The organism is Tepidimonas aquatica, from assembly GCF_007556585.1.
GTDB classification, from domain to species: Bacteria; Pseudomonadota; Gammaproteobacteria; order Burkholderiales; family Burkholderiaceae_C; genus Tepidimonas; species Tepidimonas aquatica.
Map to the genome: position 1 here is coordinate 1 of NZ_VJNA01000006.1, position 56,964 is coordinate 56,964.

Consider the following 56,964-nt stretch of genomic DNA (forward strand, 5'->3'; position numbering starts at 1 on the left):
GACCTTGGGGGGGGCGTGGTGGCGCTGGGGCGGCCAGCCGCTGCCGGCGGCGCTGTGGTGGCTGGCCACCGCCGGCTGGGTCGGGCTGTTGACGCTGGTGCTGCGCCAAGGCGTCGCAGCCTGGGGCGTGTGGCCACGTGGCGCGCGGCTGTTGGTGGGCGTGCTGGCGCTGGCGGCGGCTTGGTGGGCGCTGGTGACGTTGCACCGCCTGGGGGTGGCGGTGTTGCTGGGGGCGCTGCTGCTGGTGTGGGTGGCCGACATTGCCGCATATTTTGGTGGCCGGGCGTGGGGGCGGCGCAAGCTGGCCCCCAACATTAGCCCCGGCAAAACCTGGGCAGGAGCGGCCAGTGGAGCGGCTGCGGTGCTGGCGTTGGCCGGGTTGTGGACGTGGGCGGCGCAGTGGCCGGTGGTGGGCCCGTGGCTGGCCGAAGGCTTTTACCCACGCCTGGGGCAGGGCGGCACGGCGGCCGCGCTGGTCTGGCTGGTGCTGCTGACGGCGCTGAGCATCGCGGGCGATTTGTTCGAGTCGCTGGTCAAGCGCAGTGCCGGCGTCAAAGACTCCAGCGGCTTGCTGCCCGGCCACGGCGGGGTGTTGGACCGTATCGACGCGCTGCTGCCGGTGCTGCCCGCGGCGATGGCTGCGCTGGCGTGGCAGGGGGCTTGAATGCAGGACAAGACGGGATCAGGGCGACGCCAACGCGTGGCGGTGTTGGGTGCCACCGGCTCGATCGGCGAGCAAACGCTCGATGTGGTGGCGCGCCACCCGCAGCGCTTCGAAGTGGTGGCCCTCAGCGCGGCGCGCCAGGTGCAGCGGTTGGCGCAGCAGTGCGCCCAGCACCGGCCTCGCTGGGCGGTGATTGGTGACGACCACGTCGACGCCTTGCGCACCGCGCTGGCGGCGCTGGGCGTGGCAGGCGTGCAGGTGCTGCCGGCCAGCACCGGCTTGGTCGACGTCGCTACCGCGCCGGAGGTGGACACGGTGATGGCCGCCATCGTCGGCGCGGCGGGGCTGGGGCCGTGCTTGGCCGCGGCGCGCGCGGGCAAGCGGCTGTTGCTGGCCAACAAAGAAGCGCTGGTGGTGGGGGGGGAGTTTTTCATCAGCGCGGTGCGCGCGGGCGGCGCGCAGCTGCTGCCGATCGACAGCGAGCATTCGGCCATTTTTCAGGCCCTGCCCGAAGACCCCTCGACCTGGGACGAGCGGGTCGACAAAATCGTGCTGACGGCCTCCGGCGGCCCGTTCAGGCAGCGTGACCCAGCCACGCTGGGCGAGGTGACGCCCGAGCAGGCCTGCGCCCATCCCAATTGGGTCATGGGGCGCAAGATCTCGGTCGACTCGGCCACGATGATGAACAAGGCGCTGGAAGTCATCGAGGCGCGCTACCTGTTTGGCTTTGCGCCCGAGCGCATCGAGGTGGTCATCCACCCGCAAAGCGTGGTGCACTCGATGGTGCAGTACCGCGACCGTTCGGTGGTGGCGCAGCTGGGCACGCCCGACATGCGCGTGCCGATCGCCTACGGTCTGGGCTGGCCGCAGCGCATCGAATCCGGGGCCGAGGCGCTGGACTGGACGCGCCTGGGCGCGCTGACCTTCGAAGCGCCCGGTCCGCAGCGTTTCCCTGGGCTGTGGTTGGCGTGGGAGGCGCTGCAGGCACCGCCCGGCACGACCGCGGTGCTCAACGCCGCCAACGAGGTGGCGGTGGACGCCTTTTTGCAGGGGCGGCTGCGTTTCGACCACATCCACCGCGTCAACCGCGCCACGCTGGAGGCCTACACGCCAACGCCACCGGCCAGCCTGGACGACTTGCTGGCGCTGGACCGCGAGGCACGCGCGGTGGCCTGGCAGCAGGTGCGGCGCGCGGCCCAGTGACCTGCGCGCCGACACCGTTGGCGCCGGCATGCGACACTTGGCACCATGCAAACGGTGTTGTGGTTTTTGGTCGCGATCGGGTTGCTGATCGCGGTGCACGAGTGGGGGCACTACCGTATGGCGGTGGCCTGCGGCGTGCCGGTGCTGCGGTTTTCCATTGGGTTTGGGCGTCCGCTGCTGCGCTGGCGCAACCGCGCCGGTACCGAGTTTGTCGTCGCGGCGCTGCCGCTGGGCGGGTACGTGCGCATGCTGGACGGCCGCGAGGGGCCAGTGCCCCCGGAGCAGCGGCACCTGGCGTTCGACGCCCAGCCGCTGCGCAAGCGCGCCGCCATCGTGGCCGCGGGGCCGCTGGCCAACCTCGGGCTGGCGGTGCTGCTGTATGCGTGGGTGGCGTGGTGGGGCGAGCCACAGGCCGAACCGGTGCTGGGCAGCCCTGCGCCCGGTTCGGTGGCCGAGCAGGCCGGGTTGCGCGCTGGCGAGCGCGTCGCGGCCGTGCGCTTCGATGACGAGGACGCCGCCGTGCCGGTGCGCTCGTTCGACGAACTGCGCTGGCAGCTGACCCAAGCGGCGCTGCAACGGCGCGACGTCACGCTGCTGCTGGGGCCGGCGCCGGAGCTGGCCACGCGCTCGGTGCCGTTGCCGCTGGCCCAGTTGCAGGCGCGCGACGTGGACGCCGAGCTGGTGCAGCGCATCGGGCTGGTGGTGCCGTGGTCGGCGCCGGTGGTGGGCGAGGTGCTGCCCGATGGGGCGGCGGCCGCCGCTGGCGTGCGCGAGGGCGACCGGGTGCTGGCCGTCGACGATCGGCCGGTGGAAGATGCGGCCCAGCTGCGCGCGTGGATCCGCGCGGCCGCCGACGCGCAAGGCCACACGCGCACGCAACGCTGGCGTATCGAACGCGCGGGGCGGACGCTGGAACTCGAGGTGACGCCGCGCCCCGAACGCCTGGGCGACGCCTGGGTGGGCCGGGTGGGCGCGATGATTGGCGCGCCGCCTGCGCTCATCGTGGTGGCCGACGAACCGCTGGACGCGCTGGCGCGCGGTGTGCGTCGCACGTGGGAGGTCAGCGCGCTGTCGCTGCAAATGCTGGGGCGCATGGTGATTGGCGAGGCGTCGCTGCGCAACCTGAGCGGCCCGTTGACGATTGCCGACTACGCCGGCAAGTCCGCCGCGCTGGGCTGGGTGGCGTTTGTGACGTTTTTGGCGCTGGTCAGCACCAGCCTGGGGGTGTTGAACCTGCTGCCGCTGCCGGTCTTGGACGGGGGGCATCTGATGTATTATCTGTGGGAAGCGGTGGTCGGACGGCCGCCGTCGCCAGCGTGGATGGCGCGGCTGCAACGCGCTGGCATGGTGGTGCTGGCGGCGCTGATGTCGCTGGCCATCGTCAACGATTTGACTCGGCTGCTGGGCTGAACGACGGCCAGCAGCCTTGGATTGCAAGCGCATGAAACGCACAACCCCGCGCCGCTGGCGCGCCCGCGCCGGCTTGTGGCTGGCGACCTTGGTCACAGCCTTGCCCGCTTGGGCGGTGGAACCCTTCACCCTGCGTGACATCCGTGTCGAAGGCCTGCAGCGTGTCGAGCCTGGCACCGTGTTTGCCTCGCTGCCGTTCCGTGTCGGTGACCGCTACAGCGACGAACAGGGGGCGGCGGCCATCCGCGCGCTGTTCGGCCTGGGGCTGTTTTCCGACGTGCGGCTGCAGGTCGATGGCGACGTGCTGGTGGTCATCGTCGAAGAGCGCCCGACGGTGGCCGACGTCAGCTTCACCGGGGTCAAGGAATTCGACAACGAGGTGCTGCGCAAGGCGCTGCGCGACATTGGCTTGACCGAGGGGCGTCCGTTCGACCGAGCGCTGGCCGACCGCGCCGAGCAAGAGCTCAAGCGCCAGTACCTCAACCGCAGCATGTACGCGGTGCAGGTCACCACCACCGTCACCCCCATCGAGCGCAACCGCGTCAACCTCAACTTCAACGTCGTCGAAGGCGACGTGACCAAAATCCGCGAAATCCGCATCGTCGGCGCGCAGGCCTTCGCCGAAAAGGACTTGCTCGACCTGTTCGACCTCGACACCGGCGGCTGGCTGAGCTGGTACACCAAGAGCGACCGCTACTCGCGCGCCAAGCTCAACGCCGACCTCGAGACGCTGCGCTCGTACTACCTGACGCGCGGCTTTTTGGAGTTCCGCATCGACTCCACCCAGGTGGCGCTGTCGCCCGACAAATCCTCGCTGGCGCTGACCATCCACATCACCGAAGGACAGCGCTACGTCGTGTCGGGCGTGCGGCTGGAGGGCGAGTACCTGGGGCGCGAGGAGGAGTTCCAGCGTCTGGTGCGCATCCGCGCCGGGCAACCCTACAACGCCGAGCAGGTGGAGCAAACGGTCAAGGCGTTCACCGAGTATTTCGGCCAGTTCGGCTACGCGTTTGCGCGCGTCGAGGCGCTGCCCGAGCTGGAGCGCCAGCGCAACCTCGTGGCGATCACGCTGCGTGCCGAGCCGTCGCGGCGCGCCTACGTGCGCCGCATCCAGATCGAAGGCAACAACCGCACCCGCGACGAAGTCATCCGGCGCGAGTTCCGCCAACTCGAAGCGGCTTGGTACGACAGCGACAAGATCCGGTTGTCGCGTGATCGCGTCGACCGGCTGGGGTTTTTCACCGAAGTCGGCATCGAAACGCAGGAGGTGCCCGGTGCGCCCGACCAGGTGGACCTGATCGTCAAGGTGACCGAAAAGCCCACCGGCAACCTGAGGCTGGGGGCGGGTTATTCGCAGGCGGAAAAGCTGTCGTTGCTGGCCGGCATCCAGCAGGAAAACGTCTTTGGCACCGGCAACTACCTCGGCCTCAACGTCAACACCAGCAAGTACAACCGGCAGTTCGTGCTGTCCACCACCAACCCGTACTTCACCGACGACGGGGTGTCGCGCAGCGTGGACTTGTATTACCGTACCACGCGGCCGTACAACGCGCAAGACGGCGACTACCGGCTGGTTACCCCAGGGGCAGCGATCCGGTTCGGCGTGCCGTTCACCGAGGTCGACAAGGTGTTTTTCGGCATCGGGGTCGAGCAAACCAAGATCGAGCCGGGCAACCGCATGCCGGTGGCGTACAACGACTTCATCGCGCGCTTTGGCGACTCGCCACTGTCGGTGCCGCTGACGGTGGGGTGGGCGCGCGACGAGCGCGACAGCGCGTTGGTGCCGACCCAGGGGGTGCTGCGTCGTGTCAACGGCGAGCTGGGCGTGGCGGGCGACACCCGCTACGTCAGGGGCAGCGTGCAGTACCAGCAGTACGTGCCGCTGAACAAAAAATTCACGCTGGCCTTCAATGCGGAGGCGGGTTGGGCCAAAGGGCTGGGGGGCAAGCCGGTGCCGCTGTTCAAGCACTTCTACGGCGGTGGCCTGGGCTCGGTGCGCGGGTTCGAACAGGGCACGCTGGGGGCCACCAGCGCCATCGTCGGCAGCAGCGACCTGGCCTACCTGGGTGGCACCAAGATGGTGCTGCTCAACGCCGAGCTGATCACGCCGTTTCCCGGCGCGGGCAACGACCGCACGCTGCGCATGTTCGGCTTTGTCGATATCGGCAACGTCTACGGGCCGGACCAGAAGTTCACGCTGTCGGACGTGCGCGCCTCGGCGGGGATTGGCATCAGCTGGATCTCTCCGGTGGGGCCCCTTAGAATCGCGTTTGCCAAGCCGGTGCGCAAGCAAGCCGGCGACAAAACGCAAACCGTGCAATTCCAAATCGGTACCGCATTCTGATGATTTCGATGACCCGTCATTGGGGCGCCCGCGTGGTGCTCGTTGCAGCGCTGGCAGCGGCCAGCGCCGTAAGCTGGGCGCAAGACCTCAAGATCGGTTTTGTCAGCACCGAGCGCATCCTGCGCGACTCCAACGCCGCCAAGGCAGCCCAGGCACGCCTGGAGCAGGAGTTCAGCAAGCGCGAACGTGACCTCGAGGCGCTGGGCAACCAGTTGCGCCAAGCCACGGAAAAGTTGGAAAAAGACGCCCCGACGCTGTCGGAGAGCCAGCGCAGCGCGCGCCAGCGGCAGCTGGCCGAGCTGGAGCGCGATTTCCAGCGCCGCCGGCGTGAGTTCCAGGAAGACCTGGCCCAGCGGCGCAACGAAGAGCTGCAGCAGGTCATCGAACGCGCCAACCGTGTCATCAAACAAATCGCCGAAAGCGAAAAATACGACCTCATCCTGCAAGAGGCCGTCTACATCGCGCCCAAGCACGACATCACCGACAAGGTGATCAACGGCCTCAACAACGCGCGCTGAGGGTGCGCGGGCACGCAACGGGCATGCCCATGGATGCAGTCGAAGCAACCGCGTCGTCGCGCGGCGGCGTGCCCTTGGCCGAACTGGTTCAAGCGCTGGGTGGTCAGCTCGAAGGCCACGCCGGGTGTCGGGTGCAACGCTTGGCCGCGCTGGCCGATGCCGATGAGCACGCTTTGTCCTTCGTGGCCCACCCGCGCTACCAGGCGCAGTTGCAGGCCAGCCGTGCCGGGACGGTGATCGCAAGCCCAGCGTTGGCGCCGCAGGTCCTGCAACGGCCCGACCCGCCGCCCGGAGGGTGGGCGGCCTGGGTGGTGCCGGATCCCTACGTGACGTTTGCCGCGCTGACGCGCTGGTGGCGCGCGCACGTGCAGCCGCGGCCTGCGTGGCGGGGGGTGCACCCCAGCGCCTGGATCGACCCCGGGGCGCGGGTCGATACCGACGCGCACGTCGGTCCATTTGCCGTCATCGAAGCCGGCGCCACCGTGGAGGCGGGGGCTGAAATCGGTGCGCACGCCCACGTGCAGGCCCGCGCCCACGTCGGCGCGGGCACGCGGCTGGGGCCGCACGTCGTGCTGGGCTACGACTGCCGCATCGGCGCGCGTGGCATCGTCCACGGTGGTACCGTCATCGGTGCCGACGGCTTTGGCTTTGCCCCAGTTCCGCTGCCAGAGGGCGACGGCCGCCGCTGGGACAAGATCGAGCAGCTCGGCGCAGTGCGCATCGGCGACGACGTCGAGATCGGCGCCAACTGCTGCATCGACCGGGGGGCGCTGGGCGACACCGTGCTGGAAGACGGCGTCAAGCTCGACAACCTGATCCAAATCGGCCACAACGTGCGCGTCGGGCGCCACACCGCGATGGCGGGCTGTGTCGGCATCGCCGGCTCGGCGCGCATCGGCGCCTTTTGTACGCTGGGCGGCGGCGCCATCGTGCTGGGTCACCTGGAATTGGCTGACCACGTGCACATCTCGGCTGCCTCGGTGGTGATGCGCTCGATCCTGCAGCCCGGGCAGTACAGCGGCATCTTTCCGATCGACGACAATCGCGCCTGGGAAAAAAACGCCGCCACGCTGCGCCAGCTGCACGCGCTGCGCGAGCGCCTCAAGGCCCTGGAACGACGCACTGCACCATGACGATGGACATCCACCAGATCCTCAAGCAACTGCCGCACCGTTACCCGATCCTGCTGGTCGACCGTGTGCTGGACATCCAAAAAGGCGTCTCGATTCGGGCGTTGAAAAACGTCACGATCAACGAGCCGGTGTTCACCGGGCACTTCCCGCACCGGCCGGTGTTTCCGGGCGTGCTGATGCTGGAGGCGCTGGCGCAAACCGCAGCGTTGCTGGCGTTTGACACGCTGGGCGTGACACCCGACGACAAGACCGTGTACTACTTCGCGGGCATCGATGGCGCCCGCTTCAAGCGACCGGTGGAGCCCGGTGACCAACTGGTGATGGAGGTGACGTTGCAGCGCATGAAGGCGGGCATCTTCAAGTTCGGTGCGGTCGCGCGGGTGGGCGACGAAGTGGCCTGCGAAGCCGAACTCATGTGCACCATGCGCACGATTGCCTGAGCCCAGGGGCACGCTGCCGATGGCCACCATCCACCCCACCGCGCTGGTCGACCCGCACGCCGAGCTGGACACCGACGTCGAGATCGGGCCCTACACCATCGTTGGCCCGCACGTGCGCATCGGCGCCGGCACGCGCGTGGCCGCGCACTGCGTGATCGAGGGGCGCACGACCATCGGCCCGCACAATCGCATCTACCCGTTCGTCAGTCTGGGGTTGCCGAGCCAGGACAAAAAATACGCGGGCGAGCCGTGCGAGCTCGTCATCGGTGCGCGCAACACCATCCGCGAATACAGCACCTACCACATCGGCACCGTGCAGGGTGGTGGCGTGACCCGTCTGGGTGACGACAACTGGATGATGGCCTACACCCACCTGGCGCACGACTGCGTGGTGGGCAACCACTGCATCTTTGCCAACAACGCGCAGTTGGCCGGCCATGTGCAGGTGGGCGATTGGGTGATTTTGGGCGGCTTCACCGTGGTGCACCAGTTCGTGCGCATCGGCGCGCACGCGATGACGGCGATGTGCGCGCTGCTGTTTGCCGACGTGCCACCCTTTGTGATGGCCCAAGGGCAGCCGGCGCAGGCCCGGTCGATGAATTTCGAGGGCCTGCGCCGCCGCGGCTTTGGGCCCGAGCGCATCGCCGCTGTCAAAGCCATGCACAAGGCCCTGTACCGCGAGGGCCTGACGTTGCCGCAGGCGGACGAGCGCATCGCCGCGCTGGCGCAGCGCTACCCTGCGGCCCACGACGACCTGGCGCTGATGCGCTCGTTTTTGGCCGGCGTCGATCCGCAGCGCGGCATCGTGCGCAGCCGCCGCGGCGCCGAGGCGTGAGCACGGCAGCGGCAATGAGCGCAAACCCCAGCCGTTGGATGGCGCTGGTGGCCGGCGAGGCCTCGGGCGACGTGTTGGCGGCGCAACTGCTGCAGGGGCTGCGTGCGCATTGGCCGGGGCTGCGCGCCGCCGGTATCGGTGGGCCCGCGTTGCAGGCGCAGGGGTTCGAGGCCTGGTGGCCCAGCGAGCGCCTGGCGGTGCGCGGCTACGTCGAGGTGCTGCGGCATTACCGCGCCATCGTGGCCATGCGCCGCGCGCTCAAGCAGCGCTTGCTGCACGAGCCACCGGCGTTGTTTGTGGGCGTGGATGCGCCCGACTTCAACCTGCCGCTGGAGGCCGACTTGCGCGCCGCCGGCGTGCGCACCGTGCACTTCGTCGCCCCCGCGATTTGGGCGTGGCGGCCCGAACGTGTGGAGCTGATTCGGCGTGCCTGTGACCATGTGCTGTGCATTTTTCCGTTCGAGCCGGCGCTGCTGGCCGAGCACGGCATCGCCGCCACCTACGTCGGCCATCCGCTGGCCAGCGTCATTCCGGCGCAGCCAGACCAGGCCGCCGCGCGCCAAGCGCTGGGCCTGCCGTTGGACGCCGCCGTGGTGGCGTTGCTGCCTGGCAGTAGGCGAGCCGAAATCGACCATCTGCTGCCGCGCATGCTGGCCGCTGCCGAGTGCATGCGCCAGCAACGGCCGCAGCTGCGCTTCGTGTTGCCCGCGGTGCCGGCGCTGCGCAGCGTGATCCTGCAGCATCTGCAGCGGGCGGCGGCCGGCGCCTGGGTGAAAGTGCTTGACGGGCGATCGCACGCGGCGCTGGCGGCGTGCGACGTCACGCTCGTGGCCAGCGGCACGGCCACGCTGGAAGCCGCGCTGTTCAAACGCCCGATGGTGATCGCGTACCACATGCACCCACTATCGTGGTGGATCACACGGCGCAAGATGCGCCAGCCGTGGGTGGGCTTGCCTAACATTTTGTGCCGTGAGTTCGTGGTGCCGGAACTGCTGCAGGACGCTGCCACGCCCGCGGCGATGGCGCAGGCGGCGTTGGCGTGGCTGGCCGACGATGCTGCCGCCCAGGCACGACGGCTGGCGCTGCAGCAGCGCTTCGCGGTGCTGCACGACGAGCTGCGCCGCGACACCGTCGGCGCGGCGCTGCAGGTGTTGCGTCCCATGCTTGAGAGGGCGTCATGAGCGCCACCCGACGCGTGGCCCGGACCAGCGTTCAGCCCGACCTGTGGACGCCGGGCGCGGGTGGCCTGATCGCCGGGGTCGATGAAGCCGGGCGAGGGCCGCTGGCTGGCCCCGTGGTGGCCGCTGCGGTCATTCTCGACGAACAGCGCCCGATTGCGGGCGTGGCCGACTCCAAGGTGCTGACCGCGGCACAGCGTCAACGGCTGTTCGAGCGCATCCACGCCGACGCGGTTGGCGTTGGGGTGGGGGTGGCCACGGTGGAGGAAATCGACCGCCTCAACATTTTGCAAGCCACCCTGCTGGCGATGCAGCGGGCCGTCGCGGCCCTGCCATGCCCGCCGGCGCGGGTGCGGGTGGATGGCAACCGGGTCCCCCAGCTGCCGATGCCGGCCGAGGCGGTGGTGCGTGGGGATGCCACGGTGGCGGCCATCGCCGCGGCTTCCATCGTGGCCAAAGTGACGCGCGACCGCCTGATGGACGACTTGCACGAGGCGTACCCACACTATGGCTTCGACCGCCACCGTGGCTACGGTACCGCCGTGCACCTGGCAGCCCTGCAGCGCTGGGGGGTGACGCCGGCGCACCGACGCAGCTTTGCGCCGGTGGAGCGTGCGCTGGCTGCCCAGGAGGGGGCCGCATGAGCCGCCGCACGCCGATCGAGCCGATCGCGTCGCGCGACAACCCGCGCTTCAAGCGGCTGCGCCGTTTGGTCGAAGACGCCGCAGCCTACCGCCGCGAAGGCGTGGTGTGGCTCGAAGGCGACCACCTGCTGCGCGCGCTGCTGGGCAGTGGGCAAACGCCGCAGGCGGTGGTGTTGACGCCTGCGGCAGCGCCGCTGTTGGCCGAGCTGCAGGCGCTGGGCCTGCCCCCCAGCGTGGCGGTGTGGTGGTTGACCCCGGCGTTGATGGGGCAGCTGAGCGCGCTGGCGTGCCCGGTGGCGCTGGGCGCGCTGGCCCGTCTGCCCGACGCGGTTGATCTGGACGCGGCGTTGCCCACCGTGGTGCTGGATCGGGTGCAGGATCCGGGCAACGTCGGCTCGATCCTGCGCACCGCCGCCGCCATGGGGTTTGCCCAGGTCGTGGCGTTGAAGGGCAGCGCGGGGTTGTGGTCGCCGAAGGTGGTGCGCGCGGGTATGGGGGCGCATTTTGCGCTGCGTTTGCTGGAGGGGGTGGAGCGCGCGGCGCTGGGAGCGCTGCGCGTGCCGCTGCTGGCCACCAGCTCGCACGCCGGCACGTGGCTGCACCAGGCGCGGCTGCCGTGGCCGTGCGCCTGGGTGTTTGGGCACGAAGGGCAGGGCGTCGACGCCGCGCTGCTGCAGCAGGCAAGCCTGCGTGTGCGCATCGCGCAGCCCGGCGGGCAAGAGTCGCTCAACGTGGCGGCTGCCGCGGCGATCTGCCTGCACGCCAGCGCCGTGGCGCGCCTGGGGGCTGCGACGCCGCATGCCAGCGGTATGCTGCGCCGCAGCGAGCCGCCGCTATAATCAAAAAGTTTATCCAGACCGCCGACAGCGCCGCACCCAAGGTGCGGCCGGGCCGGTGCGCGTGCTGCGGTCCGCGCCCCAGCGTCGGCGTCATCATCCATCCTGGAGTCCCGCACCGTGTTTCCCGTTGTTGCACCCGCCCTCCTCGCGCTTGCCGACGGCACGGTCTTTGAGGGGGTGTCGATCGGCGCGCCCGGTCGCACCTGTGGCGAGGTGGTGTTCAACACCGCCATCACCGGTTATCAGGAAATCCTCACCGACCCGAGCTACCGCCAGCAGCTCGTGACGCTGACGTACCCGCACATCGGCAACGTCGGCGTCAACGCCGAGGATGTCGAATCCGGCGCCATCCAGGCCGCCGGCCTGATCATCAAAGACCTGCCGCTGTTGCACTCCAACTTCCGTGCTGAACAAGCCCTGAGCGCGTACCTGCGCCGCGAGGGGGTCGTGGCCATCGCGGGTATCGACACCCGCGCGTTGACCCGCCGGTTGCGCGAGCACGGGGCGCAAAACGGCGCCATCGTGGCGCTGGAGGACGGCCAAACCATCACCGACGAGCTGCGCAGTCAGGCGGTGGCCGCCGCCCGCAGCGCCCCCAGCATGGCCGGGCTGGACCTGGCGCAGGTGGTCAGCACGGCGCAACCGTACGAGTGGACCGAAACCGAGTGGCGCCTGCGGCGCGACGACGGCACGCCCGGCTACGGCCGTTTGGCCGAGGCGCGCTGGCACGTGGTGGCCTATGACTTTGGCGTCAAGCGCAACATCTTGCGCATGCTGGCCGAGCGCGGCTGCCGTGTGACCGTGGTGCCGGCCAGGACGCCCGCGTCCGACGCGCTGGCGCTGCGCCCTGATGGCGTGTTTCTCTCCAACGGCCCCGGCGACCCCGAGCCGTGCGACTACGCCATCGCGGCCGCCGCCACCATCATCGAGCGCGGCGTGCCCACCTTTGGCATCTGCCTGGGGCACCAAATCATGGCGCTGGCCAGCGGGGCGCGCACGTTCAAGATGAAATTCGGCCACCACGGTGCCAACCACCCGGTCAAAGACCTCGACAGCGGGCGTGTCAGCATCACCAGCCAGAACCACGGCTTTGCCGTTGACGAGGCCAGCCTGCCGGCGCACCTGCGCGCCACCCACGTCAGCCTGTTCGACGGTACGCTGCAGGGCATTGCCCGCACCGACCGGCCGGCGTTTGGTTTTCAAGGGCACCCCGAGGCCAGCCCCGGGCCGCACGACATCGCCTACCTGTTCGACCGTTTCGTGGGCCTGATGCAAGCGCACCAGGCCGCCTAACGCAGCGCGTCGCCACGCCAACCGGACACACCATGCTGGGTATCACCGACCTGACCACCTTCGTCATCGGCACCATCGTCATCGTGCTGTTGCCGGGGCCCAATTCGATGTACGTGCTGTCGGTGGCGTCGCGCCACGGCGTGTGGCGTGGCTACCAGGCGGCGTGTGGCGTCTTCGTCGGCGACACCATCCTGATGGCGCTGTCGGCGGCGGGCCTGGCGTCGGTGCTGACGGCCAACCCCTGGGTGTTCATGGCGGTCAAGTACGCAGGCGCGGCCTACCTGGCCTGGATCGGCCTGGGGTTGCTGCGCGGGGCGTGGCAGGGCTGGCGTGCGGGCGCGGCGGGCCCCCAGCGGGTGCAGACCACTCCCGCGCCGCAACCGCCCGACAACGGCTGGCGCACAGCGCTGGGCAGCCCGTTTCGCCGCGCCTTGTCGATCAGCCTGCTCAACCCCAAGGCGATCTTTTTCTTCATCTCGTTTTTTGTGCAGTTCGTGGACCCCGCCTACCCCTGGCCCGTGATCAGCTTCGTGGTGCTGGGGACCATCGTGCAGGTGGCCAGCGCGCTGTACCTCAGTGCCTTGATCTTTGCCGGTGACCGGCTGGCGCAGGCGTTTCGCGCCCGCCGCCAGCTGGCCGCGGTGCTCAACGCCGTGGTGGGTGGCGTGTTCATCGGTTTCGGCGTGCGCCTGGCGCGCGCGACCTCCCCCTGATCGAACCACCCGTCAGGCTTTCCGCTCGACATCATGCCCAAGCGACAAGACCTCCGCAGCATCCTCATCATCGGCGCCGGCCCCATCGTCATCGGGCAGGCGTGCGAGTTCGACTACTCCGGCGTGCAGGCCTGCAAGGCCCTGCGCGAGGAGGGCTACCGCGTCATCTTGATCAACAGCAACCCGGCCACGATCATGACCGACCCGGCCACGGCCGACGCGGTCTACATTGAGCCGATCACGTGGCAGACGGTCGAAAAAATCATCGCCAAGGAGCGCCCCGACGCCATCCTGCCGACGATGGGCGGGCAAACCGCGCTGAACTGCGCGCTGGACCTGTGGCGCAACGGCGTGTTGCACAAATACAAGTGCGAGCTGATCGGCGCCAGCCCCGAGGCCATCGACAAGGCCGAAGACCGGCAAAAGTTCAAGGAGGCGATGACGCGCATCGGGCTGGAGTCGGCGCGCTCCGGCATCGCGCACAGCATGGAGGAGGCGTGGGCGGTGCAGCGGGTGGTGGGCTTTCCGGCCGTCATCCGGCCCAGCTTCACGCTGGGCGGCACGGGGGGCGGCATCGCCTACAACCCGGAGGAGTTCGAGACCATCTGCAAGCGGGGGCTGGAGGCCTCGCCGACCAGCGAGCTGCTGATCGAAGAGTCGCTGGTGGGCTGGAAAGAGTTCGAGATGGAGGTGGTGCGCGACCGCGCCGACAACTGCATCATCGTGTGCTCGATCGAAAACCTCGACCCGATGGGCGTGCACACCGGCGACTCGATCACCGTGGCGCCAGCGCAGACGCTGACCGACAAAGAATACCAGCGCATGCGCGACGCCTCGATCGCGGTGCTGCGCGAAATCGGTGTCGACACCGGTGGCTCCAACGTGCAGTTCGCCATCAACCCGCGCGACGGGCGCATGATCGTCATCGAAATGAATCCGCGCGTGAGCCGCTCCTCGGCGCTGGCGTCCAAGGCGACCGGCTTTCCGATCGCCAAGGTGGCGGCCAAGCTCGCGGTCGGCTACACGCTCGACGAGCTGCGCAACGAGATCACCGGCGGCGCCACCCCGGCGTCGTTCGAGCCGACGATCGACTACGTCGTCACCAAGATCCCGCGCTTTGCGTTCGAGAAGTTCCCGCAGGCCAACGACCGCCTGACCACGCAGATGAAATCGGTGGGCGAGGTCATGGCCATCGGTCGCACGTTCCAGGAAAGCTTCCAAAAAGCCTTGCGCGGGCTGGAGGTGGGCGTCGATGGCATGAACGAAAAAACCCAGGACCGCGAAACGCTGGAGCGCGAGCTGGGTGAACCGGGGCCGGAGCGCATCTGGTACGTGGGCGACGCCTTCGCGGCCGGCTGGACGCTGGACGAGGTGCACCACTTCACCAAAATCGACAAGTGGTTTCTGGCACAGATCCAGGAGATCGTGCACATCGAGCTGGCGCTGGACCGCCACACCGCCCAGCATGGGGCGCAGGCGCTGCAGGCGCTGGACGCCGCCACGCTGCGCACGCTCAAGCGCAAGGGCTTTTCGGACCGGCGGCTGGCCAAGCTGCTGGCCAGCACCGAAGACGCGGTGCGCGCGCGCCGCCACGCGTTGGGCATCCGCCCGGTGTACAAGCGCGTAGACACCTGCGCGGCCGAGTTCGCCAGCCACACCGCCTACATGTACTCGACCTACGAGGACGAGTGCGAAGCCCAGCCCAGCCAGCGGCGCAAGATCATCGTGCTTGGTGGCGGCCCCAACCGCATCGGCCAGGGCATCGAGTTCGACTACTGCTGCGTGCACGCGGCGCTGGCCCTGCGCGAAGACGGTTTCGAGACCATCATGGTCAACTGTAACCCGGAAACCGTCTCGACCGACTACGACACGTCGGACCGGCTGTACTTCGAGCCGTTGACGCTGGAGGACGTGCTGGAAATCGTCGCCGTCGAGCGGCCCGAGGGTGTCATCGTGCAATACGGCGGACAGACCCCGCTGAAGCTGGCGCTGGGGCTGGAGCGCGCGGGCGTGCCGATCATCGGCACCAGCCCCGACATGATCGACGCCGCCGAGGACCGCGAGCGCTTTCAGCAAATGCTGCACCGGCTGGGCCTGAAGCAGCCCCCCAACGCCACCGCCCGCACCGAGACCGAGGCGATGGCCAAGGCGGCCGAGCTGGGCTACCCGTTGGTGGTTCGTCCCAGCTACGTGCTGGGTGGGCGTGCCATGGAGATCGTGCACGAGCCGCGCGACCTGGAGCGCTACATGCGCGAAGCGGTCAAGGTCAGCAACGACTCGCCGGTGCTGCTGGACCGCTTCCTCAACGACGCCATCGAGTGCGACGTCGATTGCGTGCGTGACGCCAGTGGGAAGGTGCTGATCGGCGGCGTGATGGAGCACATCGAGCAGGCGGGGGTGCACTCGGGCGACTCGGCCTGCTCGCTGCCGCCGTACTACCTGAGCGCGGCCACGGTGGCCGAGATCAAGCGGCAGACCGCCGCGCTGGCCGAGGCCTTGCAGGTGGTGGGGCTGATGAACGTGCAGTTCGCCATCCAGGAGGTGGACGACGGCGGCGCCAAGCGAGATGTGATCTACGTGCTGGAGGTCAACCCGCGCGCCAGCCGCACCGTGCCGTTTGTCTCCAAGGCCACGGGCATCCCGCTGGCCAAGGTGGCGGCGCGCTGCATGGCGGGCAAGACGCTCGCACAACAGGGCGTCACGCGCGAGGTCACGCCGCCGTACTTCAGCGTCAAGGAGGCGGTGTTCCCGTTCGTCAAGTTCCCGGGTGTGGACACCATCCTGGGGCCGGAGATGAAGTCCACCGGCGAGGTGATGGGCGTGGGCCGCAGCTTCGGCGAGGCGTTCGTCAAGAGCCAGCTCGGCGCCGGCGTGCGCCTGCCGCGGCCCACCGACGCGGTGCGCAAGATCTTCCTGTCGGTCAAGCCCGGCGACAAGGCGCGCGTGGTGCCGATCGCGCGCGATCTGGCGGCGATGGGCTTCGAGCTCGTGGCCACGCGCGGCACCGCCGCGGCGATCCAGGCCGCCGGGGTGCCATGTACCGTGGTCAACAAGGTCACCGAGGGCCGCCCGAACATCGTCGACATGATCAAGAACGGCGAGATCGCCATGGTCATCAACACGGTGGAAGAGCGCCGCAACGCGATTGCCGACTCGCGCTACATCCGCGTGGCGTCGCTGGCCAACCGTGTGACCACCTTCACGACGATCTTCGGCGCCGAAGCCGCCGTCGAGGGCATGAAGGTCATGGACGACCTGCCGGTGCACTCGCTGGCCGAGCTGCACGCCCAGTTGACCTGATGGCGCCGCGCCGATTTGGCGCTATCATCACGGCATTCGACGACCGCACCGCCGACCGGCAACGTTCGGCGGTTTGCTTTTGTAGGGACGAACTCCATGCCGACCATTCCGTTGACCAAACGTGGTGCTGACAAGCTCAAGGAGGAGCTGCACCGCCTCAAGACCGTCGAGCGTCCAGCCGTGATCCAGGCCATCGCTGAAGCGCGTGCGCAGGGGGACCTGAGCGAAAACGCCGAGTACGACGCCGCCAAGGACCGTCAGGGCTTCATCGAGGGTCGCATCAAGGAAATCGAGGGCAAGCTGGCCGCGGCCCAGGTCATCGACCCGGCGTCGCTCGACGCCGGCGGCAAAGTGGTGTTTGGCGCCACCGTCGAGCTGGAGGATCAAGACAGCGGCGAGACCGTCACCTACCAAATCGTCGGTGAGGACGAAGCCGACCTCAAGTTGGGGTTGATCAACGTGTCCAGCCCGATCGCGCGCGCCCTCATCGGCAAGGAGGAAGGCGACGTGGCCGAGGTGCAGGCGCCCGGCGGCGTGCGCCGGTACGAAATCGTGGCCGTGCGCTACGAGTGAGGGCCGTTGCCGTGCCTGAGCTTGCCCAAGCCTGGACGCAACGCTGGCCGCTGCTGGTGGCGGCGCTGTGGTGGGGCGTGGTGACGGCGTGGAGCTTTGGCGCCGTGCCGCTGGTGTTTGCGCACTTCAACAACCCGGCCGTGGCCGGGGGCTTGGCGGCGCGCTTGTTCCAATACCAGTCGTGGCTCAGCGTGGGTGCGGCGCTGGTGCTGTTGCTGTGGGGGCGCGCGCAGCGCGGGCGCGGCCAAGCGGGCGACGCCAGCTGGGCGCTGTTGCCGTGGTTGCTGCTGGGGGCGCTGGCTGGGTTGGTGCAAGAGTTCGGCGTGGCGCACAAGATTCTGACCGCGCGCCAAACCGAGGCGAACCTGGCGCTGTGGCACAGCGTTGGCAGCGCGCTGGTGCTGCTGCAGTGGCTGTGCGCGCTGCGCGCGCTGTGGTGGTTCGCGGGGCGGCGGCCGGCGGGTTGATGCCAACCGGCTTGCGCATGACCATGGGTGGCGCCGGCCGTTGCTGTGGCGCCATGGCGTACTTGCCCAATGAAAGTCAGTGAGGTGCTGGAACTGCTGCGACGCGATGGATGCCAGTTGGTGGCGACGCGAGGCAGTCACCGTCAATTCAAGCATCCGTCCAAGCCCGGGCGGGTGACCGTGGCAGGCAAGCCAAGCGACAACCTGGCGCCGGCGACGCTCAACAGCATCCTCAAGCAGGCATCCCTGAAAGGCTGAAACCATGCGCTACGCGATCGTCATCGAAAAGGCTGGCAACAATTATTCCGGGTACGTGCCGGATTTGCCTGGCTGCGTGGCCACGGGCGCCACGGTCGAAGAAACCGAAGCGGAACTGTTGGCCGCCATTCAATTTCACCTCGACGGGCTGCGGCAGGATGGCGTGGCGCCGCCCCCCGCGCACAGCGTGGTGGAGTACATGTTTGTGCCCGCCTGAGTGCCTGCCGGGCCGGTATGTTAGCCCGGTGGCCCGGCGTGGTTCACCCCGCGGCGCGCTCGGCCGCTTCGACGGTATTGAGCAACAGCATTGCGATCGTCATCGGCCCGACGCCGCCGGGCACCGGGGTGATCCAGCCCGCCACCTCACGCACGGTGTCGAAGTCGACGTCGCCGCACAGCTTGCCGTCGGGCAGGCGGTTGATGCCGACGTCCAGCACGACGGCGCCCGGCTTGACCATGTCGGCGGTCAGCATGCGTGGGCGCCCCACCGCGGCCACCACGACGTCGGCCTGGCGCGTGAAGTGTCCCAGGTCCGCCGTGGCGCTGTGGCAGATCGTCACCGTGGCGTTGGCCTGCAACAGCAGCAGCGCCATCGGCTTGCCGACGATGTTGCTGCGACCGATGACCACCGCGTGCTTGCCGCGCAGCTCGATGCCGATGTGCTCCAGCATCTTCACGCAGCCGTACGGCGTGCACGGCCAGTAGCCACGCTGGCCCACCAGCAGCGCGCCGGCGTTGGCCACATGGAAACCATCGACGTCCTTGGCCGGTGCAATGGCTTCGATGACGCGCTGCGCGTCGATGTGGGGCGGCAGCGGCAACTGCACCAGGATGCCGTGGATGGTGGGGTCGGCGTTGAGGGCCGCGATGCGGGCCAGCAGCTCGTCTTGGGTCAGGCTGGCCGGGTAGGTTTCCAGCACCGAGTGGATACCGGCTTCGCCACAGGCCTTGACTTTGTTGCGCACATAGACCTGGCTGGCGGCGTCGTCGCCGACCAGGATCACGGCCAAACCGGGGCGGTGGCCGCGCGCGGCCAGGGCAGCGGCGCGCTCCGCGACACGGGCGCGCCATTGGCGGGCCAGCGCCACGCCGTCGATCAGTTGGGCGGTCATCGGTTCAAACCTTGGTTGGCGGCACGGGCGCCAGTGCGATCTTGAGCAGGTCGGCCACGGTGTTGGCGCCCAACTTTTCCATGATGTTGGCGCGGTGCGCCTCCACCGTCTTGATGCTGATGCCGAGGTCGTCGGCGATTTGTTTGTTGAGCCGGCCGGCGACGATACGTTCCAGCACCTGCGACTCGCGCGTGGTCAGCTTGGCCAGCAGGGCCTCGCGGGTGGCGGCCTGTTGGTACACGGCAAAGGCTTCGCGCGCGCGCTGCAGCATCTTGTCCACCAACGCCAGCAGCTGCGCCTCGTCGAAGGGTTTTTGAATGAAGTCGACCGCCCCTTTTTTCATCGACGCCACCGCCATCGGGACATCGCCGTGGCCGGTGATGAAGCAAATCGGCAAGGGCGACTGGCGCTCCAGCAGCCGGTCTTGCAGCTCCAGGCCGGTCATGCCGCCCATGCGGATGTCGGCGATCAGGCAGGCCACTTCGCGCGGGTCGTAGCGGGCTAAAAAGGCTTCGGCCGACTCGAAGCTGCGCACCCGGTAGTCCTGCCCTTCCAACAACCATTGCAGCGAGTCGCGCACGGCTTCGTCGTCATCGACAACGTAAACGGTTCCGCGTTTCGGGTTCAGGCTCATCGTCATCCTAAGGTGGGCAAGGTGAGGGCGCCGCGCGTGTCCGCGTCGGGCGCTGACGCGGCCGCCGCGGGCAGCCAGACGCTGAATTCACAGCCGGCCACCACGCTGCCATTGTAGAGGTTGCGCGCCTGCAGCCGGCCGTGGTGGGACTCGATGATCGAGCGGCACAGCTTGAGGCCGATGCCCATGCCGTCGGCCTTGGTGCTGTAAAAAGCGTCGTAAATGCGCTCGAGCTGTTCGGGCGGGATGCCGCAGCCGTTGTCGCGCACGACGAACTCGATGCCGGCGCGTTCGTCGAGCCGGCGTGGCGTGATGGTGAGCTCCACCTGGCGCTGCCCGGGGGGGCGTTGCGCGCATTGGATGGATTCGCCGGCGTTTTTGAGCAGGTTGATCAGCACCTGTTCGATCAGGATCGGGTCCACCATCAACGCCGGCAGCCGCTCGGCTTGGTAGACGTTGAGGCGCACCAGGTGGCGCTTGAGTTCGATGGTGGCCAGCTCGACCGCGTTGGCCACGATTTGACCGACGTCGGCCAACGTGAGCTGCGGCTCGCTCTTTTTGACGAAGGCGCGGATGCGCTGGATGATGGAGCCGGCACGCTGCGCCTGGCGCGCGGTTTTTTCCAGCGCCACCAGCATGTCCTCGGGGTCGGCGCGGCCGCTGCGCAGGCGGCTGATGAGACCGTTGGCGTAGTTGCTGATCGCGGTCAGCGGCTGGTTGAGCTCGTGCGCGACGCTGGAGGCCATCTCGCCCATCGTGATCAGACGGCTGGCGGTGGCGGCGCGTTCAGCTTGCAGTTGCGCCTGTTCTTCGGCAAGGCGGCGGGCGGTGATGTCGGTGGCGATCAGCATTTGCACCAAGCGGCCATCGACCCAGGTGAGGTAGCGGGTGCGCAGTTCCAGCCATTTGCCGAGTTCGGGTACGTGGATTTGGGCGTGTTCGGCCACGGCTTCCACCAGCACGTCGGCGGGCAGGCCGACCAGATGATCCACGTGGTCATTGACGTCCTGCGCCGGCAGCACCGGCACCGCGGCGCACAACTCCAGCAACCGCTCATGCCCCGCCGAGCCGTCGCCGAACCAGTTGCGGTACATGCGGTTGGCAAACAGCAGCTCATGGCTGTGCAGCGGCGCCACCGAGATGGCTTCATCCAGACTGTCCAGCACGGTGGCGAAACGGTCGTACGAGGCCGTCAACTCCTCGCGGATGCGGCGCGGCTCGGTGATGTCGGTCATCGACGTCATCCAGCCGGTCTGCCGCCCCTGCGGGTCGATCAGCGGCGAGACGTACATGCGCGCGTAGAAGATGCTGCCGTTTTTGCGCTTGACCGGCACTTCGAAGCCGCCGGGTGTGTTGCGGCCGGAGATTTCGTCGTGCAGCCGCGCCATCAGCTGCTCGTGCTCGGTTTCGGGCCAATACGGGAACGGCGCGGTGGTGCCGATCAGCTCTTCTTCGCTCCAGCCGGTCATGTCGCAAAAGGCGCGGTTGACGTAGGTGATGCGCCCTTGCATGTCCAGCGCGCGCATGCCCGTCAGCATGGAGTTTTCCATGGCGCGGCGAAAGTTGGTTTCGGCCAGCAGGGCGCGTTGCGCCTGCAGCCGACGGCGCGTGTGGCGCAGGTTGGCCACCAGCATCCACAGCGTGGCCGCGCTCATCGCCCCCACCAGCCAAAACAGCGCCTCCGCGGTGCGGTCACGCTCGCCGCGCACCGCGTGCAGCCGCACCAGCACGCTGTTGCCCACGGGCGACAAGGCCAGGGCATGGCTCTGGGGCTGCGCGCCCCACGGCAGCAGCGGCCACACGCCGTGGGGGCGTGGGGGCAGCGGGTCGCCCGCCAGCACCCGGTCGCTGTCGTCCACGAGCGTGACGGTGTAGCGCGCCAGCAGCTCGGGGGGCACGCCGTAGCGCAGCAGGGCGTCGAGCGCCAGTTCCGCCAACACCACCCCGCCAAAGCGGCGCTGGTTTTCGAACGGAACAGCCAGCAGCAGCACCCACCCGCCGTCGCTGCTGCGCTGCGGTTTGGAGTACATGGGTTGGTGCAGGTCGCGGGCCAGCTCGATGACGCCGCCGCCCAGCCCAGGCGCCAGCCGCTCGCCCGCGCGGCGCGTGGATCGATTCAACGTGGGGACGCCGTAGCCCGTGACGACCTCGCGGTAGGCGTCCACCCAGTACAGGGCGGTGAGCTCCGGGTGTTGCAGCACGAGGTTCTCGGCCTGGGCGACGAAGGCGGTCTCCTCCACCGTGCGGTTGGCAATGTCGCGCGCCAGCCGCATCGTCTGCTCTTGCCGTTCGAGCAGCCGCAGCCGCAGCCGCTGTTGGGCGTACTCGGTGTCGCGCACCATCGCTTCACGCTCGCGCGCCGCGTCCTCGCGCGTGAAATACATCAGCGCCACGCCGATGGCACCAAGAAACAGCAGCAGCGATACCACCGGCCCCGCCATGGCCAGCCGGTCCTGTTGCTGCGGTGGCAGCCGGTGCCACCACCGCTGCCAAGCCAGCAGCGGCCGACGCCACCACGGTGGCGCCGTCGAGCGCTCGTGCATCGTGCCCATCGTGGCGGGGAGTTTAGGGCAAACCCGGGGGTCGCTGGTTGGACGTGTGGTCCGTGGCGCGGCAACAGGTTGGGGACGTTTGGCTGCGGAGGATTTGGTGCCGCATTATGAAATGAAAAATCGTCATTTGGAAAGAGGGGATTTTTGTGCGACACTTCGTGACAAGCCGGCCGCCGCGCCGTACCCTTTGTGTCGTGTCACCCGAGGAGACGCTGCCATGTCCGAACCGATCCCCCCGATTTCCCCGCTGGTTGCCCCCGACGCCGACCCCCAGGAGACGCGTGAGTGGCTCGAAGCACTCGACGCCGTCATCGAGCGCGAAGGCCCTGAGCGGGCACACTACCTGCTCGAGCAGCTCCTCGAAGAAGCGCGCGAGCACAGCATCGATCTGCCGTTTTCGGCCACCACGGGTTACGTCAACACGATCGAACCCGACGAGGAGGAGCGCTGCCCCGGCAACCTGGAGCTGGAGGGGCGGCTGCGCGCCTACATGCGCTGGAACGCGATGGCGATGGTCGTCAAGGCCAACCGGCTCGAGTCCCCCGATGGCAGCGAGCTGGGCGGGCACATCAGCTCGTTTCAGTCGCTGGCGCACCTGCTGGCGTGCGGCTTCAACCACTTTTGGCACGCCGACGACACCGACGCTGGCGGCACCCACGGGGGCGACCTGCTGTACATCCAAGGGCACAGCGCGCCCGGCATCTACGCGCGGGCGTTTCTGGAGGGGCGTATCACCGAGGAGCAGTTGCTGAACTTCCGCCAGGAGGTCGAAGGCAAGGGGCTGTCCAGCTACCCCCACCCCAAGCTGATGCCTGAGTTTTGGCAGTTCCCCACGGTGTCGATGGGGCTGGGTCCGATCATGGGTATCTACCAGGCGCGGTTCTTGAAATACCTGCACGCGCGCGGCATTGCCGACACCTCGCGGCGCAAGGTTTGGGTGTTCTGCGGCGACGGCGAAATGGACGAGCCCGAGAGCATGGGCGCGATCGGCCTGGCCGCGCGCGAGGAGCTAGACAACCTGATTTTCGTCGTCAACTGCAACCTGCAGCGGCTGGACGGTCCGGTGCGGGGCAACGGCAAGATCATCCAGGAGCTGGAGGGCGACTTCCGCGGCGCGGGCTGGAACGTCATCAAGCTGTTGTGGGGTAGCAACTGGGATCCGCTGCTGGCGCGCGACAAAGAGGGCGTGCTGCGGCGCATCATGATGGAAACGCTCGACGGCGACTACCAGGCGTTCAAGGCCAACGACGGCGCCTATGTGCGCAAGCACTTCTTCGGCCGCCACCCCAAGGCGCTGGAGCTGGTGGCCAAGATGAGCGACGAGGACATCTGGGCGTTGCGCCGCGGCGGGCATGACGCCCAGAAGGTCTACGCGGCGTTTCACCGCGCGTACCACCACAAGGGGCAACCCACCGTGATCCTTGTCAAGACCGTCAAGGGCTACGGCATGGGCCGTGCCGGCGAGGGCAAAAACACCGCGCACCAGACCAAAAAGCTCACCGACGAGGACATCCGTTACTTCCGCGACCGTTTCAACATCCCGATCCCCGACAGCGAGCTGCCCAAGATCCCGTTTTACAAGCCGGCCGATGACACGCCGGAGATGAAATACCTGCACGAGCGCCGCAAGGCGTTGGGGGGTTACCTGCCCAAGCGGCGCGTCAAGAGCGACGAGCAGTTCACGGTGCCGGCGCTGGCCACGTTCCAGGTGCTGCTGGAGCCCACGGCCGAGGGGCGCGAAATCTCCACCACCCAGGCCTACGTGCGCTTCCTGACGCAGCTGCTGCGCGACAAGGCGCTGGGGCCGCGTGTGGTGCCGATCCTGGTCGATGAGGCACGCACCTTCGGCATGGAGGGCCTGTTCCGCCAGATCGGCATCTACAACCCCAAGGGCCAGCTGTACACCCCGGTGGACAAAGACCAGGTGATGTACTACCGCGAGGACCAGGCTGGCCAAATCCTCCAAGAGGGCATCAACGAGGCGGGGGGGATGAGCTCGTGGATCGCGGCGGCGACGTCGTACTCGACGAACAACCGCATCATGATCCCGTTTTTCATCTACTACTCGATGTTTGGGTTCCAGCGCTTTGGCGACTTGGCCTGGGCAGCGGGTGACATGCAGGCGCGCGGCTTTTTGCTGGGCGGCACCTCCGGGCGCACCACGCTCAACGGCGAGGGGCTGCAGCACCAGGATGGCCACAGCCACATGATCGCGGCCACCATCCCCAACTGCATCAGCTACGACCCCACGTTTGCGCACGAGGTGGCGGTGATCTTGCACCATGGCCTCAAGCGCATGGTCGAGCAGCAGGACAACGTCTTTTTCTACATCACGCTGCTCAACGAAAACTACGCCCACCCGGGCCTGCAACCGGGCACGGAAGCGCAAATCATTCAAGGCATGTACCTGTTGCGCGAGGGTCCGAAGCTGACGCCGCGTGTGCAGCTGCTGGGCAGTGGCGCGATCCTGCGCGAGTCGTTGGAAGCGCAAACGCTGCTGGCGCGCGACTGGGGCGTGGCGGCCAACGTGTGGAGCTGCCCGAGTTTTACGCAACTGGCGCGTGACGGCCACGACTGCGAGCGCTGGAACATGCTGCACCCCACCGCCGAGCCGCGCGTGCCGTTTGTCACGCGCCAGTTGGCCGAGCACCCGGGGCCGGTGGTGGCCTCCACCGACTACGTGCGGGCCTACGCGGAGCAAATCCGCCCCTTCATCCCGGCCGGCCGGCCCTACAAGGTGTTGGGCACCGACGGCTTTGGCCGCAGCGACTTCCGCTGGCGCCTGCGGCGTCACTTCGAGGTCGACCGCCACTACATCACGGTGGCGGCGCTCAAAGCACTGGCCGAGCAGGGCGCCGTGCCGGCCAGCCGCGTGGCCGAGGCAATTGCCAAGTACGGCATCGACGCCGACAAGATCAACCCGCTGTACGCCTGAGGGCAGGGAGGAGTGACCATGGCCGTGGTGGAAGTGAAGGTTCCGGACATTGGGGACTTCAAGGATGTGGCGGTGATCGAGGTGCTGGTGCAGCCTGGGCAGAGGGTGGAGGTTGACCAGTCGCTGATCACGGTGGAGTCGGACAAGGCGTCGATGGAGATACCGTCGAGCCATGCGGGGGTGGTGCAGGAGCTGCGGGTCAAGCTTGGGGACAAGGTGTCGGAGGGTTCGGTGATTGCGCTGCTGCAGGTCGAGGGTGCGGTGGCGCAGGGCGAGCCGGCGCCGCTGTCCAGTGTGGTGGCGCCCGCTGCGGTGGTGGCTGAGGCCGCAACCTCGCCGGCGGCTGCGGCCGCGGCGCCTGCGGCTGCAACGCCCCCTGCTGCCCCTGCCGCACCGGCGGCGCTCACCCCCCCGCCGGCGCCAGCCGGGGTGGGGGCACACGAGCCGACCCGTGCGCCGGTGGGGTTGCCCCACGCGTCGCCGTCGGTGCGCAAGCTGGCGCGCGAGCTTGGCGTGCCACTGGACGAGGTGCGTGGCAGCGGCCCCAAAGGGCGCATCACCGCCGAGGATGTGCAGGCTTTCACCCGGGCCGTCATGCGCGGTGAGCAGCAGACCCGCGCGCAGCTGGCCAAAGCCGCTGCGCCTGCAGCCGCGCAAGGTGGCGACGGCGCGGCGCTGGGCCTGCTGCCGTGGCCGAAAGTGGACTTTGCCAAGTTCGGCCCGATCGAGCGGCGTGAGCTCAGCCGCATCAAGCGCATCAGCGGCGCCAACCTGATGCGCAACGCCGTGATGATCCCCGCCGTCACCAACCACGACGACGCCGACGTCACCGAGCTGGAGGCCTTCCGCGTCCAGCTCAACAAAGAGTACGAAAAGCAGGGCATCAAAGTCACGATGCTGGCCTTTCTGATCAAGGCCTGCGTGGCGGCGTTGAAAAAATTCCCCGAGTTCAACAGCTCGCTCGACGTCGAAGGTGGCAGCGAGGCGCTGATCCTCAAAAACTACTGGCACATTGGCTTTGCCGCCGACACGCCCAACGGGTTGGTGGTGCCGGTGGTGCGCGACGCCGACCGCAAGGGCGTGCTGCAGATCGCGCAGGAAACGGCCGAGTTGGCCCAAAAGGCCCGCGACGGCAAGCTCAGCCCTGCGGAGATGAGTGGCGCGACGTTCACCATCTCCAGCCTGGGTGGCATCGGTGGGCGTTACTTCACGCCGATCATCAACGCGCCGGAAGTGGCCATCCTGGGGGTGTGCAAGGCGCGTACCGAGCCGGTGTGGAACGGTCAGGCGTTCGTGCCGCGGCTGATGCTGCCGTTGTCGTTGACGTGGGACCACCGTGTCATCGACGGCGCGGCGGCGGCGCGCTTCAACGCCTACCTCGGTCAATTGCTGGCCGATTTCCGTCGCATCGTACTCTGAGAGGGGAGGGTAACCATGGCGCTGGTGGAAGTGAAGGTACCGGACATTGGGGACTTCAAGGATGTGGCGGTGATTGAGGTGCTGGTGCAGCCTGGGCAGAGGGTGGAGGTTGACCAGTCGCTGATTACGGTGGAGTCGGACAAGGCGTCGATGGAGATACCGTCGAGCCATGCGGGGGTGGTGCAGGAGCTGCGGGTCAAGCTGGGCGACAAGGTGTCGGAGGGCTCGGTGATTGCGCTGCTGCAAACGGAGGCGGCGCAGGCGCCAGCACCGGCGGGCAGCGCCGCTGCGGCGCCCGTGGCCGCGGCGACGCCAGCGGCCGCCCCTGCAACGACCATGCCCCCCGCGGCGGACGCGGGGACGTCGGCGGCGGTTGGCCGCGCTTCTTACGACGGTGCGGTGGACCTTGCGTGCGACGTGCTGGTGCTGGGCGGCGGCCCCGGCGGGTACTCGGCCGCGTTTCGCGCGGCCGACCTGGGCCTGAAGGTGGTGCTGGTGGAACGCTACCCGTCGTTGGGCGGGGTCTGCCTCAACGTCGGTTGCATTCCCAGCAAGGCGTTGCTGCATGTGGCCGCGGTCATCGACGAAGCGCGGCATCTGGCCGGCGCCGGTGTGACGTTCGGCGCGCCGCAGATCGACCTGGCCGGCCTGCGCGCGCACAAGGACGGCGTGATCGGCAAGCTGACAGCGGGTCTGGCCGCGATGGCCAAGATGCGCAAGGTGACGGTGCTGCGTGGCTACGGTGTCTTCGTTGGGCCGCACCACGTGGCGGTGGAGGAAACCACCGGCGCCGGCCAGGACAAGACCGGTCGCCAACAGGTGGTCGCGTTCAAACGCTGCATCGTGGCGGCCGGCTCACAAGCGGTGCGCCTGCCCTTTTTGCCGCAGGACGAGCGCGTGGTCGACTCCACCGGCGCGCTGCAATTGTCGCGGGTGCCCGAGCGCATGTTGATCATCGGCGGCGGCATCATCGGGCTGGAGATGGGCACGGTCTACAGCACGTTGGGCGCGCGGCTGGAGGTGGTCGAGATGCTCGACGGCCTGATGCCCGGCGCCGACCGTGACCTGGTCAAGGTGTGGCAGCGCCTCAACGCGCCGCGCTTCGATGCCATCCGCCTGCGAACGCGCACGGTGGCGGCCGAAGCCACGGCCGACGGCATCCGGGTGCAGTTTGAGGCCGCCGACGGCACCCGCAGCGAAGGGCTGTACGACCTTGTGCTGCAGGCTGTCGGGCGTGCACCCAACGGGCGCAAGATCGGTGCCGACGCGGCGGGGCTGCCGGTGGACGAACGGGGCTACCTGCGCGTCGATCGCCAAATGCGCACCGCCGTGCCGCACATTTTTGCCATCGGCGACATCGTTGGCCAGCCGATGCTGGCGCACAAGGCGGTGCACGAAGGCCATGTGGCCGCGGAGGTCATCGCCGGCGAGCTGCTGGGCGATGAGCAGCTCGCGCGCACCGCGTTCGACGCCCGCGTCGTGCCCAGCGTGGCCTACACCGATCCGGAAATCGCCTGGGTGGGCCTGACCGAGGACCAGGCCAAAGCGCAAGGCATCGCGGTGGACAAGGGACTGTTTCCGTGGACCGCGTCGGGGCGCGCGATCGCCAACCGGCGTGACGAAGGCTTCACCAAGCTGCTGTTCGACAAGGCCACGCACCGCATCGTGGGCGGTGGCATCGTCGGTGTGCACGCAGGCGACATGATCGGCGAGGTGGCGCTGGCCATCGAGATGGGCGCGGACGCGGTCGACATCGGTCGCACCATCCACCCACACCCGACGTTGGGTGAGACGATTGGGCTGGCGGCGGAAGCGGCCCACGGCGCCTGCACCGACCTGCCGCCCGCGCGGCGCTGACGCCCTCGCGGCGGGGCCGCGATCGGTGTATGCGCAAGCGCGGATGTTGACCGAGGTCAACATCCGCATGCGGGGTTTCCCTAGGATGCAGGGCAGGGTGCTGCAGCCCTACCAACGACGAGGAGGAACCTTGCAATGGATACCGTATGGCCAGCGCGCGTGCGCCGCATCATGGTGGCCTTGGGGCTCGGGGTGGTCATGTGGGGGGTGCAGGCGCAGTCGACCGACCCCCTGGTGGTGGGCGAAGTGATCGCGCGCGACCGTTGCGCCGTTTGCCACGGGCCGTGCGGGCAGGGCGTGGCGGCCAATTTTCCGCGCCTGGCGGGGCAAAACCCGCAGTACCTGGCCAACCAGCTGAAGGCTTTTGCGCGTGGTGAGCGCAAGGACACCGCGATGACCGAAAAGGTCAAGGGCCTGAGCGACAGCGACATCGAGGCGGTGGCCGAGTACTACGCACGCCAAAAGCCCGGGCACACACCCAGCGGTGACGAGCTGTTGTTGGCGGTGGGGCGCTTTGTCTACGAGCGCGGCAACCGCCACGCGGGCTTGCCGCCGTGCGCCACCTGCCATGGTCCAGGCGCCGTCGGCACCACGGAGCTGCCGCGGCTGGCGGGTCAGCATCCGCAGTACGTCATCCGCCAGGTCCAGGCATTCAAAGAGCGTGGCGGCAGCCGGGACAACGCCATCATGCGCGTGATGTCGCACCGCTTGAGCGACCTGGAGCTGGAGGCGGTGACGGCCTACCTGGGCAACCTCAAGTAGTCGCCCCTGAGTTATTCTTAAAAGTTTGTTTTTGGATGACATTTCTCTCCGTTGGTCGTGCCATTGCCCCAAGCCCAATGCGCGTTGATCGCTGCTTTCTGGGTGTTTCGCCGTGCGCTACGCCTGCTGCGCCACCGAGGATTTTTTCCGTTTGCGCCTCGATCAGATGATCGACCTGCGCCATCCGCTGGCTGTGCTGGCCTCGCGCATGCCCTGGCAGGCGCTCGAGGCACGGGTGGCACAGGTGTTGTCGCGCAAAGGCCCCGCCGGTGTGGTCATGCCCGAGTTGGACCTCTTTGGCGCAGCGCCCGTGCGCGTCACCCGGGCATCCAACGCGTGGGGGTGCGGGTGTTGCACGGCAACCTGTACGAGGGCCTCACCTTGAGCGAGCAACTGCAGCAGGCCAGCAACCTGATGCAGGACACGGGCGTCAAGCCCACCACAGCCTTCGTCGACCTGGGCTACTGCGGCGTGGATTCGGACAAACGAAGGGGCCGTCGCTCGCGTTGATAGGGGCAATTGACGGTGTCGCTGGGCCAAAGGGGTGCGCCCCGCTCGGGGCGGGTGTAGAATACACGCTCCGCCCGCTTAAGCGACGCCGCTTCAGCGCATTCGGCATCTGGCCCCAACCCCGCGCAGGCGAGGGTTATAAACGTGGCCTTAGAGGAAGCCGCGCGTGTGCATGCACGACACAGGGTACGTTGAATCGAGGATTATGTCCCGCGTGATGACCTCGACATCTCGCCACGGATGATGGGCATCGGATAGCCCCGCTGGCCGGCCGCCTTTTTTTGGAGCGCCCGGCAAAGAGGTGCCGGTGTCAGGCCCGCCGACCACGCCGGCGCGTGTGCGACGGTCGGCGTCGCGCGGTCAACCGCCGTCGGCCTCGCCCAGCGTGACGCCCCCCATCACCTGGCTGAAGCCGCCATCCACATAGATGACCTCGGCGCTGATGCCGGCGGCCAGGTCGCTGAGCAAAAACGCCGCGGTGTGGCCGACGTCGTCGATCGTGACGTTGCGGCGGATGGGGGCGTTGTTTTCGACGACGTGCAGGATTTTGCTGAAGCCCTTGATGCCGCTGGCCGCAAGCGTCTTGATCGGGCCGGCCGAGATGGCGTTGACGCGCCAGCCACGGCGTTGGCTGCCCAGCGACTCGGCCAGGTAGCGCACGCTGGCTTCCAGGCTGGCCTTGGCCAACCCCATGGTGTTGTAGGCCGGCACCATGCGCACCGACCCGAGGTAGGTCAGCGTCAGCAGCGCGGCGTTGTCGTTGAGGTACGGTCGCGCCGCCTTGGCCATCGCGGGAAAGCTGTAGGCGCTGATCTCGTGCGCGGTGCGGTAGGCCTCGCGGCTGAGGCCATCGAGAAAATCGCCGGCGATGGCTTCACGCGGCGCGTAGCCGATGCTGTGCACGAAGCCGTCGAACGTGGGCCAGTGGTGGCTGAGCTGGGCGAACAGGCGCTCGATGTTGGCGTCGTCGGCCACGTCGCACTCGAACACCAGGTTGGAGCCAAACTCGGCCGCAAACTCGGTGATGCGGTCCTTGAAGCGCTCACCCACGTAGCTGAAGGCCAGCTGCGCCCCCTGCGCATGGCAGGCCCGCGCGATGCCGTAGGCGATCGAGCGGTTGGACAGCACCCCAGTGATCAGCAGTTTCTTGCCGGCCAGAAAACCCATCGTCTTGTGCTCCTCGTCAAGTGTGGAATTTCCTGCAGAATTGTCGCATGCATGCCGTTGCGAGCGTTTGCCCGTTGTTCCCAGGCCCTGTGCGTGGCTGTCTGGCCGCCGCCGCTGGCGTGGCGACCAAGCGCGCCGCTCCGGGTCAGGTCGGATCCGGCGGCGTGCGCCGCTGGCGCGCAGCCGCCGTGGCGTGGCTGCTGGGGGCGTGCACGTGGCTGGTGCTGCCGCTGGCGTGGGCAGCGCATGGCTACGCGCTGTGGGGGCACCTGAAGTACCCGGCCGACTTTGCGCACTTCGACTACGTCAACCCGCAGGCCCCGAAGGGGGGCGAGCTGCGGCTGGTCAGCAACTTGCGCGTCTCGACCTTCGACAAATACAACCCGTTCACGCTGCGCGGCAACGCCCCGGCGTACCTCAGCGACCTGCTGTTCGACACCCTGTTGGTCGGCGCGGCCGACGAGGTGGGGGCGGCGTATGGCCTGCTGGCCGAGGACGTGCAGGTGGCCCCCGACGGCCTCAGCGCCACGTTTCGGTTGCGGCGCCAGGCGCGCTTTCACCACGGCAAGCCGGTGCTGGCCGAGGACGTTCGCCACACCTACGAGACGCTGATCGGGCCGCACACCTCGCCGGTGTACAAAACCCTGCTGGCCGACGTGGCGGGGGTGGACGTGCTGGACGAGCGCACGGTGCGGTTCCGCTTTCGCCAGCCGAACCGCGAGCTGCCGCTGACCGTGGGTGGCCTGCCGATTTTCAGCCGGGACTGGGGTGTGGATCCGGCCACGGGTCAACGCAAGCCGTTCAACGAGGTGGTGATGGACCACCCCATCGGCAGCGGGCCGTACCGCATCGGGCCGGTCAAGTTTGGGCGCGACATCACCTACGTGCGTGACCCCCACTACTGGGCGCGCGACCTGCCGGTGCGCCGCGGCACGTTCAATTTCGACCGCATCACGGTCAAGATCTACAAGGACAACACCGCGCGGCTGGAGGCACTGAAAGCGGGCGAGTTCGACCTGATGCGGTTTTTTTCCGCCGGTGACTGGGCGCGGCGCGTCAAGGGCAAGCGGTTCGACACCGGCGAGCTGGTCAAGGCCGAGTTCCGCCACCGCCTGCCCACGGGTTTTCAGAGCTACGTGCTCAACACACGCCGCGCACCGCTGGACGACATCCGCGTGCGCCAGGCGCTGGCGCTGGCGCTGGACTTCGAGTGGATGAACGAGCGGCTGTTTTATGGCAGCTACGAGCGCGTGCGTGGTTTGTTTGGCAACACCGCCTGCGCCGCGCAAGGCGAGCCGGACGAAGCCCAGGCGCGGCTGCTGCGGCCATGGCTGGGCACGCTGCCACCGGCGGTGTTGGGGCCGATGGCCGAACCGCCCCGCGCCGGCACGCCGCAGGCTCTGCGGGCCAACCTCAAGAAGGCGCAGGCTCTGTTGCGTGAGGCGGGCTGGACCTACCGCGACGGCGCCCTGCGCAACGCGCGCGGCGAGCCGCTGGTGCTGGAATACCTCGACAGCAATGAAGCGGGGGCGCGGGTGGTCACACCGTGGCAGCACAACCTGGCACGCATCGGTGTGCAGCTGCGCTACCGTGCGGTGGACTTTGCGCTGTACCAGCAGCGGCTGCGCACGTTTGACTTCGACATCGTGACGCTGGCGTTCGGCGGCACGCACAGCCCCGGTGCGGAGTACGCCGATTTGTTCGGCAGCGCCGCGGCGCGCACCGAGGATTCGGGCAACTTCACCGGCTTGGCCAACCCGGCGGTGGACGACCTGATCGAGCGCATGGTGCGGGCCAAGCGCGAGGAGGACTTTTTGGCCGCCTGCCGCGCGCTGGACCGCGCGGTGGCGCATCTGCACGTGCTGATCCCGCAGTGGTCCGCGCCGACGCACCGCATGGCGTACAACGCCTGGCGGCTGGACCGTCCCGCCCACATGCCGCCCTACGCCAGTGGCGAGGGCTGGGCCATCGAAACGTGGTGGGCGCGCCCCGAGGCGCGCAGCGCACGCTAGGATCGGGGCCACCATGTGGAGTTACTTCCTCAAGCGCCTGCTGTTGATGGTGCCCACGCTGTTGGGGGTGCTGCTGGTGACGTTTGTCGTCATCCAGTTCGTGCCCGGCGGGCCGGTGGACCAGTACCTGGCCGAAACGCGCGCGGGGCTGGGCCACGGCGCCGAGGGCGGCATGGCCTACCGGGGCGGGCAGGGGGTGGACCCCAAGCGGCTGGAGCAGATCAAGGCGTTGTACGGGTTTGACAAACCGGCGCACGAACGCTTCGTGCAGATGTTGTTGCAGTTTGCCCGCTTCGATTTGGGGCAAAGCTTTTTTCAGAACAAACCGGTGGCGCAGCTGATCGCCGACAAGCTGCCGGTGTCGATGAGCCTGGGGCTGTGGACGTTTGTCATCAGTTACGCGGTGGCGGTGCCGTTGGGCATTGCCAAGGCGGTGCGCGCTGGCAGCCGGTTTGACATCGTCACGTCCATCCTGGTGCTGGTGGCGTACGCCATCCCGGGGTTCGTGCTGGGCGTGGCGCTGTTGGTGGTGTTCGGGGGGCAGTTGCAGTGGTTCCCGCTGCGGGGCTTGGTCAGCGATCATTGGGACGAGCTGTCTTGGGGCGCGCGCATCGTGGACTACCTGTGGCACATCACGCTGCCGGTGCTGTCGATGGTGCTGGGCAGCTTTGCCGTGACGACGATGTTGACAAAAAACGCCGTGCTGGAAGAAATCCGCAAGCAGTACGTGCTGGTGGCGCGTGCCAAGGGCTTGGACGAGCGCCGAATCCTGTGGAAACACGTGTTGCGCAACGCGCTGATCCCGATCGTCACCGGCTTTCCGGCTGCGTTCGTCGGCGCGTTTTTCACCGGCAGCCTGCTGATCGAGACGCTGTTTTCGCTCGACGGGCTCGGGCTGCTTAGCTACGAGAGCGTGATCCGGCGCGACTACCCCGTCGTGTTGGGCACGCTGTACCTGTTCACGCTGATTGGGCTGCTGACCAAGCTGGTCAGCGACCTGTGCTACGTTTGGGTGGATCCGCGTGTCAAGTTCGACTGAAACGTCGCTGGCCACGCTCAGCCCCGCGCGGCGCGCGTGGCGGCGCTTTGCACGCCACCGGCTGGGGTTGGTGAGCCTTGTGCTGTTTGCAGCGATGGTGGCGCTGAGCCTGGCGGCGGAGTTGATCTCCAACGACCGGCCGCTGCTGGTGCGCTACCAGGGCCAGTGGTACGTGCCGCTGCTGCACGACTACCCCGAGACGACGTTCGGCGGAGACTTCGACACCCCCACCGACTACCTCGATCCGGACATCCGTGCGCGCCTGACCCGCGACGGCAACTGGGCCCTGTACCCGCTCAACCCCTACGGTGCGCGGGCGCTGAACTACTGGGCGCCCGGCCCACACCCCGCGCCGCCCAGCGCGGCTAACCTGTTGGGCACCGACGACCGTGGGCGCGACCTGCTGGCGCAGTTGATTTACGGCTTTCGCATCAGCGTGCTGTTTGCGGCGGCGCTGACCGCCACCGGCGTCGTGCTGGGCGTGCTGGCCGGCGCGGTGCAGGGGTACTTTGGCGGACGCATCGACCTGACGTTGCAGCGCCTGATCGAAATCTGGTCGTCGATGCCCGAGCTGTACTTGCTGATCATCTTCAGCGCGCTGTTTGCCCCCAGCGTGGCGCTGCTGCTGGTGCTGCTGAGCTTGTTTGGATGGATGGGCCTGGCCGACTACGTGCGTGCCGAATTTTTGCGCAACCGCCAGCTCGACTACGTGCGTGCGGCGCGGGCCATGGGGCTGGGGCACGGCGCCATCATCTGGCGCCATATCCTGCCCAACAGCCTCACGCCGGTGGTGACGTTTTTGCCGTTTCGCATGAGCGCGGCCATTTTGGCGCTGACCTCGCTCGATTTTTTGGGCCTTGGTGTGCCGCCAGGCACCCCCAGCCTGGGCGAGCTGCTGGCGCAGGGCAAAGCCAATATCGACGCGTGGTGGATTTCGCTGTCCACCTTTGGCGTGCTGACGTTGACGCTGACGCTGCTGACCTTCATGGGCGATGCGTTGCGTGACGCGCTGGACCCCCGCAAGGCCGATTGACGGATGGTGACGATGTCAGCCCCCACCGACCCGACGCCGTTGCTGCAGGTGCGCGACTTGTCGGTTGCCTTTGGCGCACAGCCGGTGGTGCGGGGCGTGTCGTTCGACGTCGCCGCGGGGGAGACGGTGGCGCTGGTGGGCGAGTCGGGCTCGGGCAAGACGGTCACGGCGCTGGCACTGATGCGGCTGCTGCCCGAGGTGCGCGTACAGGGGCAGGTGTGGCTGCAGGGCGAAGAGGTGCTGGCCGCGCCCGAGCGCCGTTTGCGGGCGCTGCGCGGCGAGGCGGTGGCCTATGTGTTTCAGGAACCGATGACGGCGCTCAACCCGCTGTACCCGGTGGGCGAGCAGATTGCCGAGGCACTGCGGGCCAAGCGCGGCCTGGACGCGCGCGCCGCCTGGGCGCGTGCCGAGCAGGTGCTGGCCGAGGTGGGGCTGGACGAGCCCAGTCGGCGTGCGCGCCAGTACCCCCACCAGTTGAGCGGCGGTCAGCGGCAGCGGGCCTTGATCGCGATGGCGCTGGCGTTGCAGCCGCGCTTGCTGGTGGCCGACGAGCCCACCACCGCGCTGGACGCCAGCCTACGCGTGCAAATGTTGCAGCTGCTGCACGAGCTGCGTGATCGCCACCGGCTGGCGGTGCTGCTGATCACGCACGACCTGCACCTGGTGCGCCGCTTTGCCGACCGCGTCTTGGTGATGCAGCAGGGGCAGGTGGTGGAAAGTGGCCCCACCCACCAGCTGATGGCGGCGCCGGCGCACCCCTACACCCAGCGCCTGCTGGCCAGCCGACCGCGGCGCGATCCCGCTTGGCTGCGGCCCGCGGCCGACGACGATGCGCCGGTGCTGACCCTGCACGACGTGCGGGTGCGCTACCCCGTGTCCAAGCCCGGATGGCGTGGCTGGTGGCAGCGTGGCTGGTTCGAGGCCGTGCGTGGCGTCAGCGCCACGTTGCGCAGCGGCCGCACGCTGGCGGTGCTGGGTGAGTCCGGCAGCGGCAAGTCGACGCTGGCGCTGGCGGCGCTGGGGCTGCTGCCGGCCGAGGGCGACATACGGGTGATGGGCCAGCGCTGGCAGGGCGGGGCCGCCGACCGGGCGCTGCGCCGTCACATCCAGGTGGTGTTCCAGGATCCGTTTTCCTCGCTGTCGCCACGGCTGACCTTGCAGCAGATCGTCGAAGAGGGGTTGCGCGTGCACGAACCCGAGCTCGATGCCGGGCAGCGCCGCGCACGGGTCGTGCAGGTGCTGCGCGAAGTGGGCCTGTTCGACGCCGACATGCCACCCGGCGACGTGGCGGCTTGGCTGCAGCGCTACCCGCACGCGTTTTCGGGGGGGCAGCGCCAGCGTATCGCGTTGGCGCGGGCGCTGGTGGTGCGGCCGCGCGTGCTGGTGCTGGATGAGCCGACCAGCGCCCTGGACGTGACGGTGCAGCAGCAGGTGCTGCAGTTGCTGTTGCGGCTGCAACGCGAGCTAGGCCTGGCGTACCTGCTGATCACCCACGACGTCGAGGTGGTGCAGGCGCTGGCGCACGAGGTGCTGGTGATGCGCGCCGGGCAGGTGCTCGAAGCCGGCCCGGCTGAGCAGGTGTTGCAGGCCGCGCGCGACCCGTATACGCGCACGCTGCTGGCCAGTGCCTTGGCCATGGCGCCCGCGCCCAACGCCGCCGCGTTGTGATCCAATGCGGGACAACGACCGATCGACCCCATACAACGACGAGGAGACCCAAGCCCATGCCCCATGATGCACCGATGGCCATGCCTGACCCCGAAGTGACGATCGACCTGTGGTCGCCGCTGCGTTGGCTGCAACGCGGTGCGCGTGACTACGCGGCCAACCCGCTGCCTGGCGTGCTGCACGGGTCGCTGATGGCGCTGTTCGGCATCATCGTGCTGGTGGCGCTGCGCGACCGGTTCTGGCTGCTGGCGGGGGCGTTGTCCGGGTTTTTGATCATCGCGCCGGTGCTGGCTTCGGGGTTGTACGCCGTCAGTTGGTACCTGGAGCGTGGTCAAAAGGTGTGCTGCCAAGAGGTGTTGGCGTTGTGGGCCTCGGGCGACCGGCGCCTGATCGCCTTTGGCCTGCTGCTGGCGTTGGCCGGCACCGGCTGGGTGTTCACTTCGGCGGCGCTGATCACGTTGTGGGCGCCCGTGCCCATCGAGCGGCCGCTCGATTTCGTGCGCCATGTGGTGCTGGCGCCCGACATCGGTTTGTTCGAAGTCTGGTTGCTGCTGGGCGCGTGGCTGGCGGCGCCGGTGTTTGCCTCCAGCGTGATGGCGCTGCCGATGATGGTCGACACCCCCACACCGCTGTGGCGCGCGGTCGGCGAAAGCTGGCGCGCCGTCGGCGCACGGCCCGTCGTCATGGGGCTGTGGGCGGTGGTGATTGCCGTGCTGGTGGGGGTTGGCATGGCGTTGGCGATGGTTGGTTTGGTGGTGGTGGTGCCGCTGTTGGCGTACGCCAGTTGGCACGCTTACCGGGATTTCGAGCGCGCTGGCCTGATCACGCCCATGCGCGAGCCGAGGGCATGATGGAAGGTACGCTGTTTGGTTACACGGAAGCGCAGGTGGCGCAGTTCGGCTTGACGTTTGGCGTCGGCGCGTTCATTCTGTACATGCTGTTTATCGTGTTCAACCTGGCGCGCGAATCCAAAGCGGGCAAGTTCGGCACGTTCATCCTGTTTTTGGTGCTGTCGCTGGGTATGCTGGGGTTTTTGGCCAAGAATGTGATTCAGTGGATCATCGGGATATGACCATGGCGCGGGCCGACGCCCGTAGGCGCTTCGGGTTGGGAGGAGCGACATGATGGCAGCAACGCATTACACGGTACCTGGGCGCACCGCCGACGAAACCTACCGCACCGGCGAGCGGGTGCTGCACGGCGTCGTGGAAGGGTGGAACGAGCGGGTGGTGCCTGGCTTCGTGCTCGAATTCGGCAACGGTGGCCTCAAGCTGCTGCCGGACGGGCACGCCAAAGCGCTGGCCCTGCGGTTCAACCAAATCAAACGGTTGCGTATCGACCCCGTCGCTGCGCCGTCAGGCCCGCTGTCGGGGCTGGGCGACGAGGCGCTGCAGTCGTTTGCGGTGCAATTGCGCGACGGCTCGGTGTACGCAGGGCTGTGCTACGACTGCCGGCGCACCGCCGACGGACTGTGGATTTTCCCCAAGTCGGCGCGCGAGGGCGATCCCGAGCGGGTCTTCATCCCGCGCAGCGCCATCACGAACTACCAATGGCAGCGCGGCGACGGTGGGTTGCTGGCCGATTCCGACTTCGGCGTCAGTTTGCTGCAGGACGCTGCCGCCAGCGAGGCAGCGGTGCCGGAACCGGTGGCGGTGACGGTGCAGACCCCGCAGCAGTTGCAAGAGGCGCTGCAGCGCCAGGCCACGCTCAAGCCCGTGCCGATTGGCGAGGCGTTGATTGGTCTGGGCAAGATCACCGCCGAACAACTGCAGCGGGCCCTGCAACAGCAAAAGGCCAAAGGCACGCCGCTGGGGCAGACGCTGGTCGAGATGGGGCTGATCCAGCCCGAGGATCTGCGCGTGGCCCTGGCGCGCAAGATGGGCTACCCGTTCGTCGACGTGCGGCGCTACCCGGTGGATGTGGAAGCGTTGCGGTTGGTACCGGCGACGCTGGCCAGCCGGCTGCGTGTGCTGCCGCTGGCCTTGGTCGGCAACTCGCTGGCGGTGGCGATGGCCGACCCGTTGCAGTTCAAGGCCATCGACGAGCTGGAGTTCACCGCGCAGCGCAAGGTGTTGCCGGTGGTGGGCAGCGCGGCGGATCTGCAGGAGCGCATCGCCCAGGCCTACCGGCAAGCCGGCGTCGGGCCCGGGCGCGACGCCACAGCGTCGGCCGGTGACGCCACCGAGGCGGCCGCCGCCGAACGTGCGGTCGAGGCTTGGCAGCTGGTGGCTGAACTGGCCAGCGGTGCCGGCGAGGACGACAGCGCCGAGCGCCCGATCGAACAGTCGGACAACACGCTGGTGCGGCTGGTCAATTCGATGATCATCGAGGCCTTTCACCAACGGGCGTCCGACATTCACATCGAACCCTACCCCGGGCGGGACCATGTGATCATTCGCTTCCGCGTCGATGGCGAGCTGCGGCCCTACCTCGAGCTGCCGGCCAGTTACCGCAATGCGCTGGTGGCGCGCATCAAGGTGATGAGCGACCTCGACATCTCGGAGCGGCGCAAGCCGCAGGACGGCAAAATCCACTTCATGCGTTTCGGCGGCTTGCCAATCGAGCTGCGCGTGGCTACCATCCCGACCAGCAACGGTCTGGAAGACGTGGTGATGCGCCTGTTGCAGTCCACCGCCACGCTGCCGCTGACGGGGCTGCACCTGAGCGCGCGCAACCTCAGCGTGATCGAGGAGATATTGACGCGCCCGTATGGGCTGTTGCTGTGCGCGGGGCCCACCGGCTCGGGCAAGACGACCACCCTGCATGCCGCGTTGCAGCGCCTCAACACCCCCAACCGCAAAATCTGGACCGCCGAAGACCCGGTGGAAATCACCCAGCGCGGTTTGCGCCAGATTCAGGTCAACTCCAAGATCGGCTGGACGTTTGCGGCGGCGCTGCGCGCGCTGCTGCGGGCGGACCCGGACGTCATCATGGTGGGCGAGATCCGCGACCCGGAGACGGCCGAGATGGCCATCGAGGCGTCGCTGACCGGGCATTTCGTGATGTCGACGCTGCACACCAACTCGGCGGCGGAAACGATTTTGCGCCTGCACGATCTGGGGGTCGATCCGTTTTCGTTTGCCGATTCGCTGCAGGGCATTTTGGCGCAACGCCTGGTGCGACGGCTGTGCCCGGCGTGTGTGCAGCACGAGCCGGTTCCAGAGGCGCGGTTGCACGAACTGATGCGCGACTACCAGGCCCAGCTGCCGCCGGACCACCCGCTGCGCGACGAAGCGCGCCTGCTGGCGCATTGGCAGCAGCATTTCAGCCGCGATGGGGCTTTGATGCTGTCGCACGCGCCCGGCTGCCGCGAGTGCGGTGAAACCGGCTACCGCGGCCGACTCGCGCTGCACGAACTGCTGGCCAACAGCGCCGAGGTGCGCCACCTGGTCCAAACACGTGCGCAGCCCGCGGTGATCCAAGCCCAGGCCATCCACGAGGGCATGCGCACGCTGCGCCAAGACGGCATCGAAAAGGTGCTGATGGGGCTGACGACGCTGGCCGAGGTGCGGGCCTCGAGCAACCTGTGAGGTGGGCGGCGGCGCGCCGATCGCGGGCGCGCACGCCGCCCGCCGTGTCAACAGCCGCGCGTGATCGGCATCTCCACCTCGGGTGCGCGGGCCATGTGTTTGGCCAGTTCCAGCTTGGCGATGGCGTTGCGGTGCACTTCGTCGGGGCCGTCGGCCAGACGCAGCGTGCGCTGGTGGGCGTAGCTGCGCGCCAGCGGCGTGACCTGCGACACGCCGGCGCCACCCCAGGCCTGGATGGCCCAATCGATGACCTTGCATGCCACGTTGGGGGCCACCACCTTGATCATCGCGATCTCGGCCTTGGCTGCCTTGTTGCCGACGGTGTCCATCATGTAGGCGGCTTTCAGCACCAGCAGACGGGCTTGCTCGATCATGCAGCGCGCCTCGGCAATGCGCTCATGCCAGATGGTCTGGGCGGCGATCGGCTTGCCAAACGCCACCCGGCTGTTGAGGCGCTGGCACATCAGCTCCAAGGCGCGCTCGGCCGCGCCGATGGAGCGCATGCAGTGGTGGATGCGCCCGGGGCCCAGGCGTCCCTGCGCGATCTCGAAGCCACGGCCCTCGCCCAGCAGGATGTGGTCGGCCGGCACGCGCACGTCCTTCAGCTCGATCTCCATGTGGCCGTGCGGCGCGTCGTCGTAGCCGAACACCGAGAGTGCCCGCACAACGCGGATGCCGGGCGTGTCGGCCGGCACCACGATCATCGACTGCTGCGCATGGCGCGGCGCGTCGGGGTTGGTCTTGCCCATGACGATGTAGACCGCGCAGCGCGGATCGCCGGCGCCGGACGACCACCACTTGCGCCCGTTGATGACGTAGTGGTCGCCGTCGCGCTCGATGCGGCACTGGATGTTGGTGGCGTCCGACGAGGCCACCTCCGGCTCGGTCATCAGGAAGGCGGAGCGGATCTCGCCGCGCAGCAGCGGCTCGAGCCAGCGGTCCTTGAGCGCCTCGCTGGCGTAGCGCTCCAGCGTCTCCATGTTGCCGGTGTCGGGGGCGGAGCAGTTGAACACCTCCGCCGCCCACGGCACGCGGCCCATGATCTCGCACAGCGGCGCGTATTCGAGGTTGCTCAGGCCCTCCGGCGCGCGCGGGGAGTTTGGCAGGAACAGGTTCCACAGGCCGGCGGCGCGTGCCTTGGGCTTGAGGTCTTCGATCAGGCGCGTGGGGACCCAGGCGTTGCCGGCGGCGCGGTTGGCCTCGACCTCCGCCTCGAACTGGTCCTCGTTGGGGTAGATGTGTTCGTCCATGAAGGCCATCAGGCGTTCGCGCAGGGCCTGGACGCGGGGGCTGTAGGCAAAGTCCATCGGGGTCTCCGGGGTCAGGTCAGGGGAGGGGAGGTCAGCGCGCCTGTTGCGCAAAGCGCCAGGCCAACTGGGCGAGGGGGCGGGCGCCGGCCGCGCTCTGGCGGGCCTGGGCGCTGGAAGCGATGCCCAGCTCCACCCGTTTGACGATGCCTTGCAGGATGGCCGCCAGGCGGAAGGCGTTGTAGGCCAGGTAGAACGGCCAGTCGCGGCGCAGGGCCTCGGGGGTGGCAAAGCCGGTTTGCTCGCAGTAGCGCTCGATGTACTCGTCCTCGGACGGGATGCCCAGGGCCGCCCAGTCCAGCCCGGCGATGCCGCGGAAGGCGCCGGGTTCGATGTGCCAGGACATGCAGTGGTAGCTGAAGTCCGCCAGCGGATGGCCCAGCGTGGACAGCTCCCAGTCCAGCACCGCCACGATGCGCGGCGCCGTAGGGTGGAACATCAGGTTGTCCAGGCGGTAGTCGCCATGGACCACGCTGACCAGCCGTTCGTCGCGCGCCATGTCGGGCAGGTGGGCGGGCAGCCAGGCCATGAGCGCGTCCATCTCGGGGATGGGGTCGGTGATGGAGGCGACATACTGCTTGCTCCAACGCGCGATCTGGCGCTCGAAATAGTTGCCGGGCTTGCCGTAGTCGGCCAGCCCCACGGCCTGCACGTCCACCCGGTGCAGGGCGGCGAGCACGCGGTTCATTTCCAGATAGTGCGCGCGGCGCTGCTCGGGGTCCATCCCGGGCAGCGACTGGTCCCACAGCACGCGGCCATCGACGTGCTCCATGACGTAGAAGGCGCGCCCGATGACGGACTCGTCCTCGCACAGCACATGCATGCGCGCCACGGGCACGTCGGTGGCGGCCAGGGCTTGCATGACGCGAAACTCGCGCTCGATGGCGTGTGCCGACGGCAGCAGCTTGGCCACCGGGCCGGGCTTGGCGCGCATGACGTACGCCCGCCCCGGGGTGACGAGGCGATAGGTCGGATTGGACTGCCCGCCGGGAAACTTTTCGATGGACAGCGGCCCGGCAAAGCCCGGCAGGTGCGCCGTCAGCCAGCGCTCCAGCGCGGCGACGTCCAGGGCGTGGCTGGCGGAGGTATCAGCGGGAGAGGGGGATTCGGGCATGGCAGGCAGGGGGGAAAGCCGACCCACCCGCCATGCGGCTGGGGGTCAGGGTTCGGATTCGACGATGCGCATGAGCTGGCCACGGTCGCGGATCACCAGGCCGCCCGGCTCGATGCGGATGGCGCCGTCGCGCTCCATGGCCTTGAGCTCCTGGTTGACACGCTGGCGCGACGCACCCAGCAATTGGGCCAGCTCCTCCTGTGCCAGGTGCAGTCCAATGCGGATGTCGTCGCCATGCGCCAGGCACGGCACCCCGTACGAGCGCGCCAGGTGCAGCAGCTGCTTGGCCAGCCGGGCGCGCAGCGGCAGGGTGTTGAGGTCCTCGACCAAGCCGAACAGCGTGCGGATGCGGCGTGCGTGCAGACGCAGCAGCGCTTCGTACAGCTCGACGTGTTGGTCCAGGATTTTGCGAAAGTCGCTGCGCGCCACACACAGCAGGGTGGTGGCGCCATGCGCGTAGGCATCGTGCGTGCGCGCATCGCCATCGAACATCGCCACGTCGCCAAACCACACGCCAGGCTCCACGTAGGTCAGCGTGATCTGTTTGCCGGTGATCGAGGTCGAGCTGACCCGCACCGCGCCCTTGGCGACCGCGCTCCACATCGAGGGCGGGTCGCCACGCGCGCAAATCAGCTCGCCGTCTTGGTACCGTTTGACAAAGGCGCATCGCAGGATGTCGTGCCGCAACGAAGGTGAGAGGCTGTTAAACCAGCGACCGTGGTTGATCGCCTCGCGTTCTTCCATTGTCAGCATCGGCTCATCCGGCGGTTGTCGTGTGAGCGACTGCACGTGCATCGATTGTCTCCTGTGCGACCGAGGAAGGGTTATCGGTACTGGGGCCTGCGTTTGTCCAGGAAGGCTTGAATGCCCTCGCCCGCGTTGGGGTGGTGCAAGTTGCGCACAAAATGCTCACGCTCGTCCCGCAAGTGGCGGCTGAGGCTGTGTTCGACCGCGTCGTTGGCCAGCGTTTTGATGCTGGCCAGCGCGTTGGGTGCCTGGGCGTTGAGGCGTTCGGCCAGCACCAAGGCCTCGGCCAGCGCCGCCCCGGGGTCGGTCAACGTGGTGACCAGGCCCAGTTGGTGCAGCCGGGCAGCGTCGGTGCGCTCGCCCAGCATCAGCAGCTGCAACGCCGTGGCGCGTGGCAGTTGACGCAGCAGGCTCCAAGTCGCCCCACCGTCGGGCGACAGGCCGACGTTGACATAGGCCATCACGAACACCGCGTTGCGCGCCGCCACCAGCAGGTCGCACGCCAGCGCCAGCGAAAACCCCGCTCCGGCGCAGGCGCCTTCCACCGCCGCGATGACGGGTTTGGGAAAACTGCGCACGGCTTCGATCCAGCCGTGCAGCGCGTCGATGCTTTCGGCCTGCACCTCGGGTGGCTGTTGTCGGTTGGCCAGCAGGCGCTGCAGGTTGCCACCGGCGCAAAACGTGCCGCCGGCGCCGGTGACGATGACCGAGCGCACCTCCTGGTTGCGCTCGGCGGCGACCAGGGCTTCGATGCCGGCGACGTAGATTTCGGGGGCCAGCGCGTTGCGTTGCTGCGGGTTGTCGATCGTCAACACCAGCGTGTTGCCGTGGGTGTGGCTTTGCAGCGTGGCGGTCATGCCCTCAATCCTCCGTGTGCAGCAGGCTCAGGCCCAGCGCACCGCGCCGGCGCAGCCACGGCGAAGGCCGGTAGCGCATGTCGCCATACACGGTTTGCAGGTTGAACAGGATCTCCAGCACGCTGGCCGCGCCCACGCGGTCGCCCATGGCCAGCGGCCCGGCAGGGTAGCCCAGGCCCAGCGTGACCGCGGTCTCCAGGTCGGCGGGGGTGCATATGCCTTGCTGGCAAATGTCGGCGGCGATGTTGACGATGGTGGCCACGACCCGCTGCGTGACGAAGCCGCCGCTGTCGCGGATGACGCTGACCGCCTTGCCGTCGCGCGCCAGCAGCGCATGCGCAGCGGCGCGCATGTCGCTGCGGGTGGCTGGGTTGGTGGCCAGCACGCGGCGCTTGACCGCGCCATCGGGCAGCATCATGTCGATGCCGACGGTGCGCCCGGGGTCGAGCCGTTCCACGGCGGCCACCGTCGTCACGTCATGCCCCAGCGGCGCCACGACGATCAGCGCGTCGGGCGAGGGCTGGGCGGCGGTTTCGATCTGCGCGCCCAGGTCCTTCAGCAGTTGCAGCAGCTCGGCACGGCGGGCGGCGCGCCCCGGCACCCACACGGGCGGCAACGTGGTCACATGGGGCACGGCTGGCTCGGGCGGCAACTGGGGCTGACCGTCGACGTAGCGGTAAAAACCCTCGCCCACCTTGCGCCCCAGCACGCCACCGGCCAACCGCTGCGCGGCGATGACGCTGGGGCGAAAGCGCGGTTCCTCGTAGTACTGGTGGTAAATCGACTCCATCACCGGCTGCGACACGTCCAGCGCGGTCAGATCCAGCAGCTCGAACGGCCCAAGGCGAAAGCCCATCTGGTCCTTGAGGATGCGGTCGATGGTGGCGAAGTCGGCCACGCGCTCGCCGGCGATGCGCAGCGCCTCGGTGATGTAGCCGCGCCCAGCGTGGTTGACGATGAAGCCGGGGGTGTCTTGGGCCAGCACAGGCGTGTGGCCCATGTCGCGTGCAAACGCCGCCAGTCGATCGGCCACGCCCGCGTCGGTTTTGAGGCCGCGCACGACCTCGACCACCTTCATCAGCGGCACCGGGTTGAAAAAGTGAAACCCCGCCAGGCGCTGCGGCGCGCGCAACCGGCTACCGATCGCGGTGACCGACAGCGACGAGGTGTTGGTGGCCAGCACCGCGTCAGGCCCGACCACATCTTCCAGCTGAGCGAACAACGTCTGCTTGGCGTCGAGCCGCTCGACGATGGCTTCGATGACCAGGTCACACGACGCCAACGCCGCCATGTCCGTCACCGGCACCAGCCGCTCGACGCAGGCGGCCGCAGCGGCTGGGTCGAGGCGCCCTTTGGCCACCAGCTTGTCCCAGGTGTCGTGCAGGGCCTGACGGGCCGCCTGTGCGGCGTTGGGCTGGGCGTCGAGCAAACGCACGGTGGCGCCGGCTTGGGCGGCGATCTGGGCGATGCCGCGCCCCATGGCGCCGGTGCCGACGATGCCGATGTTGCGAAAAGTGAGACGTTGGTCGGAGCTGCTCATGATGAACCGGTGGGATGTTGCCGCGGATATGCCAGAATTGGCCATCGGAGTCCGCTGAAGATCAACGCAATGGGCATCAAGCATAACCGCACCCGGGCCAGCCTGACAGCCGCTGCCTTGCTGCCGCTGGCCGCAGGCGTAGCGGCGCAGTCGCTGGGTGGGGTAGGGGGGGCGGTGATCATCGGGCGTCCGCTGGATATTGTGGTGCAAAGCAGCGTCAACGCCGAGGACGCGACGGCGCTGTGCGCGCAGGCCACGGTGCGCTACGGTGACACGACGCTGCCGGCCAGCGAGGTCGCCGTCACCGTGGTGCGCGATGACCCCCGCGGCAGCGGGCTGCGGGTGCGCGCACGGGCGCCGGTCAACGAGCCGTTCGTCAGCGTGGACGTGCGCGTGGGGTGCCAAGGGGCACTGGTGCGCAGCTACACGCTGCTGGCGGACTTGGAGCCCTTGCGGCCGGCGGCGGCGCCGGTGGTCGCAGCTCCGGTAGCCGCCGCTGGCCCCACCGCGCCGGCAGCGCCCACGCGTGCGACCGCTGTGCCAGCCTGGCCGGCGACCGGCAGCGTGTCGGCCACGGCCGAGCCGGAGACGCCCGTGCGCTTGACGCCGCCCGCCGTGCGGCCGGCGGGGGTGACCCGATTGGCCAGCAAAACCCCGCCGGTGTCCGCCGCCGCGCCTCGTCCACAGGCGTCGGGCGGTGTGCGTGCGGCGGCCGAGCCGCCCGCCGCACCGTCCGGACCACGGCTCAAGCTCGACCCCGTTGAGGTGGCGCCCCAGCCCGCCGTCGGGCCCGCGACGCCCGGGGCCTCGGCTGAGGGCGGGGTGCCGGCAACCGGCGTGGCGGCCGCCACGCCAGCGGCCGAACCGGCGTCGGTGCCCCCTGCCGTGCAGCAGGAGCTGGAGCGCTTGCGCCAGGAGCAACAGCGTTTGCTGGCGGCTGTGGAAGGTCTGAACCGGGAGCTTGCTGCGGCGCGCGAAGAGCGCTGGCCTGCGTGGCTATGGCCAGCCGTGGCGGGGGCGGTGGGCCTGTTGCTGGGCGTGCTGGGTTGGGCGTGGCGCCGCCGCACGACGCTGGCGGCCGTGCCGTGGTGGGCCGCGCCGGCCACGCCTGCTGGGGCGACGCCGCCGACGCCCATGCCGCCCGCCTCCACCCCCACCGGTGGGCACGACACGCCCGCGCCGATGCCCGCCGAACCCGTGGCGGACGAGTCCGTCGTCCTCGGGGGCGAGGATGTCAGCGTGTTCGGAAACACCGACGCCAACGCAGACCCGCTGGCCACCGATACCGCGCGGCCAAGCGGCGGCGGTGCGGACCTGGAACCCAGCGATGGCGAACCGCCGGAAACCCCCGCGGTGGCACCGCTGGACTTCGCGGCGTTGCACGAGCTGTGGGAGCGGGTGGCGTTTTTCGAAGACCTCGGGCAGGCCGCCGACGCGGTGGCGGCGCTGCGCAGTTTCGTGCTGGCCCACCCACGGGCCAGCGAGGCGCCGTACCTGCGCTGGTGGCACATCGCCAAGCTGGGCGGCCTGGACGTACGCCTGGCCCAGGTCACCTACGAGCAGCATTTCCATCGCCTGCTGGCGCCCGATGACGGGCGCGCGACGTTGCTGGACGACGGCGCGCTGCTGCAAGCGTTGCAAGCGCATTGGCCTGGGGTCGAGGCCCGGCGCCTGATCGAAACCGCGTTGGCGTCCCAGCCGGGTGACCCGGGCAGCCCGTTGCAGGTGCGCACGGTGGCGGCGTTCGACGACCTGATCACGCTGCACGGCATGCTGGACTTGCTGCCCCTGCTGCCGCTGACCGAGGGCACTGCCCCGGCGGCCGACGACGACCACGTCATCGACTTCGATTTCAGCGGCTGGCAACCGCCCGGCGCCAGCAACCCGCCCGATGACCAACGGTCTGGGTGAGCGGCTGCGGTGCGGCCTCAGCGCCGCACGTGCAGTGCCCCCGGGTTGACGATGTTGGTTGGGGTACCCTTGATGTAGTTGACCACGTTGTCGAACGCGGCGGAAAAGTATTTCTCGTAGCTGTCCAGCTCGACAAAGCCAATATGCGGGGTGCACACGCAGTTTTCCAGACGCAGCAGTGCGTGCCCCTGCAAAATCGGCTCACTCTCGAAGACATCCACCGCCGCCATGCCGGGCCGGCCTCGGTTGAGGGCCGCCACCAGCGCGTCGGGCTGGATCAGCTCGGCGCGCGCCGTGTTGACCAGCAAGGCGGTTGGTTTCATGCGCGACAAATCGTCCAACCGCACGCAGCCGCGAGTGGCGTCGCTGAGCCGCAGGTGCAGGCTGAGCACGTCGCTGTGCGTGAACAGGCTGTCCTTGTCGTCCACCGGCTCGCACCCGTCGGCACGGGCCTGCGCGCGGCTGGCTTCGCTGCCCCACACCAGCACCCGCATGCCAAATGCACGTCCGTACCCGGCCACCAGGCGCCCGATGCGGCCATAGCCCCAGATGCCCAGCGTGCGCCCACGCAGCACCTGGCCCAGACCAAAGTTGGGCGGCATCGAGGCGGCTTTGAGGCCTGACTGTTGCCACGCCCCATGCTTGAGGTGGCTGACATACTGCGGGATGCGGCGCATCGCGGCCATGATCAAGGCCCACGTCAGCTCGGCCGGGGCCACGGGATCGCCCACCCCCTCGGCCACCGCGACGCCGTGCTCGGTGCAGGCCTGCACGTCGATGTGCGCCCCGACGCCGCCGGTTTGCGCGATCAATTTCAGGCGCGGCAGTTTTTCCAACAGCGCGCGTGTGATGTGGGTGCGTTCGCGGATCAGCACGACGATGTCGGCGTCGCGCAAGCGCACGGCCAGTTGCCCGACCCCCTTGACGTTGTTGGTGTAGACCTTGGCCGGGTAGGGCTCGAGCTTGCGCGCGCACGCCAGCTTGCGCACGGCGTCTTGGTAATCGTCGAGGATCACGATGTTCATGGCCCGGCTATTGTGCCCGTTGTTGCCACGGTGCCGACACGCCAGCGTCCGATGGCGTAGCATCCAACCCCATGAGTACGACCACCACCTCCGCGGCCGCCGTTCCCGGCGCCGCCGCGCCCGTGCCTTGGGGACGGGACGCCACCGTGATGGCGCTCGTCGGGCTGGCGCACGCGACGTCGCATTTTTCGCACCTGCTGCTGGCGCCGCTGTTTCCCATCTTCATGTGCGAGTTTGGTCTGAGCTACGCCGAAGTCGGGGTGCTGACGAGCGTGTTTTTCGTCATCTCGGGCGTGGGGCAGGCGCTGTCCGGTTTCGTCGTGGATCGGGTCGGGGCACGACCGGTGCTGTTCGCGGCCATCGTGTGTTTTCTCGGATCGGCCTTGGCGGCGGCCCAAGCCCAAGGGTACGCGGGGCTGCTGCTGGCGGCGGTGTTGGCTGGGGTGGGCAACGCGCCGTTTCACCCGGTCGATTTCTCGATTCTGAACCAGCGCGTATCCCCGTCCCGGCTGGGCTACGCCTACAGCGTGCACGGCCTCACCGGCAACCTGGGTTGGGCGCTGGCGCCGGCGTTTTTGGTCGGGGTGGCGACGCTGGATCAATGGCGCCACGCGTACTGGGCCGCGGCGGTGCTGTACCTGGTGGTGCTGGGCGTGCTGTGGTGGCAGCGCGACCACCTGCGCACCGAGGTGGTGCGCCGCGGCGCCGAGCACCGGGTGGCCGACGACCTGGCGTTTTTACGCTTGCCGGTGGTGTGGTGGTGCTTTGGCTTTTTTCTGCTGTCGACGATGACGCTGGCGGTGGTGCAGACCTACGCGGTGCCGATCCTGCAAGCCGTGCACGCGGTGCCGCTGCCGACGGCCACGCTGACCGTGACGGCGTACATGCTGGCCGGCGCGGTGGGCATGGCCTTGGGCGGCTGGGTGGCGGCGCGTGCGGCGGCCGTGGATCGCGTGGTGGCCCTGACCATGGCCGCGGGTGCCCTGCTGATGCTGCTGGCCGCCACGGGTTGGCTGGGTGGAGCAGGGTCGATGGCCGCGTTGGCCGTGACGGGGTTGGCGGTGGGCATCGGTGGCCCGAGCCGCGACTTGCTGATCCGTCGCGCCACGCCCAAGGGCGCCACGGGGCGCGTCTACGGCACGGTGTACTCCGGCCTGGACACGGGGTTTGCCGTGGCGCCGCTGGTGTTTGGGGTGCTGATGGACCACGGCTGGTACGCGGCCACGTTGGCCGGCGGCGCGGTCACACTGCTGTTGGCGGTGGTGGCGGCGCTGGCCGTGGGGCAACGCACCCGTGTGGGCTGATGGGGGCCGTCAAGCGCCGCGCTTGCGCAGCCGGGCGATGAAGAAGGCGTCGGTGCGCCGCGTGGGCAAGATACGTCGCGCCAGTGACAGGTCGGGGTGCAAGGTTTGGCCGTGCCAAGCCGTCAGTCCGGGCAGCGCCGGCAACTCGACCGGCCACGGCAGCGGCTCCAACGTCATGTCGTCGCGTGCTCGCAGCAGCCCGTCGACGACGCATTCGTTTTCCTCGGGCGACAGCGAGCAGGTGCTGTACACCAACACCCCGCCGGGGCGCAGCGCCTCGGCCGCGGAGTGGATCAGGCGCGCTTGCAGCGCGGCGCTGGCGCGCACCTTGCGCGGGCTCCAATGGTGCCACGACGTGGGGTCGAGCCGCGTGAACTGCGCCTGCGACGAGCACGGCGCATCCAGCAGCACGCGTGCGAAGCGCTGCGGCACCAGCCGCCCCACCACCGTGCCGTCCTTCAGGTACGGCTGGGCGCAGCGCACACCCAGCCGCAGCAGGTTGGCCCGCATGCGGTGAAAGCGCGCCCGCACCGGCTCCACCGCCGCGATGCGACCCTGGTTGCCCATCAGCGCCGCCATCAGCGCTGTTTTGCCTCCGGGCGCGGCGGCCAGGTCCAGCACCTCCTCACCCGGCTGGGGTTGCAACGCCCACACCGCCGCCATGCTGGCCAGCCCCTGGATGTAGACCACGCCCTGCTCGACGAGTGGGTGGTGGGTCAACGCGCTGCGCCAGTGGGGCTCGACCTCGTACACCCCGAGCGCGGCGTCGATCGGCCGCGGTGCCAGCGGGGCCAGGGCTTGAAGCACCTGGTCGGGGTCGTGGCCACGCAGGGGGTTGAGGCGCCACACCACCGTTTTGGGCGCGGTGTAGCTGGCCTGCACGGTGTGGCGCCACGCCGCAGGCAACAAGGCGTCGAGCAATTCGGCAAAAGCCGTCGGCAGGGGCGGCAGTGCGTCGAGGGGCGTGGGACGCGGGTCGGCCATCGCAGGGTCAGGGTAGGGCAGCCGCGTCGGCGGCGGCCTGGCGTTGCAGCGCCTCGATCGCCTCGGCCACCGTCAGCCAGCGTTGTTCGACTTCGGCCAGCTCGGCCTGCACGGCTTTCAGTCGCCGCCCGGCTTCGGCCCGGGTCGCGGCGTCGCTGGCAGCACCCAACTGCGCCAGCAGCGCGTCCTGTTCGGCGCTGAGGGCGTCGAGCCGCGCTTCCAGGGCCGCGTGCTCGCGCTGGTAGGGCCGCAGCTGGTTGGCCACGTGCTGGCGGCGCTGGGCCTGCTCACGTCGGCGCTGCTGCGGGGTGGGTGAGGGCGTCGCAGGATTGGCCGAGGCCGCGGCGGGGGATGCCAGCGCTTCGCGACGCTGTCGGGCCTGCTCCAGCAAGTAGCGCTGGTAGTCGTCCAAGTCGCCGTCGAACGGTTGCAGCCGGCCGCCGCCGACGAGCCAAAAGGTGTCGCACACCGAGCGCAGCAGCGCCCGGTCGTGGCTGACCAGCAGCACCGTGCCGTCAAAGCCGGTCAGCGCCAGCGCCAAGGCCTCGCGCGTGCTGAGGTCGAGGTGGTTGGTCGGTTCATCCAGCAGCAGGTGGGGACGCTGCCAGATCAGCAGGGCCAACGCCAGGCGCGCCCGCTCGCCACCGCTCATCGTCCCCACGGGCTGCAGCGCGGCATCGCCGTCGAACTGCAGGCTGCCCAAAAACGTGCGCAGGTCCTGCTCGCGTGTGCTTTGGCCGTTGAACAAGGCACCGGCGGCCTCGGTGTCACGTGCCAGGCGCTGCAGGTGTTGCAGTGGGGTCTCGTCGGCGCGCAGCACGTCGAGCTCGTGCTGGGCAAAGTAGCCGATGCGCAAACCTCGGCCCACCTGCACCCGCCCCGCCAGCGGCGGCAGCACCCCGACCAGCGTCTTGACCAGCGTGGATTTGCCCTGCCCGTTGGCGCCCAGGATGCCGATGCGTTGCCCGGGCAGGACGCTGCAACGGATGCCCTCGACGATCGGGCGGCTGGTGCCTGCGGCGTCAAGGTAACCGACGGTGACGTCGTGCAGCGTCAGCATCGGGTTGGGCATCTGCCCAGGATCGGCGAATTCGAACGCGAGCTCGCCGGCGGTCAGCACCGGCGCCACGCGCTCCATGCGCGCCAAGGCCTTGAGCCGGCTTTGCGCCTGGCGCGCCTTGGTGGCTTTGGCGCGAAAGCGATCGACAAAGCGCTGCAGCTGCGCGATGCGCTCTTGCTGGCGCAGCCACGCAGCTTGCTGCTGCTGCAGCTGCTGCGCCCGCTGGGCCTCGAAGTGGCTGTAGTTGCCGCCGTAGCGTTGCAGGCGTGCGTGTTCCAGGTGCAGCGTGATGCGCGTGACGGCGTCGAGGAATTCGCGGTCGTGGCTGATGACGAGCAACGTGCCGGCAAAGCGCTGCAGCCAGCCCTCCAGCCACACCAACGCGTCCAGGTCCAGGTGGTTGGTCGGCTCGTCCAGCAGCAACAGGTCGGCCGGGCACATCAAGGCCCGCGCCAGCTGCAGCCGCATGCGCCAGCCACCCGAAAAATGGTTGACCGGGCGCTGCAGCTCCGGCATGGCAAAGCCCAACCCCAGCAGCAGCGCCTGGGCGCGTGCACGCGCGTCGTGCGCGCCAGCGTCGGCCAGCGCAGCGTGCGCCAGCGCGATGGCTTCACCGTCGCCACGGGCCTCCGCCTGGGCGAGCTGGGCCTGCGCTTCGGCCAACCGGGTGTCGCCCGCGAGCACGAAGTCGGTCGCGGCCAGATCGCTGTCGGGGATCTCCTGCGCGACGTGGGCCACGCGCCACTGCCGCGGCAGCTCGACCTGACCGGCGTCCTCGTGCAGCTCTCCGCGCAGCAACGCCAACAAGCTGGACTTGCCCGAGCCGTTGCGCCCAACCAGGCCAACCTTGTCGCCCGCGTGCAGGGTCAAATCGACGCCGTCGAGCACCACCTTGGCGCCGCGGCGCAGCGTGACGTTGCGCAACGTGATCATGGCGTGCTGGACCGTGGATCCGCAGGCAGCTGCGGTTGCGCCAGGGTGAGCGCCACGTGGGTGACGAGCAGCACGGCGTCGGGCCCGGCGCTGGTGTGCAGCCAGTGCACCGGCAGCGCGGGGAAGGCGGCTTCGAAGTGTGCGCGCTCGTGCCCAATTTCCAGCACCAGCACGCCGTGCTCGGTCATGTGCTGCGCGGCGTGCGCCAACAGATGGCGCACGAAGTCCAAGCCGTCGTCGCCGCCGTCCAGCGCCAGCGCCGGCTCGGCGCGGTACTCGGGGGGCAGGGCGGCCATGCTGGCACGGTTGACGTAAGGCGGGTTGCACAGGATCAGGTCGTAGCGGCCATCGATCCCTTGCCAGCCATCGGCGTGCAGCAGGCGGATGCGGTGCTGCAGCCCATGGCGCTCGACGTTGCGGGCTGCGACGCTGAGCGCGTCGGTGCTGATGTCGCTGGCGTCCAGGGTGACGTCGGGCCACGCCATCGCGGCCAGCACCGCCAACGATCCGTTGCCGGTGCACATATCCAGCACCCGCAGTGTGTCGGGCGACAACCACGGGTCCAGCGCATCGGCTTGCGGGGCGGCGGCGATCAGTTCGGCCAACAGGCTGCGCGGCACGATGACGCGCTCGTCCACATCGAAAGGCACGCCCTGCAGCCACGCTTCGCCGGTGAGGTAGGCGGCCGGCTTGCGGGTGCGGATGCGCTCGTCGATCAGCGCCGCCACCGCCGCGGCCTGTGTGGGTGTGACGGGGTGTTGGCCGTGCGCATCGAGGTCGAGGTCCAGCGGCAGGCCCAACCGCCACAGCACCAGCCAGGCGGCTTCGTCGCGCGCGCAGGTGGTGCCGTGGCCGAAGCTGACGCCGGCGGCCTGCAGGCGAGCTTCGGCCTGCTGCAACAGCGCCGCAAGGGTGATGCCGTCGCTCATGCCAGCCCCACCAGCCGTTGCAGCACGCGCAGGTAGACCGCGGTCAACGTCTCCAGGTCGTCCAGCGCCACGTGCTCGTCGATTTTGTGGATGCTGGCGTTGGGAGGCCCAAGCTCGACGACCTGCGGGCAAATCTGTGCGATGAAGCGCCCGTCGCTGGTGCCGCCGCTGGTGGACAGTTCGGTGGCCAGCCCGGTGACGTCGGCGATGGCGTCGCGCACGGCGTCCACCAGGGGACCTGCGGGGGTCAGGAAAGGCAGCCCTCCCACGGTCCATTCGAGGCTGTAGTCGTCACCGGCGCGCAGGCCGTGGCGCGCCAGCACCTCGTGCACGCGGGCTTGCAGGCCCGCGGGGGTGGATTCGGTGCTGAAGCGGAAGTTGAAGTCCACCACCACGGTGCCAGGGATGACGTTGGTGGCTCCAGTGCCGCCGTGGATGTTGCTAACCTGCCAGGTGGTGGGGGGGAAGTGGTCGTTGCCGTCGTCCCAGCGCGTGGCCACCAGCTCGGCCAGCGCGGGCGCCAGCAAGTGGATGGGGTTGCGCGCCAGGTGCGGGTAGGCGATGTGGCCCTGGATGCCATGGACCGTCAGGCGACCGCTCATCGTGCCGCGGCGGCCGTTTTTGATCATGTCGCCGGTGCGCTGCACGCTGGTGGGCTCGCCCACGATGCACATGTCCAGCCGCTGGCCGCGCTGGCGCAGTGCGTCGCACACGACGACGGTGCCGTCACGCGCCGGTCCTTCTTCGTCGCTGGTGAGCAAAAAACCCAGCGCCAACGGCGGGTTGGGGTGCTGCGCCAGCAGCCGCTCGCAGGTCACCACCATCGCCGCCAGCGATCCTTTCATGTCGGCCGCGCCACGGCCGTACAGCTTGCCGTCGCGCACCGTGGGGGTGAAGGGGTCGCTGCTCCAGCGCTCCAGTGGGCCGGTGGGGACGACATCGGTGTGGCCCGCAAACACCAACACCGGGGCATCCGGCGTGGCGCCCGGGCGCAGCGCCCACAGGTTGGTGACGCGAAAATCCTCCGGGCCACTGACGATGGTTTCGCACCCAAACCCCAGCGCCTGCAAACGCGCGGCGATCAGCGCTTGGCAGCCAGCGTCGTGCGGGGTGACGGAAGGACAACGAATCAGGGCTTCGGCCAGGCGCAGGGTGTCAGACATGGTGGCTGGGCAACACGGTGGCACGGCCAACGGTGGCGCGTGCGCTCAGGGGTTGGGGGGCAAAAAGCCTTCGAACGACGGCCCAGCTCCCTTGCCAGGCTCGGTGGGGGTCGCCGCAGTTTGGGCCAAGGCGCGCGCACGGTCGTCGTTTTGCAGCCGCCACAGCAGGTTGGTCGGCGAGTCGGCGTAGGCCAGCCCCTCTTCGCGTGTGATGCGGTCGGCCAGGATCAGCCGCGCCAAATCGGCCTCGAACGTCTGGGACTCTTCGGCCATCGATTTTTCCAGCGCCTCACGCACGCCAAAGAAGTCGGCCTTTTCGATCAGCTCGCTGATCAGCCGTGTGTTGACCATCACTTCCACGGCCGGCACGCGCCCACCGTCCACCGCGCGCAGCAGCCGCTGCGACACGATGGCTTTGAGCGACGAGGCCAGGTCGTTGAGCATCGTCGGCCGCACCTCGACGGGATAGAAGTTGAGGATGCGGTTGAGCGCCTGGTAGCTGTTGTTGGCGTGCAGCGTGGCCAGCACCAGGTGACCCGACTGGGCGTAGGCGATCGCCTGCGACATGGTTTCGCGGTCGCGGATTTCGCCGATCAGGATCACGTCCGGTGCCTGGCGCAGGGCGTTTTTCAGCGCCACCTGCAACGATTCGGTGTCGGTGCCGACTTCGCGCTGGTTGACCACCGACTTTTTATTCTTGAACAGGTACTCGATCGGGTCTTCGATCGTCAGGATGTGTCCGGTGGTGTGCTCGTTGCGGTGGTCCAGCAGCGCCGCCAGCGTCGTGCTTTTGCCCGACCCGGTGGCGCCGACGACCAGCATCAGCCCGCGCTTGGCCATGATCATCTGTGTCAGCACCGGAGGGATGCCCAGCTCGCTGACCTTCGGAATCTGGCCGCTGATGAAGCGCACCACCACCGCGCAGGTGCCACGCTGGCGCATCGCGCTGATACGAAAGCGACCCACGCCTTCGATCGGGATGGCGATGTTGAGTTCGCCGGTGCGCTCGAACGCTTGCAAATGGTCGGGCTTGACGACCTCGGCCAGCAGCCGGTACGGTCCGTCGGCCGGCAACGGCTGGGCGTTGACCGGCATCGTGACGCCGTTGATCTTGATGAGCGCGGGCGCCGAGGCCGACAAATAGATGTCAGAGGCCTTTTTGTCGGCCATCAGCCGCAGCAGTTGTTCCATCGGGCCCATGGTGGCGTCGTCCTGTTCGCTGGTGCGGCCGCCTCAATCCCGCAGCAGTTCGTTGAGGCTGGTCTTGGCGCGCGTTTGCGCGTCGACCCGCTTGACGATGATGGCCGCGTACAGGCTGTACTTGCCGCCCTCTTTGGGCAGGCTGCCGCTGATGACCACCGAGCCGGCCGGCACGCGCCCGTAGAGGATTTCGCCGGTGGTGCGGTCATAGATCGGGGTGCTTTGGCCGATGTAGACGCCCATTGAGATGACGGAGTTTTCCTCGACGATGACGCCCTCGACGATTTCGGAGCGTGCGCCGATGAAGCAGTTGTCCTCGATGATCGTGGGGTTGGCTTGCAGCGGCTCCAGCACGCCGCCCAGGCCGACGCCGCCGGACAGGTGCACGTTTTTGCCCACCTGGGCGCACGAACCCACGGTGGCCCAGGTGTCGACCATCGTGCCCTCGTCAACGTAAGCGCCGATGTTGACGTACGACGGCATCAGGATCGCCCCCTTGGCGATATAGCTGCCGCGGCGCGCCACCGCCGGCGGCACCACGCGCACGCCGGTGGCGGCCAGCTCTTGCGGCGACATGCGCCCAAATTTGGTCGGCACCTTGTCGAAAAAGCCCAAGTCACCGGCGCGCATCAACTCGTTGTCGCGCAGCCGAAAGCTCAGCAACACCGCTTTTTTGATCCACTGGTGCACGGTCCACTGGCCGACGCCATGGCGCGTAGCCACCCGCAGCCGCCCGGCGTCGAGCTCGGCGATGACGTGCTCGACCGCATCGACCACCTCGTGCGGGGCGTTGCCCGGCGAGAGCTGCGCGCGGTTGTCCCAGGCGTTTTCGATGATGGCTTGCAGTG

At 68.6% G+C, this 56,964-nt stretch carries 48 protein-coding genes (1 of these 48 only partly in view); 32 read left to right on the plus strand and 16 right to left on the minus strand.

All coding sequences use genetic code 11. The features are described 5' to 3' along the window. From Taqua_RS03045 to Taqua_RS03130, 18 genes are all read left to right on the plus strand, one after another. On the plus strand, positions 1-664 hold a 664-nt coding region (locus Taqua_RS03045; RefSeq protein ID WP_144324611.1), incomplete at its 5' end, for a phosphatidate cytidylyltransferase. After that, the gene (locus Taqua_RS03050; RefSeq protein WP_144324613.1) at positions 665-1,867 is read left to right on the plus strand and encodes a 1-deoxy-D-xylulose-5-phosphate reductoisomerase; all 1,203 of its coding nucleotides are present in this window, start codon (positions 665-667) and stop codon (positions 1,865-1,867) included. 45 nt (positions 1,868-1,912) lie between these two features. Further along, the gene (gene rseP, locus Taqua_RS03055) at positions 1,913-3,277 is read left to right on the plus strand and encodes an RIP metalloprotease RseP (protein WP_144324615.1); all 1,365 of its coding nucleotides are present in this window, start codon (positions 1,913-1,915) and stop codon (positions 3,275-3,277) included. Between the two features lie 31 nt (positions 3,278-3,308). Next, a complete protein-coding gene (bamA, locus tag Taqua_RS03060) occupies positions 3,309-5,621 on the plus strand; it encodes an outer membrane protein assembly factor BamA (RefSeq protein ID WP_144324617.1) in 2,313 nt (770 codons plus the stop codon). Further along, the gene (locus Taqua_RS03065) at positions 5,621-6,139 is read left to right on the plus strand and encodes an OmpH/Skp family outer membrane protein (protein WP_144324619.1); all 519 of its coding nucleotides are present in this window, start codon (positions 5,621-5,623) and stop codon (positions 6,137-6,139) included. Before bamA ends, Taqua_RS03065 begins: the two co-directional genes overlap by 1 nt. Positions 6,140-6,168: 29 nt before the next feature. After that, the gene (lpxD, locus tag Taqua_RS03070) at positions 6,169-7,272 is read left to right on the plus strand and encodes a UDP-3-O-(3-hydroxymyristoyl)glucosamine N-acyltransferase (RefSeq protein WP_144324621.1); all 1,104 of its coding nucleotides are present in this window, start codon (positions 6,169-6,171) and stop codon (positions 7,270-7,272) included. Between the two features lie 2 nt (positions 7,273-7,274). Further along, positions 7,275-7,712: a 3-hydroxyacyl-ACP dehydratase FabZ gene (gene fabZ / locus Taqua_RS03075; protein WP_144324770.1), complete on the plus strand. Its 438-nt coding sequence runs from the start codon at positions 7,275-7,277 to the stop codon at positions 7,710-7,712. A gap of 19 nt (positions 7,713-7,731) precedes the next feature. Then, positions 7,732-8,547, plus strand: coding sequence for an acyl-ACP--UDP-N-acetylglucosamine O-acyltransferase (gene lpxA / locus Taqua_RS03080; RefSeq protein ID WP_144324623.1), 816 nt, complete (start codon positions 7,732-7,734; stop codon positions 8,545-8,547). 14 nt (positions 8,548-8,561) lie between these two features. Further along, positions 8,562-9,728 carry a lipid-A-disaccharide synthase gene (gene lpxB, locus Taqua_RS03085; protein WP_185969544.1) on the plus strand — a complete coding sequence of 389 codons (1,167 nt, stop codon included), beginning with the start codon at positions 8,562-8,564 and terminating at the stop codon, positions 9,726-9,728. Beyond that, a complete protein-coding gene (gene rnhB / locus Taqua_RS03090; protein WP_144324625.1) occupies positions 9,725-10,369 on the plus strand; it encodes a ribonuclease HII in 645 nt (214 codons plus the stop codon). Before lpxB ends, rnhB begins: the two co-directional genes overlap by 4 nt. After that, positions 10,366-11,208, plus strand: a complete 843-nt coding sequence (locus tag Taqua_RS03095) for a TrmH family RNA methyltransferase (protein WP_144324627.1) — start codon at positions 10,366-10,368, stop codon at positions 11,206-11,208. Before rnhB ends, Taqua_RS03095 begins: the two co-directional genes overlap by 4 nt. A gap of 117 nt (positions 11,209-11,325) precedes the next feature. After that, positions 11,326-12,501 (plus strand): glutamine-hydrolyzing carbamoyl-phosphate synthase small subunit, encoded by a 1,176-nt coding sequence (carA, locus tag Taqua_RS03100; RefSeq protein ID WP_144324629.1) that lies wholly within the window; start codon positions 11,326-11,328, stop codon positions 12,499-12,501. Between the two features lie 32 nt (positions 12,502-12,533). After that, a complete protein-coding gene (leuE, locus tag Taqua_RS03105) occupies positions 12,534-13,214 on the plus strand; it encodes a leucine efflux protein LeuE (protein WP_144324631.1) in 681 nt (226 codons plus the stop codon). 33 nt (positions 13,215-13,247) lie between these two features. Continuing rightward, the gene (carB, locus tag Taqua_RS03110) at positions 13,248-16,514 is read left to right on the plus strand and encodes a carbamoyl-phosphate synthase large subunit (protein WP_144324633.1); all 3,267 of its coding nucleotides are present in this window, start codon (positions 13,248-13,250) and stop codon (positions 16,512-16,514) included. A gap of 96 nt (positions 16,515-16,610) precedes the next feature. Continuing rightward, entirely contained in the window at positions 16,611-17,087 is a 477-nt protein-coding gene (gene greA, locus Taqua_RS03115) for a transcription elongation factor GreA (protein WP_132961555.1), read from the plus strand. Between the two features lie 11 nt (positions 17,088-17,098). Next, entirely contained in the window at positions 17,099-17,554 is a 456-nt protein-coding gene (locus Taqua_RS03120; protein ID WP_144324635.1) for a DUF4149 domain-containing protein, read from the plus strand. Between the two features lie 69 nt (positions 17,555-17,623). Beyond that, complete coding sequence (locus tag Taqua_RS03125; protein ID WP_144324637.1) at positions 17,624-17,812, plus strand: type II toxin-antitoxin system HicA family toxin; 189 nt, start codon at positions 17,624-17,626, stop codon at positions 17,810-17,812. A 4-nt stretch (positions 17,813-17,816) separates the two neighbouring features. Beyond that, positions 17,817-18,029, plus strand: a complete 213-nt coding sequence (locus Taqua_RS03130; RefSeq protein ID WP_144324639.1) for a type II toxin-antitoxin system HicB family antitoxin — start codon at positions 17,817-17,819, stop codon at positions 18,027-18,029. Positions 18,030-18,072: 43 nt separating this feature from the next. Here Taqua_RS03130 and folD read toward each other — a convergent pair whose 3' ends face one another. The 3 genes from folD to Taqua_RS03145 are packed head-to-tail and all read right to left on the minus strand — an operon-like array spanning position 18,073 to position 22,101. After that, positions 18,073-18,924, minus strand: a complete 852-nt coding sequence (folD, locus tag Taqua_RS03135; protein ID WP_144324641.1) for a bifunctional methylenetetrahydrofolate dehydrogenase/methenyltetrahydrofolate cyclohydrolase FolD — start codon at positions 18,922-18,924, stop codon at positions 18,073-18,075. 4 nt (positions 18,925-18,928) lie between these two features. Further along, positions 18,929-19,558 (minus strand): response regulator transcription factor, encoded by a 630-nt coding sequence (locus tag Taqua_RS03140; RefSeq protein ID WP_144324643.1) that lies wholly within the window; start codon positions 19,556-19,558, stop codon positions 18,929-18,931. A 2-nt stretch (positions 19,559-19,560) separates the two neighbouring features. Continuing rightward, positions 19,561-22,101: a PAS domain-containing sensor histidine kinase gene (locus Taqua_RS03145; RefSeq protein ID WP_246094597.1), complete on the minus strand. Its 2,541-nt coding sequence runs from the start codon at positions 22,099-22,101 to the stop codon at positions 19,561-19,563. A gap of 226 nt (positions 22,102-22,327) precedes the next feature. On the opposite strand from Taqua_RS03145, the gene aceE reads away from it, so the two are divergent. From aceE to Taqua_RS13690, 5 genes are all read left to right on the plus strand, one after another. Further along, the gene (aceE, locus tag Taqua_RS03150) at positions 22,328-25,045 is read left to right on the plus strand and encodes a pyruvate dehydrogenase (acetyl-transferring), homodimeric type (RefSeq protein ID WP_144324647.1); all 2,718 of its coding nucleotides are present in this window, start codon (positions 22,328-22,330) and stop codon (positions 25,043-25,045) included. An 18-nt stretch (positions 25,046-25,063) separates the two neighbouring features. Continuing rightward, complete coding sequence (gene aceF, locus Taqua_RS03155) at positions 25,064-26,464, plus strand: dihydrolipoyllysine-residue acetyltransferase (RefSeq protein ID WP_144324649.1); 1,401 nt, start codon at positions 25,064-25,066, stop codon at positions 26,462-26,464. Positions 26,465-26,479: 15 nt separating this feature from the next. After that, positions 26,480-28,321, plus strand: coding sequence for a dihydrolipoyl dehydrogenase (gene lpdA, locus Taqua_RS03160; protein ID WP_144324651.1), 1,842 nt, complete (start codon positions 26,480-26,482; stop codon positions 28,319-28,321). A 135-nt stretch (positions 28,322-28,456) separates the two neighbouring features. Then, positions 28,457-29,083: a c-type cytochrome gene (locus Taqua_RS03165; protein WP_144324653.1), complete on the plus strand. Its 627-nt coding sequence runs from the start codon at positions 28,457-28,459 to the stop codon at positions 29,081-29,083. A 381-nt stretch (positions 29,084-29,464) separates the two neighbouring features. Next, positions 29,465-29,593: a hypothetical protein gene (locus Taqua_RS13690; RefSeq protein WP_281287761.1), complete on the plus strand. Its 129-nt coding sequence runs from the start codon at positions 29,465-29,467 to the stop codon at positions 29,591-29,593. A gap of 360 nt (positions 29,594-29,953) precedes the next feature. Here the strand turns inward: Taqua_RS13690 and fabI are convergent, their stop codons facing one another. Next, entirely contained in the window at positions 29,954-30,760 is an 807-nt protein-coding gene (fabI, locus tag Taqua_RS03175; RefSeq protein WP_144324655.1) for an enoyl-ACP reductase FabI, read from the minus strand. A 47-nt stretch (positions 30,761-30,807) separates the two neighbouring features. Here fabI and Taqua_RS03180 point away from each other — a divergent pair, with 47 nt between their 5' ends. From Taqua_RS03180 to Taqua_RS03210, 7 genes are all read left to right on the plus strand, one after another. Continuing rightward, positions 30,808-32,772 carry an extracellular solute-binding protein gene (locus Taqua_RS03180; protein ID WP_144324657.1) on the plus strand — a complete coding sequence of 655 codons (1,965 nt, stop codon included), beginning with the start codon at positions 30,808-30,810 and terminating at the stop codon, positions 32,770-32,772. Positions 32,773-32,785: 13 nt separating this feature from the next. Next, the gene (locus Taqua_RS03185; protein WP_144324659.1) at positions 32,786-33,811 is read left to right on the plus strand and encodes a microcin C ABC transporter permease YejB; all 1,026 of its coding nucleotides are present in this window, start codon (positions 32,786-32,788) and stop codon (positions 33,809-33,811) included. Then, complete coding sequence (locus Taqua_RS03190; RefSeq protein ID WP_144324661.1) at positions 33,795-34,844, plus strand: ABC transporter permease; 1,050 nt, start codon at positions 33,795-33,797, stop codon at positions 34,842-34,844. Before Taqua_RS03185 ends, Taqua_RS03190 begins: the two co-directional genes overlap by 17 nt. A 12-nt stretch (positions 34,845-34,856) precedes the next feature. Continuing rightward, the gene (locus Taqua_RS03195) at positions 34,857-36,512 is read left to right on the plus strand and encodes an ABC transporter ATP-binding protein (protein ID WP_185969545.1); all 1,656 of its coding nucleotides are present in this window, start codon (positions 34,857-34,859) and stop codon (positions 36,510-36,512) included. Between the two features lie 74 nt (positions 36,513-36,586). After that, positions 36,587-37,363, plus strand: a complete 777-nt coding sequence (locus Taqua_RS03200; protein WP_246094598.1) for a DUF2189 domain-containing protein — start codon at positions 36,587-36,589, stop codon at positions 37,361-37,363. Continuing rightward, entirely contained in the window at positions 37,360-37,584 is a 225-nt protein-coding gene (locus Taqua_RS03205; RefSeq protein ID WP_246094599.1) for a DUF2788 domain-containing protein, read from the plus strand. The genes Taqua_RS03200 and Taqua_RS03205 overlap by 4 nt, the downstream gene beginning before the upstream one ends. A gap of 52 nt (positions 37,585-37,636) precedes the next feature. Next, complete coding sequence (locus Taqua_RS03210) at positions 37,637-40,042, plus strand: GspE/PulE family protein (protein ID WP_144324665.1); 2,406 nt, start codon at positions 37,637-37,639, stop codon at positions 40,040-40,042. A 47-nt stretch (positions 40,043-40,089) separates the two neighbouring features. Here the strand turns inward: Taqua_RS03210 and Taqua_RS03215 are convergent, their stop codons facing one another. The 5 genes from Taqua_RS03215 to Taqua_RS03235 form a co-directional block, all read right to left on the minus strand. Then, entirely contained in the window at positions 40,090-41,349 is a 1,260-nt protein-coding gene (locus Taqua_RS03215; RefSeq protein WP_144324666.1) for an acyl-CoA dehydrogenase family protein, read from the minus strand. Positions 41,350-41,383: 34 nt separating this feature from the next. Then, a complete protein-coding gene (locus tag Taqua_RS03220; RefSeq protein WP_144324668.1) occupies positions 41,384-42,463 on the minus strand; it encodes a phosphotransferase in 1,080 nt (359 codons plus the stop codon). Positions 42,464-42,508: 45 nt separating this feature from the next. Next, complete coding sequence (locus tag Taqua_RS03225; protein WP_246094600.1) at positions 42,509-43,216, minus strand: Crp/Fnr family transcriptional regulator; 708 nt, start codon at positions 43,214-43,216, stop codon at positions 42,509-42,511. A gap of 71 nt (positions 43,217-43,287) precedes the next feature. Continuing rightward, on the minus strand, positions 43,288-44,067 hold the full coding sequence (locus Taqua_RS03230) for an oxepin-CoA hydrolase, alternative type (RefSeq protein ID WP_144324672.1): 780 nt from the start codon (positions 44,065-44,067) through the stop codon (positions 43,288-43,290). A 4-nt stretch (positions 44,068-44,071) separates the two neighbouring features. Further along, positions 44,072-45,607 (minus strand): 3-hydroxyacyl-CoA dehydrogenase, encoded by a 1,536-nt coding sequence (locus tag Taqua_RS03235; protein WP_144324674.1) that lies wholly within the window; start codon positions 45,605-45,607, stop codon positions 44,072-44,074. Positions 45,608-45,676: 69 nt separating this feature from the next. On the opposite strand from Taqua_RS03235, the gene Taqua_RS03240 reads away from it, so the two are divergent. After that, positions 45,677-47,518, plus strand: a complete 1,842-nt coding sequence (locus tag Taqua_RS03240; RefSeq protein ID WP_144324676.1) for a hypothetical protein — start codon at positions 45,677-45,679, stop codon at positions 47,516-47,518. 17 nt (positions 47,519-47,535) lie between these two features. Here Taqua_RS03240 and Taqua_RS03245 read toward each other — a convergent pair whose 3' ends face one another. Next, the gene (locus Taqua_RS03245; protein ID WP_144324678.1) at positions 47,536-48,543 is read right to left on the minus strand and encodes a D-2-hydroxyacid dehydrogenase family protein; all 1,008 of its coding nucleotides are present in this window, start codon (positions 48,541-48,543) and stop codon (positions 47,536-47,538) included. A 71-nt stretch (positions 48,544-48,614) separates the two neighbouring features. Here Taqua_RS03245 and Taqua_RS03250 point away from each other — a divergent pair, with 71 nt between their 5' ends. After that, the gene (locus Taqua_RS03250) at positions 48,615-49,847 is read left to right on the plus strand and encodes an MFS transporter (protein ID WP_246094601.1); all 1,233 of its coding nucleotides are present in this window, start codon (positions 48,615-48,617) and stop codon (positions 49,845-49,847) included. 9 nt (positions 49,848-49,856) lie between these two features. On the opposite strand, the gene Taqua_RS03255 is transcribed toward Taqua_RS03250, so the two are convergent. The 6 genes in view from Taqua_RS03255 to dapD are tightly spaced (at most 45 nt apart) and all read right to left on the minus strand, a layout consistent with a single transcriptional unit that may run on beyond the window. Then, a complete protein-coding gene (locus Taqua_RS03255; protein ID WP_144324680.1) occupies positions 49,857-50,831 on the minus strand; it encodes an RsmB/NOP family class I SAM-dependent RNA methyltransferase in 975 nt (324 codons plus the stop codon). 7 nt (positions 50,832-50,838) lie between these two features. Then, positions 50,839-52,824 carry an ABC-F family ATP-binding cassette domain-containing protein gene (locus Taqua_RS03260; RefSeq protein ID WP_144324682.1) on the minus strand — a complete coding sequence of 662 codons (1,986 nt, stop codon included), beginning with the start codon at positions 52,822-52,824 and terminating at the stop codon, positions 50,839-50,841. Then, complete coding sequence (prmB, locus tag Taqua_RS03265) at positions 52,821-53,753, minus strand: 50S ribosomal protein L3 N(5)-glutamine methyltransferase (RefSeq protein ID WP_144324683.1); 933 nt, start codon at positions 53,751-53,753, stop codon at positions 52,821-52,823. Before prmB ends, Taqua_RS03260 begins: the two co-directional genes overlap by 4 nt. Beyond that, positions 53,750-54,916, minus strand: coding sequence for a succinyl-diaminopimelate desuccinylase (dapE, locus tag Taqua_RS03270; protein WP_144324685.1), 1,167 nt, complete (start codon positions 54,914-54,916; stop codon positions 53,750-53,752). The genes prmB and dapE overlap by 4 nt, the downstream gene beginning before the upstream one ends. A 45-nt stretch (positions 54,917-54,961) precedes the next feature. After that, complete coding sequence (locus Taqua_RS03275) at positions 54,962-56,116, minus strand: PilT/PilU family type 4a pilus ATPase (RefSeq protein ID WP_144324687.1); 1,155 nt, start codon at positions 56,114-56,116, stop codon at positions 54,962-54,964. Positions 56,117-56,149: 33 nt separating this feature from the next. Continuing rightward, on the minus strand, positions 56,150-56,964 hold the 3' portion of the coding sequence (gene dapD, locus Taqua_RS03280) for a 2,3,4,5-tetrahydropyridine-2,6-dicarboxylate N-succinyltransferase (protein WP_144324689.1). It continues 13 nt past the right edge of the window; 815 of the gene's 828 nt are visible here — the last part of the coding sequence; its start codon lies beyond the right edge, outside the window; its stop codon occupies positions 56,150-56,152.

What these genes read in the sequence shown, in the direction of transcription:
- Taqua_RS03050 (WP_144324613.1), top strand. Translation starts at nt 665, where the DNA reads ATGCAGGACAAGACGGGATCAGGGCGACGCCAACGCGTGGCGGTGTTG.
- rseP (WP_144324615.1), top strand. Translation starts at nt 1,913, where the DNA reads ATGCAAACGGTGTTGTGGTTTTTGGTCGCGATCGGGTTGCTGATCGCG.
- bamA (WP_144324617.1), top strand. Translation starts at nt 3,309, where the DNA reads ATGAAACGCACAACCCCGCGCCGCTGGCGCGCCCGCGCCGGCTTGTGG.
- Taqua_RS03065 (WP_144324619.1), top strand. Translation starts at nt 5,621, where the DNA reads ATGATTTCGATGACCCGTCATTGGGGCGCCCGCGTGGTGCTCGTTGCA.
- lpxD (WP_144324621.1), top strand. Translation starts at nt 6,169, where the DNA reads ATGGATGCAGTCGAAGCAACCGCGTCGTCGCGCGGCGGCGTGCCCTTG.
- fabZ (WP_144324770.1), top strand. Translation starts at nt 7,275, where the DNA reads ATGGACATCCACCAGATCCTCAAGCAACTGCCGCACCGTTACCCGATC.
- lpxA (WP_144324623.1), top strand. Translation starts at nt 7,732, where the DNA reads ATGGCCACCATCCACCCCACCGCGCTGGTCGACCCGCACGCCGAGCTG.
- lpxB (WP_185969544.1), top strand. Translation starts at nt 8,562, where the DNA reads ATGAGCGCAAACCCCAGCCGTTGGATGGCGCTGGTGGCCGGCGAGGCC.
- rnhB (WP_144324625.1), top strand. Translation starts at nt 9,725, where the DNA reads ATGAGCGCCACCCGACGCGTGGCCCGGACCAGCGTTCAGCCCGACCTG.
- Taqua_RS03095 (WP_144324627.1), top strand. Translation starts at nt 10,366, where the DNA reads ATGAGCCGCCGCACGCCGATCGAGCCGATCGCGTCGCGCGACAACCCG.
- leuE (WP_144324631.1), top strand. Translation starts at nt 12,534, where the DNA reads ATGCTGGGTATCACCGACCTGACCACCTTCGTCATCGGCACCATCGTC.
- carB (WP_144324633.1), top strand. Translation starts at nt 13,248, where the DNA reads ATGCCCAAGCGACAAGACCTCCGCAGCATCCTCATCATCGGCGCCGGC.
- greA (WP_132961555.1), top strand. Translation starts at nt 16,611, where the DNA reads ATGCCGACCATTCCGTTGACCAAACGTGGTGCTGACAAGCTCAAGGAG.
- Taqua_RS03125 (WP_144324637.1), top strand. Translation starts at nt 17,624, where the DNA reads ATGAAAGTCAGTGAGGTGCTGGAACTGCTGCGACGCGATGGATGCCAG.
- Taqua_RS03130 (WP_144324639.1), top strand. Translation starts at nt 17,817, where the DNA reads ATGCGCTACGCGATCGTCATCGAAAAGGCTGGCAACAATTATTCCGGG.
- folD (WP_144324641.1), bottom strand. Translation starts at nt 18,924, where the DNA reads ATGACCGCCCAACTGATCGACGGCGTGGCGCTGGCCCGCCAATGGCGC.
- Taqua_RS03140 (WP_144324643.1), bottom strand. Translation starts at nt 19,558, where the DNA reads ATGAGCCTGAACCCGAAACGCGGAACCGTTTACGTTGTCGATGACGAC.
- Taqua_RS03145 (WP_246094597.1), bottom strand. Translation starts at nt 22,101, where the DNA reads ATGCACGAGCGCTCGACGGCGCCACCGTGGTGGCGTCGGCCGCTGCTG.
- aceE (WP_144324647.1), top strand. Translation starts at nt 22,328, where the DNA reads ATGTCCGAACCGATCCCCCCGATTTCCCCGCTGGTTGCCCCCGACGCC.
- aceF (WP_144324649.1), top strand. Translation starts at nt 25,064, where the DNA reads ATGGCCGTGGTGGAAGTGAAGGTTCCGGACATTGGGGACTTCAAGGAT.
- lpdA (WP_144324651.1), top strand. Translation starts at nt 26,480, where the DNA reads ATGGCGCTGGTGGAAGTGAAGGTACCGGACATTGGGGACTTCAAGGAT.
- Taqua_RS03165 (WP_144324653.1), top strand. Translation starts at nt 28,457, where the DNA reads ATGGATACCGTATGGCCAGCGCGCGTGCGCCGCATCATGGTGGCCTTG.
- fabI (WP_144324655.1), bottom strand. Translation starts at nt 30,760, where the DNA reads ATGGGTTTTCTGGCCGGCAAGAAACTGCTGATCACTGGGGTGCTGTCC.
- Taqua_RS03180 (WP_144324657.1), top strand. Translation starts at nt 30,808, where the DNA reads ATGCATGCCGTTGCGAGCGTTTGCCCGTTGTTCCCAGGCCCTGTGCGT.
- Taqua_RS03185 (WP_144324659.1), top strand. Translation starts at nt 32,786, where the DNA reads ATGTGGAGTTACTTCCTCAAGCGCCTGCTGTTGATGGTGCCCACGCTG.
- Taqua_RS03195 (WP_185969545.1), top strand. Translation starts at nt 34,857, where the DNA reads ATGTCAGCCCCCACCGACCCGACGCCGTTGCTGCAGGTGCGCGACTTG.
- Taqua_RS03200 (WP_246094598.1), top strand. Translation starts at nt 36,587, where the DNA reads ATGGCCATGCCTGACCCCGAAGTGACGATCGACCTGTGGTCGCCGCTG.
- Taqua_RS03205 (WP_246094599.1), top strand. Translation starts at nt 37,360, where the DNA reads ATGATGGAAGGTACGCTGTTTGGTTACACGGAAGCGCAGGTGGCGCAG.
- Taqua_RS03210 (WP_144324665.1), top strand. Translation starts at nt 37,637, where the DNA reads ATGGCAGCAACGCATTACACGGTACCTGGGCGCACCGCCGACGAAACC.
- Taqua_RS03215 (WP_144324666.1), bottom strand. Translation starts at nt 41,349, where the DNA reads ATGGACTTTGCCTACAGCCCCCGCGTCCAGGCCCTGCGCGAACGCCTG.
- Taqua_RS03220 (WP_144324668.1), bottom strand. Translation starts at nt 42,463, where the DNA reads ATGCCCGAATCCCCCTCTCCCGCTGATACCTCCGCCAGCCACGCCCTG.
- Taqua_RS03225 (WP_246094600.1), bottom strand. Translation starts at nt 43,216, where the DNA reads ATGCTGACAATGGAAGAACGCGAGGCGATCAACCACGGTCGCTGGTTT.
- Taqua_RS03230 (WP_144324672.1), bottom strand. Translation starts at nt 44,067, where the DNA reads ATGACCGCCACGCTGCAAAGCCACACCCACGGCAACACGCTGGTGTTG.
- Taqua_RS03235 (WP_144324674.1), bottom strand. Translation starts at nt 45,607, where the DNA reads ATGAGCAGCTCCGACCAACGTCTCACTTTTCGCAACATCGGCATCGTC.
- Taqua_RS03240 (WP_144324676.1), top strand. Translation starts at nt 45,677, where the DNA reads ATGGGCATCAAGCATAACCGCACCCGGGCCAGCCTGACAGCCGCTGCC.
- Taqua_RS03245 (WP_144324678.1), bottom strand. Translation starts at nt 48,543, where the DNA reads ATGAACATCGTGATCCTCGACGATTACCAAGACGCCGTGCGCAAGCTG.
- Taqua_RS03250 (WP_246094601.1), top strand. Translation starts at nt 48,615, where the DNA reads ATGAGTACGACCACCACCTCCGCGGCCGCCGTTCCCGGCGCCGCCGCG.
- Taqua_RS03255 (WP_144324680.1), bottom strand. Translation starts at nt 50,831, where the DNA reads ATGGCCGACCCGCGTCCCACGCCCCTCGACGCACTGCCGCCCCTGCCG.
- Taqua_RS03260 (WP_144324682.1), bottom strand. Translation starts at nt 52,824, where the DNA reads ATGATCACGTTGCGCAACGTCACGCTGCGCCGCGGCGCCAAGGTGGTG.
- prmB (WP_144324683.1), bottom strand. Translation starts at nt 53,753, where the DNA reads ATGAGCGACGGCATCACCCTTGCGGCGCTGTTGCAGCAGGCCGAAGCT.
- dapE (WP_144324685.1), bottom strand. Translation starts at nt 54,916, where the DNA reads ATGTCTGACACCCTGCGCCTGGCCGAAGCCCTGATTCGTTGTCCTTCC.
- Taqua_RS03275 (WP_144324687.1), bottom strand. Translation starts at nt 56,116, where the DNA reads ATGGGCCCGATGGAACAACTGCTGCGGCTGATGGCCGACAAAAAGGCC.